The 57,671-nt window shown below is 35.9% G+C and carries 41 protein-coding genes and 3 tRNA genes (1 of these 44 running past the window's edge); 16 read left to right on the top strand and 28 right to left on the bottom strand.

The annotated features are described in order from the left end of the window. From ACQ76T_RS12425 to ACQ76T_RS12455, 7 genes are all read left to right on the top strand, one after another. On the top strand, positions 1-886 hold the end of the coding sequence (locus tag ACQ76T_RS12425; protein ID WP_431343604.1) for a lysophospholipid acyltransferase family protein. The gene continues 956 nt to the left of window position 1, outside the view; 886 of the gene's 1,842 nt are visible here — the last part of the coding sequence; the start codon falls outside the window, past its left edge; the stop codon is at positions 884-886. A gap of 107 nt (positions 887-993) precedes the next feature. Further along, a tRNA-Phe gene (locus ACQ76T_RS12430) sits at positions 994-1,066 on the top strand. A gap of 306 nt (positions 1,067-1,372) precedes the next feature. Further along, a tRNA-Phe gene (locus ACQ76T_RS12435) sits at positions 1,373-1,445 on the top strand. A 450-nt stretch (positions 1,446-1,895) separates the two neighbouring features. Further along, positions 1,896-2,324: a hypothetical protein gene (locus tag ACQ76T_RS12440; RefSeq protein WP_431343605.1), complete on the top strand. Its 429-nt coding sequence runs from the start codon at positions 1,896-1,898 to the stop codon at positions 2,322-2,324. Beyond that, positions 2,321-4,903: a type VI secretion system Vgr family protein gene (locus ACQ76T_RS12445; RefSeq protein ID WP_431343606.1), complete on the top strand. Its 2,583-nt coding sequence runs from the start codon at positions 2,321-2,323 to the stop codon at positions 4,901-4,903. The genes ACQ76T_RS12440 and ACQ76T_RS12445 overlap by 4 nt, the downstream gene beginning before the upstream one ends. A gap of 145 nt (positions 4,904-5,048) precedes the next feature. Next, on the top strand, positions 5,049-5,774 hold the full coding sequence (locus ACQ76T_RS12450; RefSeq protein ID WP_431343607.1) for a hypothetical protein: 726 nt from the start codon (positions 5,049-5,051) through the stop codon (positions 5,772-5,774). A gap of 5 nt (positions 5,775-5,779) precedes the next feature. Then, positions 5,780-6,133, top strand: a complete 354-nt coding sequence (locus ACQ76T_RS12455) for a DUF4280 domain-containing protein (RefSeq protein ID WP_431343608.1) — start codon at positions 5,780-5,782, stop codon at positions 6,131-6,133. Between the two features lie 93 nt (positions 6,134-6,226). Here ACQ76T_RS12455 and ACQ76T_RS12460 read toward each other — a convergent pair whose 3' ends face one another. The 8 genes from ACQ76T_RS12460 to tssD form a co-directional block, all read right to left on the bottom strand. Continuing rightward, positions 6,227-7,306 (bottom strand): hypothetical protein, encoded by a 1,080-nt coding sequence (locus ACQ76T_RS12460; RefSeq protein WP_431343609.1) that lies wholly within the window; start codon positions 7,304-7,306, stop codon positions 6,227-6,229. 103 nt (positions 7,307-7,409) lie between these two features. Further along, the gene (locus ACQ76T_RS12465; RefSeq protein WP_431343610.1) at positions 7,410-11,693 is read right to left on the bottom strand and encodes a hypothetical protein; all 4,284 of its coding nucleotides are present in this window, start codon (positions 11,691-11,693) and stop codon (positions 7,410-7,412) included. 17 nt (positions 11,694-11,710) lie between these two features. After that, entirely contained in the window at positions 11,711-12,505 is a 795-nt protein-coding gene (locus ACQ76T_RS12470) for a hypothetical protein (protein WP_431343611.1), read from the bottom strand. Positions 12,506-12,529: 24 nt separating this feature from the next. After that, a complete protein-coding gene (locus ACQ76T_RS12475; protein WP_431343612.1) occupies positions 12,530-12,772 on the bottom strand; it encodes a hypothetical protein in 243 nt (80 codons plus the stop codon). A gap of 86 nt (positions 12,773-12,858) precedes the next feature. Continuing rightward, the gene (locus ACQ76T_RS12480; RefSeq protein WP_431343613.1) at positions 12,859-13,101 is read right to left on the bottom strand and encodes a hypothetical protein; all 243 of its coding nucleotides are present in this window, start codon (positions 13,099-13,101) and stop codon (positions 12,859-12,861) included. Further along, the gene (locus ACQ76T_RS12485) at positions 13,092-14,435 is read right to left on the bottom strand and encodes a hypothetical protein (RefSeq protein WP_431343614.1); all 1,344 of its coding nucleotides are present in this window, start codon (positions 14,433-14,435) and stop codon (positions 13,092-13,094) included. The genes ACQ76T_RS12480 and ACQ76T_RS12485 overlap by 10 nt, the downstream gene beginning before the upstream one ends. 1 nt (position 14,436) lies before the next feature. After that, positions 14,437-16,317 carry a type VI secretion system Vgr family protein gene (locus tag ACQ76T_RS12490; protein WP_431343615.1) on the bottom strand — a complete coding sequence of 627 codons (1,881 nt, stop codon included), beginning with the start codon at positions 16,315-16,317 and terminating at the stop codon, positions 14,437-14,439. 169 nt (positions 16,318-16,486) lie between these two features. Beyond that, the gene (gene tssD / locus ACQ76T_RS12495) at positions 16,487-16,891 is read right to left on the bottom strand and encodes a type VI secretion system tube protein TssD (RefSeq protein WP_431343616.1); all 405 of its coding nucleotides are present in this window, start codon (positions 16,889-16,891) and stop codon (positions 16,487-16,489) included. A 509-nt stretch (positions 16,892-17,400) separates the two neighbouring features. On the opposite strand from tssD, the gene ACQ76T_RS12500 reads away from it, so the two are divergent. Then, a tRNA-Phe gene (locus tag ACQ76T_RS12500) sits at positions 17,401-17,473 on the top strand. A 222-nt stretch (positions 17,474-17,695) separates the two neighbouring features. Here the strand turns inward: ACQ76T_RS12500 and ACQ76T_RS12505 are convergent. The 6 genes from ACQ76T_RS12505 to ACQ76T_RS12530 form a co-directional block, all read right to left on the bottom strand. Beyond that, positions 17,696-18,334 (bottom strand): hypothetical protein, encoded by a 639-nt coding sequence (locus ACQ76T_RS12505; RefSeq protein ID WP_431343617.1) that lies wholly within the window; start codon positions 18,332-18,334, stop codon positions 17,696-17,698. Between the two features lie 38 nt (positions 18,335-18,372). Continuing rightward, entirely contained in the window at positions 18,373-19,134 is a 762-nt protein-coding gene (locus tag ACQ76T_RS12510) for a LytR/AlgR family response regulator transcription factor (protein WP_431343618.1), read from the bottom strand. Between the two features lie 75 nt (positions 19,135-19,209). Then, positions 19,210-20,529 carry a RagB/SusD family nutrient uptake outer membrane protein gene (locus ACQ76T_RS12515; protein WP_431343619.1) on the bottom strand — a complete coding sequence of 440 codons (1,320 nt, stop codon included), beginning with the start codon at positions 20,527-20,529 and terminating at the stop codon, positions 19,210-19,212. 12 nt (positions 20,530-20,541) lie between these two features. Further along, the gene (locus ACQ76T_RS12520; RefSeq protein ID WP_431343620.1) at positions 20,542-23,874 is read right to left on the bottom strand and encodes a SusC/RagA family TonB-linked outer membrane protein; all 3,333 of its coding nucleotides are present in this window, start codon (positions 23,872-23,874) and stop codon (positions 20,542-20,544) included. A gap of 6 nt (positions 23,875-23,880) precedes the next feature. Continuing rightward, the gene (locus ACQ76T_RS12525; protein WP_431343621.1) at positions 23,881-26,466 is read right to left on the bottom strand and encodes a zinc-dependent metalloprotease; all 2,586 of its coding nucleotides are present in this window, start codon (positions 26,464-26,466) and stop codon (positions 23,881-23,883) included. Between the two features lie 111 nt (positions 26,467-26,577). Next, entirely contained in the window at positions 26,578-28,161 is a 1,584-nt protein-coding gene (locus ACQ76T_RS12530; RefSeq protein ID WP_431343622.1) for a histidine kinase, read from the bottom strand. 349 nt (positions 28,162-28,510) lie between these two features. Here ACQ76T_RS12530 and ACQ76T_RS12535 point away from each other — a divergent pair, with 349 nt between their 5' ends. The 3 genes from ACQ76T_RS12535 to ACQ76T_RS12545 are packed head-to-tail and all read left to right on the top strand — an operon-like array spanning position 28,511 to position 30,539. Then, positions 28,511-29,686: a thioredoxin family protein gene (locus tag ACQ76T_RS12535; protein WP_431343623.1), complete on the top strand. Its 1,176-nt coding sequence runs from the start codon at positions 28,511-28,513 to the stop codon at positions 29,684-29,686. 15 nt (positions 29,687-29,701) lie between these two features. Beyond that, positions 29,702-30,328 carry a DUF3575 domain-containing protein gene (locus ACQ76T_RS12540; protein WP_431343624.1) on the top strand — a complete coding sequence of 209 codons (627 nt, stop codon included), beginning with the start codon at positions 29,702-29,704 and terminating at the stop codon, positions 30,326-30,328. 4 nt (positions 30,329-30,332) lie between these two features. After that, entirely contained in the window at positions 30,333-30,539 is a 207-nt protein-coding gene (locus tag ACQ76T_RS12545; protein ID WP_318846965.1) for a hypothetical protein, read from the top strand. Here ACQ76T_RS12545 and ACQ76T_RS12550 read toward each other — a convergent pair whose 3' ends face one another. Then, complete coding sequence (locus ACQ76T_RS12550) at positions 30,540-31,736, bottom strand: exo-beta-N-acetylmuramidase NamZ family protein (RefSeq protein ID WP_431343625.1); 1,197 nt, start codon at positions 31,734-31,736, stop codon at positions 30,540-30,542. 4 nt (positions 31,737-31,740) lie between these two features. On the opposite strand from ACQ76T_RS12550, the gene ACQ76T_RS12555 reads away from it, so the two are divergent. Continuing rightward, positions 31,741-32,970: an ABC transporter permease gene (locus ACQ76T_RS12555; protein WP_431343626.1), complete on the top strand. Its 1,230-nt coding sequence runs from the start codon at positions 31,741-31,743 to the stop codon at positions 32,968-32,970. 130 nt (positions 32,971-33,100) lie between these two features. Then, entirely contained in the window at positions 33,101-34,099 is a 999-nt protein-coding gene (locus tag ACQ76T_RS12560; RefSeq protein WP_422693572.1) for a PLP-dependent cysteine synthase family protein, read from the top strand. Between the two features lie 87 nt (positions 34,100-34,186). Here the strand turns inward: ACQ76T_RS12560 and ACQ76T_RS12565 are convergent, their stop codons facing one another. From ACQ76T_RS12565 to ACQ76T_RS12575, 3 genes are read right to left on the bottom strand one after another with little or no spacing between them, the layout of a single operon-like run. Then, positions 34,187-34,714 carry a hypothetical protein gene (locus ACQ76T_RS12565; RefSeq protein WP_431343627.1) on the bottom strand — a complete coding sequence of 176 codons (528 nt, stop codon included), beginning with the start codon at positions 34,712-34,714 and terminating at the stop codon, positions 34,187-34,189. A 35-nt stretch (positions 34,715-34,749) separates the two neighbouring features. Continuing rightward, on the bottom strand, positions 34,750-35,052 hold the full coding sequence (locus ACQ76T_RS12570) for a chaperone modulator CbpM (protein ID WP_431343628.1): 303 nt from the start codon (positions 35,050-35,052) through the stop codon (positions 34,750-34,752). A gap of 3 nt (positions 35,053-35,055) precedes the next feature. After that, the gene (locus ACQ76T_RS12575; protein ID WP_431343629.1) at positions 35,056-35,973 is read right to left on the bottom strand and encodes a DnaJ C-terminal domain-containing protein; all 918 of its coding nucleotides are present in this window, start codon (positions 35,971-35,973) and stop codon (positions 35,056-35,058) included. 93 nt (positions 35,974-36,066) lie between these two features. Between ACQ76T_RS12575 and ACQ76T_RS12580 the strand changes: the two genes are divergently transcribed. Both ACQ76T_RS12580 and ACQ76T_RS12585 read left to right on the top strand, forming a co-directional pair. Then, positions 36,067-37,266 carry a dicarboxylate/amino acid:cation symporter gene (locus tag ACQ76T_RS12580; RefSeq protein WP_431343630.1) on the top strand — a complete coding sequence of 400 codons (1,200 nt, stop codon included), beginning with the start codon at positions 36,067-36,069 and terminating at the stop codon, positions 37,264-37,266. A 26-nt stretch (positions 37,267-37,292) separates the two neighbouring features. Next, complete coding sequence (locus ACQ76T_RS12585) at positions 37,293-37,805, top strand: hypothetical protein (RefSeq protein WP_431343631.1); 513 nt, start codon at positions 37,293-37,295, stop codon at positions 37,803-37,805. Between the two features lie 336 nt (positions 37,806-38,141). Here the strand turns inward: ACQ76T_RS12585 and ACQ76T_RS12590 are convergent, their stop codons facing one another. The 3 genes from ACQ76T_RS12590 to ACQ76T_RS12600 all read right to left on the bottom strand — a co-directional run bounded on the left by ACQ76T_RS12590 (position 38,142) and on the right by ACQ76T_RS12600 (position 41,427). Continuing rightward, positions 38,142-38,525: a DUF779 domain-containing protein gene (locus tag ACQ76T_RS12590; RefSeq protein WP_431343632.1), complete on the bottom strand. Its 384-nt coding sequence runs from the start codon at positions 38,523-38,525 to the stop codon at positions 38,142-38,144. Positions 38,526-38,604: 79 nt separating this feature from the next. Beyond that, positions 38,605-39,639, bottom strand: coding sequence for an alcohol dehydrogenase AdhP (gene adhP / locus ACQ76T_RS12595; protein ID WP_422693579.1), 1,035 nt, complete (start codon positions 39,637-39,639; stop codon positions 38,605-38,607). A gap of 258 nt (positions 39,640-39,897) precedes the next feature. Then, positions 39,898-41,427, bottom strand: coding sequence for an aldehyde dehydrogenase family protein (locus ACQ76T_RS12600; protein WP_431343633.1), 1,530 nt, complete (start codon positions 41,425-41,427; stop codon positions 39,898-39,900). A gap of 181 nt (positions 41,428-41,608) precedes the next feature. On the opposite strand from ACQ76T_RS12600, the gene ACQ76T_RS12605 reads away from it, so the two are divergent. Continuing rightward, positions 41,609-42,535 carry an AraC family transcriptional regulator gene (locus ACQ76T_RS12605; RefSeq protein WP_431343634.1) on the top strand — a complete coding sequence of 309 codons (927 nt, stop codon included), beginning with the start codon at positions 41,609-41,611 and terminating at the stop codon, positions 42,533-42,535. Between the two features lie 74 nt (positions 42,536-42,609). Here ACQ76T_RS12605 and ACQ76T_RS12610 read toward each other — a convergent pair whose 3' ends face one another. The 7 genes from ACQ76T_RS12610 to ACQ76T_RS12640 form a co-directional block, all read right to left on the bottom strand. Then, positions 42,610-44,238 carry a RagB/SusD family nutrient uptake outer membrane protein gene (locus ACQ76T_RS12610; protein ID WP_431343635.1) on the bottom strand — a complete coding sequence of 543 codons (1,629 nt, stop codon included), beginning with the start codon at positions 44,236-44,238 and terminating at the stop codon, positions 42,610-42,612. A gap of 12 nt (positions 44,239-44,250) precedes the next feature. After that, on the bottom strand, positions 44,251-47,103 hold the full coding sequence (locus ACQ76T_RS12615) for a SusC/RagA family TonB-linked outer membrane protein (RefSeq protein ID WP_431343636.1): 2,853 nt from the start codon (positions 47,101-47,103) through the stop codon (positions 44,251-44,253). Positions 47,104-48,108: 1,005 nt separating this feature from the next. After that, on the bottom strand, positions 48,109-49,656 hold the full coding sequence (locus ACQ76T_RS12620) for a RagB/SusD family nutrient uptake outer membrane protein (RefSeq protein ID WP_431343637.1): 1,548 nt from the start codon (positions 49,654-49,656) through the stop codon (positions 48,109-48,111). Positions 49,657-49,680: 24 nt separating this feature from the next. Beyond that, positions 49,681-52,524, bottom strand: coding sequence for a SusC/RagA family TonB-linked outer membrane protein (locus ACQ76T_RS12625; RefSeq protein ID WP_431343638.1), 2,844 nt, complete (start codon positions 52,522-52,524; stop codon positions 49,681-49,683). A 399-nt stretch (positions 52,525-52,923) separates the two neighbouring features. Then, positions 52,924-54,258 (bottom strand): hydroxymethylglutaryl-CoA synthase family protein, encoded by a 1,335-nt coding sequence (locus tag ACQ76T_RS12630; protein WP_431343639.1) that lies wholly within the window; start codon positions 54,256-54,258, stop codon positions 52,924-52,926. Positions 54,259-54,594: 336 nt separating this feature from the next. Further along, positions 54,595-57,105, bottom strand: coding sequence for a M1 family metallopeptidase (locus tag ACQ76T_RS12635; protein ID WP_431343640.1), 2,511 nt, complete (start codon positions 57,103-57,105; stop codon positions 54,595-54,597). A gap of 25 nt (positions 57,106-57,130) precedes the next feature. Beyond that, positions 57,131-57,397, bottom strand: coding sequence for a hypothetical protein (locus ACQ76T_RS12640; RefSeq protein WP_431343641.1), 267 nt, complete (start codon positions 57,395-57,397; stop codon positions 57,131-57,133). Between the last annotated feature and the right edge of the window lie 274 nt (positions 57,398-57,671).

The raw sequence follows: 57,671 nt of genomic DNA on the forward strand, positions 1-57,671 counted from the left end.
ACTTAGGGGAACAGATAAAATGTTATTCAGTAACGGAAATTATGAGATTTACTTTACGACTTACGAAGAAATCCCTTCCATCATGAGGGAAATCGGACGTCAGAGAGAGCTTACTTTCCGTGCGGTAGGTGAAGGAAGTAATCTCCCATTTGACCTTGATGAGTACGATAAGCATTATCATCATCTATTCCTTTGGGATAACGCTGAAAAAAAATTGGCAGGGGCATACAGAATGGCATTAGGTAGAGAGGTGATGAAGAAGTATGGCATCAAAGGATTCTACACAAGCTCTTTATTTGAGTTCGAGCAGGACATTCACCCTTTCTTTAAAAAGGTGATCGAAATGGGCCGTGCCTACATCTGCCAGGAATATCAGCAGAAACCACTTCCACTTTTCCTTTTGTGGAGAGGAATTGTACACGTTTGTCTGAGAAATCCTGACCACAAATTCCTTATGGGTGGTGTAAGTATTTCTAATAAGTTTTCTGAGTTCTCAAAGTCTCTGATGATTGAGTTTATGCGTTCCAATTATTTTGATTCTGCAGTGGCCCAGTATATCACACCGAGAAATGAGTATAAGGTAAAACTTCGTGATCGAGATAAAAGCCTTTTCTTTGAGGAAATGGAGTCTGACCTTAACAAGCTGGATAAGATCATTGATGATCTTGAACCAGAATTGAGACTTCCCGTTCTTATTAAAAAGTACATCAAGCAAAATGCGAAAGTAATCGCTTTCAATGTTGATCCAAACTTTAATGATGCGATTGACGGGTTGATGTATATAAGAATCAGTGATCTTCCTGAAAGTACGATTAAACCTGTACTTGAAGAGATGAGTGAGCAGATCCGAAAGGAGCAGGAAAATAATCAGACTGATAATCAATAACTTTTTAGTGATTTCATAAAAAAGTACGATGAATACTTGCTTTGTATAGTAAAACTTACTACTTTTGCATCACTTTAAAACAACGAAGTAATAAACAACAACATAATGGTTTCTTAGCTCAGTTGGTAGAGCAATGGATTGAAAATCCATGTGTCCCTGGTTCGATTCCTGGAGAAACCACTTGAAAACCTCTAATTTTTTAGAGGTTTTTTTGTTTGTATATATTTCGTTCTGAAAAATTGGAAAGATCCGTTAAATTGATTTTCATTAAAAATTCTTTGCAAAAAAGGAACAGGTAAATTCATTACTATTAAATTTATATTCATAATATTTCAAAACGATTTTTTCTCCCTGTTAATCTTATGCTTAGACATAAAAAGCGATCAATAGGCATTAAAAAATAAAAAATATCGATCATAATTGAAAAAAATACACTACTTTTGCATCACTTTAAAAACAACGAAGTAAGTCAAACAACAATATAATGGTTTCTTAGCTCAGTTGGTAGAGCAATGGATTGAAAATCCATGTGTCCCTGGTTCGATTCCTGGAGAAACCACTTGAAAACCTCTAATTTATTTAGAGGTTTTTTTTTGTATATATCCTGTCCTGAAAATGGTTAACTTTTTCGGGCCTCCAAACAACTTTTACGATTGATCCATTTTTTAATCGCAAAGAAGATGATTCAAATATTTTATTTTAAGAAGCCAAGAAGTGCAACTTCGTCACCGAAGAAGGTTAGTAGATATGCATTGGCTTAAAAAGAATCAATGAAATTGATTCCATCCTTTGCTCCCTTGAAAATATGAGATAAAATGCTAAAAACTTTACGTTAAATTAAATTCCATAAATACAATATTCCCCAGCTTTGAGAGTGATCCCAACTTTTGCCCAACTCCCTTTCCTTTAAGGCAATAACTGACAATAAAGATTTAATAAAAATGTCTATATTTGATAGTATCTTTTTATTTAGGTTCAAGAATATAAGATCAAAAAACACAAAGACATTATGAAAAAAAATTCCTCCAATTCTGACAGGATTTCGGAGAACCATATTTCAGGCATCCATCGTGTGGTGAAGCTTGATATTGTAATCAATGGAAAACCCGTCAGCCATTTCAAGCATTTTCGACTACAACAAAGTACCAGAAAACATCATTATTTTGAACTTACTTTAGCCCATGATTCTTTATCAGAAGAGCAGAATCACAATCTTGAAGAAGCCAGACAGTTTCTAGGAAAACGCCTAACTGTAACTTTCAAATATAAAGATCCTGAAAATGAAAGTCCTGAACGTACATTTATCGGTGTGATTACCCAAATAGCATTCAGTCAGGAAAAAATGAGTCTGGGAAACATTGTCCTCAAAGGGCAGAGTCCTACTATTTTGATGGATGCAGCTCCTCATACTCAAAGTTTGGTGGAGAACAAGCCGTGAATACCAGTATCATTGCCGATAAAATAATTAAAGAAGCACTCGGATCAGAAAAATTCGATTTCAGAGTAGAAACACAGAACAAAAGCTATATCAATTACAGTGCGCAGTACTGCGAAACCCATTACAATTATCTCGCAAGAATTGCAGAAGCATATGGAGAGCAATTCTACTATGATGGAGAGATTCTTCATTTCGGGAAACTTCCACCTAGTGAAAAACCTATCCAACTCATTGAAGGAAGCAATGTCGCTGATATAACTATAGAGCTAAAGGCAGTACATACTAAACCTGAATATTTTGCTTACAACAGTAATAGCCATTCTAAAATGCTAGGTGTGGATCATAGCATCAAACATCTAGGAGATTTATCTGCAGAGTCATATGAACTGAATCATGGAATTTTTAAAACCCGATCGCTAGTCCATGCTCCGATCAATGCTAATATGTTTTTGGATGTTGATGATTCCCAGAAAAGTGCTAGAGGAAGTGCGGCTGTAGAAGTTTTCACCGTTTCAGGGAAAACCACTGTTCCGTTTTTATATCCTGGTTGTGTTGTTGATGTATCCATGAGAAAGCCGGATAGTAGTCATACTGCACATTTTACTACGCTTATGATTACGGAAACGACTCATGAGATTGATATCAGAGGTTATTATACAGGAAGTTTTGAAGCTATTGCTGAGGGAACAGGTTTTATCCCTAAACCTGATTTCATAATACCAAAAGCGGAACCTCAAATAGCAACTATAATGTCCAATGTTGATCCTCTAAATCAGGGAAGAATACAGGTCCGATTTGATTGGCAGGTAAATGATACCACCCATTTTATAAGAATGATGAGTCCTGATGCGGGAGGTACAGATGCTGTAAACCAAAACAGAGGATTTGTGGCCATTCCTGAAATCGGAGATCAGGTCATGGTAGGTTTTGAATATCATCATCCAGATTTCCCTTTTGCCACGGGCGGAATGTTTCATGGTAAAGTAGGTTTAGGTGGTGGTATTGATAATCATCTTAAATCCATACAAACTCGTAGTGGTATCAAAGTTTTAATGAATGATGCTAATGGGAGTGTAACAATTCAAGATCCAAGTGGTAATATTTATTTTATGGATGGCGAAGGAAATATCAATGTTACCGCTCCCAATAAAATAATAATGAATGCTACAGATGTTGAGATTAATGTCAATAATAATTTTGATATTAATGTGGCAAATAACATGACTTCCACGGTAGGAAATACTGCGTTAATGAATTATCTGCAGAAAACATTAATAAACACTCCTATTATGTTGCAGACTGTATCTGAGCTATTTCATGCTCAGGCAGCAAAGACCATTATTAATACAGAAAATGAATTATTTATTCAGGCAAAGGAAGCGAATGTAGCAGGAACTCAAAAACTATTTATGCATTCTGATCAGAATACAATTGTAAATAGTAAAGGTTTTGTTGATATGCATGGTAAGCAAGGAAATAATCAAACAAATAAAGCACAACCATATAAAAAGATTCCCATATATATGGATGGGAGATGTTATGTTAGTTTCAGACCTCAATCCAATTGGAGCGGAGAATATGGCTTTGACTGGATGAGAATGGGTGACACTTCTCTACCGGGAGATACAAAATCAAACGAATATAAATTTATTTCATCCAACTATAATAAGCTAAAGACAGCGTACCAACAAAGAACTTTTACAAGAAAAGATAGTAGAGGGAGAAGAATAACATTTACGTACTTTGTACCATGGCTCACTTTATATCCACAAGATGAAGTTCCGAAAGGCTTTACTCACACTTCTGCAAAATTAAATTTAACAATAGATATTGATGTAGAGCCAATAAGATTAGAATATGATAACACCTTATTTACTATAGATAAACAGAATCTTGCCCCCGTAACTAAGGGAGTACACAAAACAACACTCAATATCATCTGCATTAAATCGTTTGATAAATACCAGGATATAAAAGTGATTTCCGTATTTAAAAATGCTAAAGGAGAAGAGGAAAAGGCACTCGCGGGGAAAATTTTGGTTACCCCTAATAAGCAACGCTATAAAGTGGATTGTGTAATTGTTAGAGTAAATACAAATATAAACGGAACTGTTTCAATGAGTGCACCATCATCAAATAGAAAATTTGTTTTGAACAAATATTTGAGACAGTCATTAGTAAATGCTAATTTTCTTACCACAATTGATCTATCCTTTACTTCAGATACTGATTCATCTGGAAAGAGGACAAATCTAAAAACATTATTTAATAACGCTGCAAACGTAAGAGGTGGTATGATTCCAAACGGGTCAACTGACGCAATTCAAGATTTTTTAAATGGACAGATCAAAACGAAGTATGGCAGTAAATATGATGATGTCTATAAATTTTATTTTATCAATCAGGAAGCAGGAACATCTCGATCTCCCAGCTATGGTTTATTTGGTCGCTCTTATGGCATCCCCTCTACTGCTAAATCCGTAGTAATATATAAAGGAGATAGTAACAATACCGCTTTTAGTGACAGTACCCTTGTACATGAGGGTTCTTCACGCAATGGGTCTTTATCATTCTTTTGATAATTCTGGAGAACATACTTTTACTCAAGATAAAACGGATAATATAATGGATTATTCAGATGTAGCACTAACTCCAATACCGGTTATTCAACTATGGCACTGGCAATATCCATTTATTTATCCAAACGTAAAAAAAATATAGACCATGAAGAAAATAACACTTATCCTATTATCATTAATAATATCATCTTGTCACTCACAAGATAAAGAACTTAATAAAAATACTCCCTCAAAAGACATCAGAAAACCTAAATCATTAGAAATTCCAGTAAATCAGAAAACTATGGAAACATTTACCAATGAAAAATTTGATATTGAAAATTATTTTAAGCATTATGATAAAATAAGTAGAACTTATGAGCATGAGTCTTCTAATGGTACAAAGATTTTGGAAGCTGATTTTGATGATTCTTATTATGTAACATTAATAACCAAAAACTCTCTTTTTGCGATCCATAAAGAATACTATAAAAATGGGTTATTAAAAAGTAAGTGGGAAACTTTTGGTGAAGGGGGCTTTATTAAAGGGTTTAGATATGAATATGATTTAAAAGGTAAACTCTTAAAAGTAGAAGACTGGGATAAACCTTATAAATTTACTTGGGAGCAAGTTAAAAAGTATATTGAACAAGATTTAAAGTTTAATATACTAAAAGATAAGATTGGAGTAAATAATAATTTAGAATATCCTGGTTACAATTTCCCAATTTGGAGTATTGATTATATCGGACAATATAAAGATGATCCTAAAAAAGGACTTATCAGAATCAAGTTAAATGGTCTTACCGGCGAATTGTTGGTTGTAGAGCGTCAACTTGGTAAAGGAGGTGACGGAACTACAATTGATATTCTTTATAAAAAGAAAAATTAACCTTTATGCCACAAAAAATCACCAATACCACCCAATTATCCTGTAACCAAGGAACAACACCGAGTAATCTTAGTGTTACCAGTCAGAATTTCTCTACGGCTGAAGGAAAATATATTGCTACTGAACAGGATAAGCAGGCGAATGTACACATAAAGCCTTTCGGACAATGTAAATTGAAACCTACTATAGGAGGATACTCACTTTGTCTTCCTGTTCCGATGGATTGGCAAAAGACAACAGAAAAAGACACGATCAACAATTATAAAATTCTTACAGAATATTCATTTTGTATGTGTAATACCGGTGGTAAAATTGAAGTAACAGACAAAGGGCACGGTGAAAAACATGAAATCTTATAGTTCCCTTTAATTGAATTAGCCACACCAAAACCTTCAAATAAAAAGCACAATCTAATTGAATTGATTGTGCTTAGTTCTTTTATGAAGTAATATTTATTCAGAATCATGTTCAATAATTCCCTGTACCCTCATCAAACTGTCTTTTAAATCAGGAAGCCCATAATAATTATTCTTCTGAAATACAGAGATTATATTTTTATCCTTTACTACACTATTGTAAAGCACGCTCTCGGCATTCCAAACTGCATTCCCTGAGTTAATACCGGCAAAATCCAAGTAAAAGGGGTCTACAGTATTTCCTATGTAAGCCAGTATTTTATATTTTTCATCTGACGTAAAACTGTGATTATCTTTTAAAGCATATCCAAAATTTTCTAAGGCAGTCAAAAGTCTGTTTTCATCTGATTTTGTATGATCTTTTATATACTTCAACAATTCGGTTCTTATCTCTAATTCTCCTTTACAATTTTTAGTAAAAATAATATCACCAATGTCGGAAGAGGTTTGATAATTCGTAAGATAATCATTCATGGTAAGGTCGTTGAACTTGGGTTCTTTCGTATATCCAAATTGTTTCACCAACGTTTTAACAAAAGCAGGATCCTGTGTAACAAGCCATGTTACGTACGTTTTATTATCATTAAATAAATACATATTACGTGCTACCACAATCTGGACATTCTTCTTTTGTTGCTCCTTTACATTAGGAATATCTTTCCATCGGGCTACCTTAATCTTACTTCCATCTGTTTCTACTTCAATAGGATTATCTTCTATTTTCTTAAGGTCTGGATAGTTTTTCTGATAATCAATAAGCAGTGGAAGAGGATAAAAATAGGATAGTAATTTATTTTTTTTGGAAATATAAATATTCTGATACTCTGCTGATAAAGGGACATAAGACAATTCTTTATCACATTTATTATAGGTATCAACTTTCAGAAAATTACTTGAAGTGGTATAATCTATTTTTCTTCCAAATATTTGCTCAACCTTTGCAGTAAATTGATCATTGGTTATATTTTTATATCCATTAGATTGTAGAATTGAATCTTCCAGTTCAATTAAAGCATTAAGATCTTTTTCTGAATAGTTACTAAAACTTCCATATTCCTCAGCAGCTCCCTTCTTCAATTGTTCTTCCAGTATACTCCTTATTTCCGTTTTTTGCATTGTATTATTTTTTGTTGAGAGATTGATAGATTCCTGCTTTTTTTCCTGACATTGCACGAGGCAAAAAAAACCAGAAGCCATTAAGATTTTTGTCACAACCAACTTACCTTGAACTTTCGCCATTCTCATCGGATTTAATATCTAAATTTAACGCTTTTTTACTTGCTTCATCTGCAGATGAATAATTATCATTATTATTTAACTTGTCTATGTCTTTAATAACATATCCTTTAGGTTTGTAGAAACCCCTGAATATCTTATAATGTTCTGTTCCATTTTTCTCTTTCCAAGATACGAAAACATTACCGCTGCAATTATAACTCGACATTTTAAGCTTATCGGATTGATTTCCTCCAAGGCAGGCATATATTTCAGTTCCCGGTAATTTGCCGAAAACAAAAGTAGCATGGCCTGAAGTTTCAATTTGTGTTCCTGTTGAATCACAATCTGAGAAAATGGCAACTGCTCCGAAAAACACCTCGCACTTTTCAGCTTTTGCACTGCTCATAAACATTCTTGAACCGGCAGAATGAGGACTTGGCAAACCTTTTTGTTCAATACACCAGCATACAAATGAAGCACACCAAGCCGTACCACTTCCCGCATCAGTTCCTCCTCCATCTTTATGATAAGTTTTAATTCTGCTGTCAATAGTACTTTCATGTTTTCCTCCATATACTTTAGCTTCTGCTACAGCAATTTCCATCCACGGACTTCTGCCTGCCAGATTTAAATCGGTGGCTCTTCCCCATTCACACTCGGATGTTTTGAACGTTTTTGAAGTATGTTCGTCAAAAGCAGCTTGTTTTTCTGTATAATTATCAGAATCTTTTCCGTTTGCATCTTTCGTTGCTACCTCATTACCGACCTTTTTACTTGCCGGTAAAGTATCTTTAGATCCGTTCACAATCGTATTAATGCCTTTCCACTTAAAAAAGGCCATGGAAGATATTACAGCTACAGCAATATTGGTTATCACCAGATCCGGATCAGCTATGATATCTGCACCTTCTTTTTTGGTATAGGTATTGGCATATGCATAAGCTGTTCTTCCCGTAAGTTGAATAAGACCTTTCCCTCTAAAATTCCATCCGTCATCTGCTTGTGTATTTCCAAGTTCCTTTCCTTTATTACTAGTTGGAGAATAAGCCCAATTGGCAATATTTTTCTGATTTTCCACGCTTACTCCCGGTAAATTTGGCTTTTCTACAGCTCTTCCCCATAATTTTGCATTATCTCTCCCTTCTTGAGTTCTGAATGCAGCAAAAGTTCCTGGTAATTTTTCCCAATACCAATTGAAGTTTTCACCGTCTTTCAAATGAAGAGTCTTTCCGGTTTCTACCCTGGCCTGAGCAAATAAATGAGCTTTATTCCAACAGGTATTCATCCCTATTTCTTTCATATATTTTGTATATGCCGCCGCAACCTGTGTCAGAACAGTAGGATCAGCATCCGGAAATATTTCTTTTAACTGCTCTGCTGTTACCGGTGCATTACATCTGGGACATCCACCTCCTTCTTTCTTCACCTCAGCCATTTCTACCTTCACAGGCATCACATCATTATCTATAGCCTCAGGTGTTTCTTTTTGGGATACTTTCAAACAACCGCTCTCATAAAAGATAAATTGTTTTCGCAGTTCCAACATTTCGTCATTTGTAAAGGGAGTTCCATCTGTTTTATAAGCTTTGATTCCCAGTTTTACCATATCTTCTGTTCGAACCACATCTGCAGGCAGCGTACTATTAATTGTAAACTGACTTTTCTCTATCTTCCAGACTTTCTTTTGGGGATCGGCAGGATCCTGAACCTGGCGGGAAACCTGTGCTATATAGTAATCGAAATTTTTGGGTGGGTTTTTCCATTCTTCTTTTGGAGTGAAAGAAACTTCCAGCAGTCCGTCTTTCCCTACTTTTTCTTCGTTATAACTCTGTTTGCTTTCGTGGGTATACGTGATGTGATCTTTTTCATTCATTCCTTCTTTAGGAATCTCTTTCAGAACATCAATTTTAAGTGTTTCTTCTGTCATATTAACGGTATGCACCCAAAGTTTATGGGTTTTCCCATAGAAGGTCTGCATACGCTGAATATCTTTACCATCCTCAGTGGAAAACATGATGGAAACGATCTTCTTTTCTGAAGTGATGACCAATTCTTCATTGGTATCCAACACTTCCAGATAGGTTGTGGTTCCGTCTACAACGACCGGGCGAGTTCCCTGAATAGAAATAGCGGATGGCAAAACAATATCAGTAGATGAACCGGCCTGCAGTTCCACAGTAAATATTAAGCGGTATGAAGGATTGGGATTTTCCGTTGTTTTTGGAATAGCCGTTTCCAATTTTTTCTTATAATCATCATTGACAGTGATCATAAAGGAAGCTTTTCCTTCATTATTAAGGGTTACACTTTTCTCCTCCAGCATATATTTATCTTTCTCCTTATAGAAATCATCCCCATCTCCTTTTACCCAAATTTTCACTTTGAGTGCCTGGTTCTGAAGACCGTCGATTTCCAAAAAGCCGTATGTTTCTTCTCCAAATCCGGTTTCGGTACGTTTAACGCCTGTTCCATATGCCCAGAGTGCTCTTTTTACAGAGGGTTCGGATACTTTTATTTTTGCTTCAATCTTTTTGCTGTCTGTATAATCTCCGGTTAAATAGGCAGAAATGGTGTATTCACCAAGTTCATTAAAAGTAAGTGTCCCATCTCCGTTATCGGTAACATTTTGAGGGACTTCTATTTTTATGGTTTCATTTCCGGTAAGAGTGGCAATTCTTGCGGTAGCTGTGTATTTTACTTTTGTTCCTTTGGGAATATTACCCGCGGGAAGGGTAAATTTATCAATGACATTTTTAATGACTTCAAAATTAAAGCAGTCGGAACCTGAAAAAGCAGGCTGTTTTCCACTTCCTAATGGATTGGCATAGGCTTCCAGTGTATATTTACCAAAATATTGGCTGCTATTAAGACCGGCATCACCGTAAAGTAATTCTGAAACTTTTTTATTGATGGTTCCCGTTCTGAATGTGGGTGAACTTTCAAAAGCAATGAGTCTTCCTGTTCCTTCTTTTTTAAGATACCAATGTACAGAAGTTCCTGCCGGCATATAATTGACATTGAATTTGGAAGCTTTCACATTCAGCATATCGCTAAACCTCAGCAGACCAGCAGCTCCTGTAACCCCCATTACTCCTAAGGAATTTTCTATTTTAACGGTGATGGATTCTGGTTTGGGGTCTGTAGGATCTGTAAATGCTTCCACAATATAAGTTCCTGCATTTTTAAAAGTCAGTACTGCTTTCCCTGCCACATTACTTACCTCAACGAGATGAGAAGCTGTAGTGCCTGTAGAGCTATTGTATAATACTGTTGTTCCCTGTTTCACTTTCCATTGCGCTTTATTTACAATCGGATTGAAAATACTTTTATTCAGGATTTTCACCTGATCAGCAGCTGTGGTAAGCTTAAGCTCTACCGATAATGGAAAAGGAATATTTATTAAGGTAGAAGTACCTGGAGCAATAATTTTTTTAACAAAATCTTTAACAACTTCTATGATAATCGAGCAATTATTGTCGCCAGGCTTCTTTCCATAGGCTTCAATGCGGTACTTCCCTTCTTCAAGCCCATCAAATATCTTGCTCATCGATTGGTTAAAAATACTTCCTAACCCAATAAAAGTTTTGATTTTATCTTTCGTGCCATCCCCTTTAAAAAGAGCCCAGATAATTTTCGTAGCATCTCCTTTGAATTGCGCAGTAAGAGAAATGTTATTCATCGCTATCGGATTCATAAATGCATTGAATAATCCGCTTCCCGTCTGAACATAATAATAAGTTCCTGCTGGTTTGGCGACAGCTATAGGCAATGTCATAGAAATAGAGGCTACAGAAGTTGTAGAAGCAGAGGCTGAAGATGTAGACCATTGTGGCGAGGTATTAGCTACCGAAAATTCATCAGCCTCTTTCACATCAATCTGTGAAACATTATTAGCCTGTCCGGTGGTAGCAAAGGCTATGGTTCCGGGAACTCCGTACCCAGGGCAATTTCCTGTAGAAACATCCAACAGTATTTTCATGCTTTTGTTGAATTCTACATTTTCGTAATAGTCTTTATATTTAATACTACACTTTCCTTTACATGGATATGTTTTACCATCTGATCCTTTACAGTTCCCAAAGCCGTTTCCACTTCCGAAGCTTTCTGCTTTATCATCCAGATAGGTGGCTACAGGCTTACTTTGGGCAAAGTATTTGTTTTTACCCAATTTCTTCTTCTGGCTTTTCACTTCCATCGGAACGGCTGTCCCGTTAGAATTATTGGTTACGGAACTGCTACAGTAGGCAGTGGCTCCTTCTATGATGATGTATCCTTTGTCCGCCATGTCATTTGTTCATAAGGTTAAGTCATTGTGATCGTTTCCCGGTATACTGTTTTTTCTCCGTCTGATATTATAAATTCAGCTTTTTTACTTGAATACTGCTTTTTTCGGGAGTTATATTCCATCTTAATCTGCAGATGTATCTGATACTGTCCCAATTGGTACAGGTATTTTTTATCTAATTCTTCTTTTATGGATTCAGGAACTTTAATTTCGGAGAGAAATAAGGCTTCAAATCCATAGTCTCTTTGTTCGGCACTGATGGTTCCCGGGCATTCTACATGACCAATTCCCTTAATATTCCATACCACAGATTCATGCGTTTTTTCGCCATTATCCACATAATAGGGGGCAAACAACAACACATTCCAGAAGGGTTCTTTCCGTTTATTTTTATAGAAAAGATCTTCGTCTTCTAAGATGGTAAGATATTGGTTTCTGAATACTTCACTATTTTCATATTTCTCCTGGAGACCAGATGTTTTCTGTTTCCAGCTTTCGATATTTTTATGATGATCTGCCGCATTCAGAAAGTTACCTTTTCCATCTACTTTTATTTCCAGCGGATAAGAGCTCTGCTCCAGAATGTGCAGAATTTCCATAAATTTATTTTCGGAAGGAAAAGAATTTTCATCGACTTTTTCAATTGTCCATGTTTTGATATTTTCCTCGATCTCTATTTCCTGTATGGTGATAGTGAACGAAGAATGGAATCCCTTCATTTCTCCAAACTGAACTTCGAGGAAGTTTTCTACCTGATAGGTATGAATTCCCGATGAGTATTTCTGAAAAGGTTTAACTCTTGTTTGCACCATACTGATTTTTATTAGACAATTAGTTTACAAGTCATTCCACTCACGGTGAAGATCACATACTTTACCAATAATTAAACTTATCATCCATCCTGAAAACATACCCATAGACAGATATATGAATGTTCTTATACTGAAGAATCCACTTACAATAAACCCGGCTCCGACCTGCGAATCCAGTGAAGCAATATCGGACTGATCAGTCAATAAATCCCACAAGGGAAATAATACCCCGATCATTCCTCCGGTTATTATTACTCTTTTCTTCATATTCTTTGGAATAATATTATTTCCGAGTCATAGATTCATAAAATATCTAATGTTTATCCTATTTTATAATGATGGAAATACCGATATCATCGCTGCTTTTTCTTAAAGATCAGAATACTTATCAGTGACAGAACTATCATTATCAAAACAGAAAACATCACTGTTGACAAAAACTCTTTATCATATTTTGCCGTATCAGGAATACCATCTCCATATAGTTCATCGTTTTTATAAAAAGAATATATTACATAGGCTCTTACTAAAAACACAAGTCCCAGGAATGTTATGATACCTATTGCTATTTTAGATTTATTATTTATTATTCCCATAAAATACTTTTTGGATCGAAATCAGGAATTACTTTTTTATAATTACCTCGTTTAACAACTTTAACAACGATTTCAGCTTTATGCTCTGCTTCTAATTTATGTATTTTATTAACTATTTCCTGCCATGGTCTATTTGATGTGTGCTTTGCATAATCCTTGTTATGGTGTGCTGCTATTGCAGATTTTACATCAGGCTTTATATCTTCGGGCTCCACAAAAGCGAAGCAGCCTAATGAGCCTCCCAGCCAATGTATACCGACTTCTTCAATCTTATAACTTGTTCCCATAGGAATTCCAGTTGTAGGAGAAGAATACTGCACTTCTACCGGGCTTTTCATTGTTCGTCCTCTGGTATAATGTCCTCCAATGTGAATATTGACATTGGTAACTTCATCAATCTTAGTTCTGCTATGACCAATAGGAGTCTTATTATCCAGCTTGAAATTGGTATATATTGGCTCTGCAGGTAAATTTGTCTTTCCTTCAAAGGAATGTAATTCAAAAGCATCTATTTTCATTAAGCCTTTGTATTGCGATGGAACGAAACTATGAGCTACTTTATAAATATTCTGATCACTTTCCTTGGGTTCAAATGCTCTGTTTATCATAAAGTAGTTCCCGTCTTTTTCATCAATTTTTTGCCATCCATCTCTAGTAACTCCAAAATTGCCATATTCTGTTACTTCATTTCCTTCATAATATTTTATGGTTACACTATAAACATTGACAATACATGCTGGAAATTTATCTTTTATCATCGTAGTCGTAAAATCATCTGCCACATCAAATAATCTCATGATAGAATATCCAATAGTTTTGTCTGTAATTTCTAACTCGATATGCTTTGTAAACACTTCTGCGCTTGCATTTTTATTAGGCTCTTTAAAGAAAGCATATATGCGCGCTATCATCACATTACTATTACCGGAAACAAAATGAGAAATTTTTTCTTCACCTGTTACCTGCGGTGCATTAGCAATATTTCCATTATCATATTGTATTGCCCATTTCATACTTTTCAATTCAGATTTGGTAGGCTTTCTGTTATATTGAATAGCTTTATAAAAGTATTTTTTATCTTTTTCTATAACAGTAACTTCCTTTGTACAATCAAAATCTTCGTAGCATTTTACTTTTAATACTCTTACCGGAAGTGTTTCTTCTTTTGCCTGATATTCATCAAACTTCTTCCCTCCATTTTTACCATAAAAGGTGTTTTCCTGTGGAGATTTAAAATCCAATGTCCCTTTGGAAGCATCTTTCATAATATGTTCTGCTTCTTTATAAGATTTTCCAAAGACATTTCTTATAATATTTCCGCCTTCGCCTGCCATGTTACTGCATTTTTACCTGTTTACCGCTATTAATGAGTACTTCTTTGGCACTTTCTACGTTGATCGCATCTTTTGTACTAATGTAAGATCCGGCCTCCATATTCTCTGTGATTTTTTTTGCCATAGAACTTCTTCCAACTTCTGCAGTTTCAATGATATTGCTGGCCGTCAGATTGTAATCGTCATTGGCTGTTTCCATAATATCTTCTCCGGCCATAATGTTTACATTTCTCTGGGCAGAAGCGATAATGTTTTTACCTGCATTGATCTGAACATTTTCACCGGCGGTAAAAGTCATATTTTTAGGAGCATTCACCGTAATATTTCCCTTTCCGTCCATGAGATAGGTATTTCCACTTGGGTCTTCAATAAATATACTTCCTTCCTGATCATTAAAGATCACTTTGTTTCCACTTCTGGTCTGGATAGATTTAATATGGTTGTTGATGCTTCCCCCTAAAGCAACCTGACCATGAAACATCCCTCCCATAGCGAAAGGAAAATCAGGATGATGATATTCAAAACCTACCATAACCTGGTCTCCTACTTCGGGAACGGCTACAAAGCCTCTGTTCTGGGTAATCATGTCGGTTCCACCTGCATCCGGGCTCATCATTCTTATAAAATGGGTGGTATCTGGCTTTTTCTGCCAGTCAAACTGTACCTGAATACGTCCCTGATTAAGTGGATCTGTATTTGAAATAACTGTAGCAACCTGTGGCTCTGCTTTAGGATATATAAAGTCGGGTTTCGGCATAAATCCGGTTCCATCTGCAATAGCTTCAAAATTACCGGTGTAATAGCCTCTCGCGTTCACTTCATGAGAAACTTCTGTAATGGTAATTTTGGTAAAGTACGAGGTTTGGTTGCTGTCCGGTTTTCGCATTTCAATATCTGCAAGACAACCAGGATATAAAAAGGGAACAGTAGTTTTCCCTGAAACGGTAAAAACTTCTACCGCTGCACTCCCTGCTGCACTTTTCTGGGAATCGTTCACATCCATGAACATATTGGCATTGATGGGAACGGGCGAAAGGGAACGGGTTTTAAAAATGTTATTGTTCAGTTCATAAGCTTTGGAGGAAATTTCTCCAATATGTCTGACTGTATTTCCGGAGCCTTCCATTTTGGTATGGCTGCTGCTATTGTATCCAAAAAATTCCGGATGGGTGTGAACGGCATTCAATTCTACCTGAACATCGGTTGCATTACTTCCGTATACAAGACGAATTGGTTTTTCGGAAGGAGGAAGCTTTCCGAAATGAAGAACCTCTCCATCGTAATAAAACTGCTCTCCGTATGCTTCAGCTGTTCTTGCGAGATAATTGTAATGGGTCTCGTTATATTGTGAACTATAATTGATATAGCTTTTATTCTGTGTTTCTACTCTAAAATCAAATTTTTCTGATCCGAGTGCTTCTTTAATTATTTTATCGGCAATAATACTGGTATTCACGGCCTGATCTCCGCCAAAACTCTGCGTATGGGGAGCTGCATCCATAAGAATAGTAGGACTCTGTCCTTTGAGTATAATATTTCCCAGGCTCATTTTTTCCTGGCTAAAGGCTGCTTTGGTAATGACTCCCACAAAAGTTCTCTCGGGGCTTTCGCTTTCGTAATCTTTATATTTAAAAACAATGGTGATACGCTTGCCCAAAAACTGGCGTGCCTGCTCCAGAGTATGGTTCTGGGTTTCTCCCAACGAATCATGAGCGAGGATAAGTTCAAAGTTGTGATGTCGTCTGGCACTTTGCTGCAGACGGAAATGCTTGAAGTATTTGATAATTTTGCCTTCAATTACAATATCCAGTTTCACTACACGGTTGATTCCCGGAATATGATTCTCAGAAATCTTATCGGAATTCGAAGCATTCTTATTCATAGTAATATAAGGGGGTTTCTAATTTCTTAAAAAATAAATAACTGCTTTATAGCAAAAGCTCCTGGGGTACAAAACTTATCTTTCGAAGGAACTGTACAAAATAGGGGAAAAGGCAGAAAAATATCCTGAATGGAACACAATTCTGCCTGATATTTAATTTCTGAATGTATTATGAAGGCCATGCTCCGTGATAAGAAGAATTACCAAGATCAATCTGCTCAGCGCTTACGATAAAAGTAATATACATACTATTCTCGTCTACAGCATCAAAATCTACCTCATGCTGAATGACGTATCCGTTACTCCACTTAAGAGTTGTTAACGTTCCTTCTTCATGAGATTTGTTGAACGTAATCTCACCTACTGTAGGCTTATATTTCCCGTTCAGAAGACTTTCCAGAATATCCGCTTTTTCTGTAGCTTCCACTGTAATTTTGATAAGAGCATTGGAAGGGTCGGATGCCACACGTCCTGAAACATCTGTAGATCTGGATACACTGTAGTTTAACTTTAACAGCTTCTGTCCTTCTCCGTTGTTGAATTTTAAAATTCCTCTTGAATTTCTCTCTGCCATAATTTGTAAATTTTAATGATTAATAAGTCGTGATTATTGTTTTCTATATCACCAAATATAGATGTATTTACAAATTGAAAATGAAATTTTATATTAAATTTTAAAAAGTGTCGTAATTCTACTACTAACAGTTGTTAGGTAGTTCGTTACCTATAAACCAACCCTTTATAAACTGCTTAAGCACTTATGTAATTTATCGAATATAAAATATCTGAATACATTGTATAGGTCATCCATCTCTTGATAAACGCTATAGATTTTATAAAATATTCTCACTTATTCTGGGATATGTAAAGAAAGAATCCTGGAAATGGTAAAACTTTTAATCATCACGACATCTTCTAGAAAAAATAAAAAATATAAGCTGCTGAATAAAAGGCCATTGTCTTTTAAAACAGTTTTCAATACTATATTTTTTCAAAAAAAACCTTGAAAAACTTGCGCACTATTACAAAATATTATACTTTTGCATCACTTTAAAACAACGAAGTAATAAACAACAACATAATGGTTTCTTAGCTCAGTTGGTAGAGCAATGGATTGAAAATCCATGTGTCCCTGGTTCGATTCCTGGAGAAACCACTTTAAAACCTCTGATTTTCAGAGGTTTTTTTGTTTGTACCCCCGGCTACAGAGGTACTGATTTTTGAACGGGCTTATAGGTTATAATAATGATCAGGCAAGTTTCCTTCATCATCATATTCATATACTTCCTGAGTGGTTGGCCCTACAGAAAACATGAGTATACAAAAATTCCTGCGTAGAAGGTTCTTTTAATTCCATTGTAATTTTATTCTAACAGTATTATAAAATGGGGAGAAACTCACTGTTCACATACCAGGCTTTCATCTTGGCAGAAATATTCATTTTGCTCATTAAAAGGTTGGCACTTTCTCCTTCAAAGCCTCTTTCTATATCCTGGTCATCCGTATCAAAACCTTCTGAAAAGTATTCAATATCTGTAAAAAAGCATGATTTAAAGTGGGATATGAAACATTTTCCATTAGATCCATCTTCAGTATGATAATATTGCTTAGACAATTGATAGTAAAACTCGTTGTCCTGCGATAATGAAAGATCCGTACATTCCCAAGCGATTTTCTGTTCTCTGTGATTATACAGTTCTCGTATTATCAGTGATAAAAATTCATTTTTTTCACTATTGAAATACCGAATATGATCAAGCTTAAAATCGCCATATTGTTTTCTTTCTCTTACACTTAACATTTTTAAATCCGGAATATTTTTGAATTGTTCCACTACCTCGTTTTCATTTTCTTCCGTATTTTTATAGTAATGTAATGCAAAAATACAACCTGCAATATATCGTTCCCTGATCTTAAGAATTCCGTCTATCACATAATCTCTGTATCCTGAAAATTGATCTGAAACCTCATCTTCAGAAATTATTTTAAAACAATCATTCCTGTAGTATATGTTCATAGTTCTATCGTTGAAAATTCAATTATTTTTACTCAGAATTAGCTGTTAAGCCAGCTTAAACATTCTGCAATCTGCATTTTACTGATAAAAACCTCAGCATTGACTTCCGGTTCCGGAGAAAGCCTAAGTTCCACCTTCTGACTGGAATGTTTAATAATTTCTGCTACAGCTTCTTTGTTGATGATAAACTTACGGTTTATTTTAAAGAAAACAGCAGAACTCAGTTTTTGAATAATATCTTTAATAGTGTCATCATAAATATAGGTATGATGATCTTTGGTCGTTAGGAAAAGATACTTTCCTGAAGCGAAAAAATAAGCAGTGTTATGCTCGTCTATCGATTTAAGTTTATTTCCTTCTCTTACCATGAAACGTTTCATCACATCAGAATTTCCCTGCTGCAGTGATGAAATTGATTTTAAGGTAGGTTCCGGATCGAAGTTATTCCGTATGGAAATAAACTTCTGTAAAGCCTTATGCAAGTCTTCTTCTTCAAAAGGCTTCAAAAGATAATCTATGGTAAAGTGTTTGAAAACCCTCATTGCATATTCATCAAAAGCTGTGATAAATATAATCGGGGTAAAAAGCTCAACCTGTTCAAAAATTTCCAGACTCATCCCGTCTCCAAGGTGAATATCCATAAAAAGGAGATCTACCGAATGGGTTTCAAAGAAATCTATTGCCTGCTTTTTGGAGCGAAGCACCACTATCTCAGTAACAGGAACGATGGTCTGCTTATCTAAAAGATCTTTCAGATAATTAACAGCCAGCAATTCGTCTTCTATAATGGCAATTCTCATAACGGTACAAAAGTACAAAAAAACCGCTAGAACGATCAAGCTCTAGCGGTTTCAAGGGTTGTTAATATGAATGTCTTATAAATTAGGATTGTTTCTCTTTGCACTCATCGGGAATTCAATGGTATATCTTACATCATTCTGCTGAAGAATATAATTCTGACCGTTCACGGTATGAGTTATTTGTATTTGATTCGCTCTTCTTAAGTCGAACCAACGCTGCCCTTCCAATGCGAATTCTCTCACTCTTTCATCCAGAATAAAATTCATGAAATCTGGGGCATTCATTGAACTTACCTGATTTTGAACTGAAACATATCCATCAGGGGTGTATCTGTTCTTCAAAACGGTAAGAAGTACCTGTTTTGCATCATCAAGTTTATTCAGTTTCAATAAAGCTTCAGATTTTATAAAATACAGTTCGGATGTTCTGAAAGAGATTCTGAAATCTGAACTTCCACCTTTGATTACTTTATATTTACTTCCATTCTTTTCAAAAGAAAGCCCGAATCTTTTATCTGCAGTGCTGTTAAATTTCGAAATCAATTCTGCAGAAGCAAAAGATAAATTCTGTACAGAGCTGTTGAATGCGTTATCCAGCGCTAAAATAGATTCCACTGAAGCATAATGATTAGGTGCTGTACTTGCTGTATTCAGATTGCTGATATCATTTTTTATGGCTAATGCCTGATCTGAATAGCTAACCGCTTTATTCCAATCCCCTTCATAAAGAGCCGTTCTTGCTTCAAGAGCCAGCAATGCTACTTTAGAAAATCTGTAATTAAGACCTGCAGCCTGCTTCTGCTCTACCATAAGCCCTTCTGCTTTTGTAATATCTGCATGAACCTGATTGTAAACTTCCTGCACGGTAGAAGGCTTCAATACTTGTTCAAGATCAATATCCAGAGTAATCGGTACTCCTCTGTCTGTAGAAGCGGTAGCATTGTTGTAAGGTTTTCCGTAAAGGTTTACCATATCAAAATAAGTGTAGGCACGCAATGCATACGCTTCTGCCAAGATCTGCTGTTTTTCCGGAGATTCCGGCATCGTTTTCGTTCCTTCATTGATGATCTGATTCAGGTAAAATACTACCGAATAGAAACTCACCCATGGAAACTCAGTGGTTGCCTGGTCTGTATTGGAATCTTTCCACATCGCAATTTCCCGGTAAGAAACGAAATCACTCGTATTTTCGTCAATATTCAACTCATCGGTACGAAGTGCCACAAGAGATCTGTGGGAAGGATATTTTGAATAGGCTGAGGTAAGTACCTGTCTGTAATCCTCAACAGTTTTAGGAATTACTTTTCCTTCAGGTTGTATATCTAAAAATCTATCGCACCCAATGGTTGTAAAGCTGATGACAGCCAGTGCCACAAATGTTGTTATTTTTCTCATTTTTTTCAAGTTTTAAAAAGAAACATTAAATCCTACAGTAACAGACTTTGTAATAGGCTGTGCATAGATATTACCATACGTTTCAGGATCAAAATATCCTTTGTAGCCGTTGCTGAATACAAACAGGTTACGTCCTTCAACACTTAATCTCAATGCACTGATACCCATTGGAGCCGTGAATTCTTTAGGAAGTGTATATCCTAATCTGATGCTGCTGATTCTCACATAGCTGATTTCCTTCGCCCATACATCTAATAAGCTGTACGCATTGGAACGGTTACCTGTAAACCATTTATTAGCCATCCATCCGTCTGGATTAGCATCCATATCCGGACTTGTGATTCCAGGAAGGGTGTTTCCTGCTTCATAGACATCTCTGGTATAATTTCTTCCTCTGTCAAACTCAGATCCACGGTAAGAAGGAGTTCTCATCACCGTCTGCTTCAGGTTGAATGTTGCAGAAATTGTAAGGTCAAAATTATGTACTTTAAATGTGTTGATAATACCTCCCGTAAACTTCGGATCTCTGTCACCGATATACGTAAACATATTTCTCAATTCCGAATTGGAAAGTTTGGTATCTACAAGCTGCCCCGGAAGGAAGTCTGCATATACATCATATAACTTAAAGAAGTCTGCTGCAGATATTTTTTCGTTTCCTTTCCAGAACAATGGGTTTCCATGCTCGTCCATCCCTGCAGTTTTCAAAGCAAAAACAGCATTTACCGGAAGACCTTCTCTTGAAGGAAGCAAAGCATTATCACGAGGTTGCTCGCTTAATACCCTACTCTTGTTGTGAGCAAAATTGATTGTTGTACTCCATTTGAAATTCTCTTTATCAATGTTTCTAGTGGATAGAGCCAATTCAAAACCTTTGTTGGTTAAGCTTCCCCAATTCATCATCGTATATTCGAAACCTGTTTCAAGCGGAGTTTCTTTCATACTGATCATATCGGTTCCTTTTCTGCTGTAGATATCAGCCGTAAGGTTGATACGGTTTTTGAACATTCCCAAATCGATTCCAAAGTTGACGTTCGTTGTTTTTTCCCAACGAAGTTTGTCGTTTGGAGGGCTGATCACATTGATGATACTTTCTTTTGTTCCCGGAAGGATGGTTGCATCACTGTATTCTCCGATAAAGAATGGTGAAGTGTTACGGTCGATATTCCCCTGAAGACCATATGAAGCTCTCAATCTAAGGTTAGAAACCGCAGTTATATTCTTCATGAAGTTCTCTCTGGTTACCAGCCAAGAACCTGAAACTGCCCAAATTGGAAGATATTTATATTTTTTATTAACTCCGAATAAGTTGGTTCCGTCATATCTTACACTTCCAAAGAAGGTATATTTTTGGTCATAGGTATAAGAAGCCGTAGCGAACATTGACGCATACGCATTCTCTACAGGAGGCATTTCACGGTATGTTTCGTACTTTCTTTCTGCCGCAAAGCTTGAGGTTGGAAACACAATGGCTGTTGCTCTTCTTGTCGTTGGATCATATCCGAAAGCTCTTGTGATAGTAGTATTATCTTCTGTCTTACGGATTTCGGTTCCTGCCATCAAATCTATTTCATGGACGGAATTGATCTTCGTACTGTACATTCCCTGTAGCTTCCAGTTGTATTGGAAGAAATCGTTACTCCAGTTCTGCTTAATAGCACCATCCGGTAAGAAATAATGGTATCCACCGTCTTTATAATAACGGGTACCTTCTCTCATCTTTCTGGTAAAGTAGGTATTCTGGGCCGCATATTTTTCCGTTGCGTTGGTATCATACTGAATTCCCAATTGTGAGGTAAATCTAAGGCTTTTGGAGGCTTTATATTCTAAATCCAGGATGGCTTTTAAGGAGTGATTTTTAAGATTATACCTTGTATTTTCTCTTTCTTCAAGGAAGTTAAAAGGAATATATCTGTCATCAAAACCGTCAATATCTCTGTCATATCTGTAGCTTCCATCCGGGTTGTAAGGAGTCAGATAAGGGTTCGCGTTTCTCGAATAATTAACAGGGCTAATATTGGCATCGGCATCTGTAATGAATGAATCACGCTCACTTTGAGTTCCGAAAACGGAGATTCCTGCGTTTAATTTATCGCTTAGCTTATAATTGTTTTTCAAGGTAAGGTTATAACGTTTGAAACCTGTACCGATTGTTGTACCTTCTTCATCATAATACCCCAGTGAGAAATAGTAATCTGAACGATCGCTACCTCCTGAAATACTCACTCCATACTGTTTGTTGATAGCGTTTCTATACAAAAGCTTACCCCAATCTGTATTGTTATTTCTTAACCCATCAATCTGTTGACGTGTCAAAAGGCCCACAGCATCTAGACCACCATTTCTGAAAGCATCAAGCTGGTTGTTTTTCATCAGAATTCTCATCACCTCACCTTTATCATCACGATAGGTAAGATCGGCACGCTTGGCAAGCATTAATTCCAGGTCTACTTTTTCGGAGGCATTTAGAAGGTTAAGTTTTCCAAAATCCGGACGGGAAGTAATAAAGGTATCTGCTGAAAAGTTCATTTTCATGGTTCCCTTCTTTCCTTTTTTTGTTGTGATGGAAATCACCCCGTTGGCTGCTCTAGCTCCATAAATTGCTGTTGCTGCCGCATCCTTTAAGATGGTAATATCTTCAATATCATTAGGATTCAGTCCTGCAATAGAAAAGTTCTGAAGCTGATCGATATTATCTTTATCGGTAAAATTGGGCACATCGTTTCCTTCTAAAGGAAGTCCGTCTATTACCCATAGTGGATCCTGAGGGCCGGAAAGTGAAGCCGTTCCTCTGATTCTGATCTTTGCAGGGCTTCCTGGCGCTCCTGTTTCCGGAGTAACAACTACCCCGGCAACTTGTCCTGATAACATCTGATCGATACTTGCTACCCCTGCCTGGTTGATGTTATCCATCTTAACCGTAGAGACTGCCGAAGTCTGTTTACGTTTTTCTATCTTCTGATATCCTGTAATGATTACTTCCTGTATTTTATTCTTATCAGTAACTTCAGGAACCAATCGTATGGTATAGTTGGTCTGCCCTTCATTGATCTGAATGGTTCTTGATTCATATCCCGGATAGCTTACCAATACCGATTTGGTATCTGCGGGTATTTCAAGGATGAATTTTCCGTCCTTATCAGTTACTGTACCTACCGATACACTTTCAATAACTCCTTCCAATTCAGTTTTTGTAGAAACAGACTGTGTTTCTATCTTTATAGATGCTCCGGTAATGATGTGAGACGAATTTCCGTCTTCAATTCTTCCGGTGATGGTTTTCTTTTGCTGGGCAAACGCTATGTTAGCGGCTAAAAGAGGTAAAAGTATTAGAGTTTTTTTCATAGCGGATTATTTATTTAAAGCCTCTTCAATGCGAATAATTAAGTCTGTGTAATGAGCTCTGGAAGCATCATCTCCTTTGTATCTGGTTCTGTTCAGCAGGTCCAGTACTTTCTGCAATTCCGCTCTTTTATAAGTGGTTACTTCAGACACTCTTTTCATGGATGAATAGTTGATATTCCTGATTTCTCTTTCTTCTCCGTGGAAATTACAGATGAGCGGCATATTTAGGGTATTATCTACTTTTAAGCCTTTCACTGCTGTTTTTTCAAACAATTTATTCACGGAAACGATAAGGGCATCTACATAGTTCTTCTGCGTCATTCTTTCAAGAATAGTCAGGGTTCCTTTTTTATTGAAAATAGAGCCTCTTAGCTGGTCGAAAAGGTTTTCAACAGTGTATATCTGTTCTTTTGAGCCTGAAACTTCGTGCTTCAATTCATTTTCAAGCAACCTAAGCAGCCTGTCATCCATCAGAAGGGAATAAATATTGGCATACTGCATTCCTCTGGCTAGTGTATATGGAGTCTGCTCAAATGGCCCCATTGGAGAGTTTTTAACAGGATAGGTTTTTTCTGAAATCGGATTAAAGAATAACCATTCCGGAAGGTTGATTGAGTTTTTAACCAGATAGTCTACTGCTCTTTTCTGAGTATCAGCAGATACCGCCTCATACGCTTTCTTTTTGTTTCCGAAATTGGTATTATTCAGGTAAATCCCTCCTACATTCGCCATTACATGACCTGTATACAAATCCCATTGACCAATTACTCCCAGATATAACTTTCCTGCGTCTGTATAATCTTTCCCATCTTCATACGTCCATTTTAAAAGATTATCCACCACTATTTTCAGGTTTTTCAATCCATATTCGCTGGCTTTCATTGCATCGTCACCCAGATCTTCAGACTGTGAGCGTGGATCAATAGTCTCCAAAGAGCTTTGCTGCTCGCCATAGAAATACAAAGGATCATCCTCATGCTTTTCTATTAAATTTCTAAGGGCTTTTTTCTCTGAAAATTCATCCGCATACCAACGGTACCCCCACTCTATAGCATATTTGTCATAAATTCCGATCTTTGGAGTAATAGCTGTAACTCCATCTTCTGGCTGTGCCACGTAATTGTAACGGGCATAATCCATAATAGAAGGAGCTGTTCCACCCATTTTATCGGTAAACTCTTTTGAACGAAGAGATTCTACAGGAAAAGCAAAGGAAGATCCCATGTTATGCTTTAATCCAAAAGTATGTCCTACTTCATGAGATGACACGAATCTGATCGCCTCTCCCATATATTCGTCACTGAACTTATTTCCTCTTGCTCTTGGATCTATCGGACCAATCTGAATTCTCATCCATTCCTGAAGAGAAGTCATTACATTATGCCACCAGATAATATCCGCTTCAATAATCTCTCCACTTCTGGGATCTACCACGGAAGGGCCCATTGCATTAGATTTTGGAGAAGCAGCATAGGTAATTACAGAATATCTAACATCATCAATATCGAAGTCTTCATCTTTCTCATCCGGCATTTTTGCAATCACCGCATTTTTAAAACCCGCCTGTTCGAAGGCTGCCTGCCAATCATATACCCCAGCAATTATTTTTTCACGCCATTGTTTTGGAGTGGAAGGGTCTATATAATAAACAATCTGCTTCTTGGGCTCTACCAATTCTCCTCTCAGATATTTTTCTTTGTCTTCGTCTTTCGGCTCCAGATTCCATCTGGTAATGAAGAATTTTTCGTCCATTTTTTGCTGACGGTCGTTAAACGCCCAGTGTTTTTCACTGAAGAAACCTACTCTCGGGTCAGAAAGTCTTGGTTTCATAGGTGTTTTCGATAGCAGCACAAGGTTGGTTGTTACTCCAAGTGTTACAGGCAAGTCTACTCCACCTTCGTTCACAGAAGTGGTAAGCTGAGACTTTACCACAAGGTTTTGAGGAAAAGTTTTTACTCCTTCAATGTAAGAAAGATTTGATTTTACCGAACCTCCTAAGCCAACATTGGCAAGAACATCATTAAAGCTTTTCTGATTTCCGTCAAAAACTTTGTTCACTTTAATCGCTACAGCCGTAGAGTCGCTGTTCTGAGCTTCAATATCAAAAACTTCAATAACGGATTCTGAAAAGTTATCTTTTACAGATTTTGTAATCGCATCATTTTTAGGAGATGACACTTTTACGTCTGAGGTTTTTACCCAAACTTTCTTGGCTACATTATCACGGTGAAAAGAAATGATCTTGTTTTCATAGTTCATTCCTTTGTTCAGCCCGGCCTCATTTACCTGCATCGGTACCTGAGACAGTTTATTGACTACCAAAAACTGGCGTCCCATCAAGCTGTCCGGAATCTCAAAATAAAGATCCGTTTTTACCTGAATTGTATTAAAAAGTCCCTTCTTATAAGTTCCTTTTTTAATCAGGTCTTCAATCTTTTTGGTTTTCTTTGATGATGAAACCTCAGTCTTATCAGCTTTGTCTTTATTGACTTTTACAGTATCTTTTTTCTGAGCCATCGACATAGGTGACGCTACGGCCAGTCCTAAATACAGTGCCAGCCTGTAATTCTTCATTAAAATAGTCCGATTCATTCCAAATAGTAAATATCTTAGTTTCAGCCAGCAAAGCTATAGGTATAGTGAATTATTATATAATATTAGGGAGTGAGAGGTTAGTTTTCGGGAGTGAATGGATTTTTATTTTCACGTTAATAATGGCAAAAAACATACATAATATTCACCATCTACAGATATATTTAGAGAATTAATCCTAAAATATTCATAAATTTGATTCAAATAGTCAATTCCAAACTTCTCACCCTGCTCCAATTCTGTTTTTGGCTGCCAGGTATTTTTTACGGTAATGCCATTTTCACCAACAACAATGATAATTTCCAAAGGCTGGCCTATGGTTGCAATATTGTGTTTTATAGCATTTTCCGTCACAATCTGAAGAGACAGGTAGGGAATCTTTTTTTCTAAACTTTTCTCGTCATTAATGATCAGTTGAAAATTGATCTCTTCATCAAACCGGCTTTTCAAAAGATCCATATACTTCTGAATAAAACTGATCTCCTGCGATACCGGAACAATATTTTCCTTTGGCGGTACAATGAGATATCGGTAAATCTTGGAAAGATTCATCGTAAATTTCTGGGCATTCTCCTTATTGATACCAATTAACATATAAAGAGAGTTCAATGAGTTGAAAAGAAAGTGCGGATTGATATTATTTTTAAGCTGCTGAAGCTGGGTAATGACTTCTGCCTTATGCATTTTTTCATTCTCAATCAATAATAAATTCTTCTCAGACTGTATTTTCTCATTTTCTCTGTAAGCAATATTGGCAGCTCTTTGAAAAAGAATAAACACGGCCACGATCAGTAGTAATGCTGCAAGAAATATAAATACCGTATAGGCTTTCACTTTATAAACATTCTCATCAATAATAAAATTGACATGGTTAACCACCGTATATCCTTCAAAATTATCGGTCTTCAAAGGTTTTATAAAACGCGTAACTTCCACTCCGAGATACTCAGAGATGGCTGTGCTTTGTGTATAGCCTGTTTTTACTGCACTGCATAATGTATCTTGTGGTTTGATATCGGTAAATTCAAAAATATTCTTTCCCAGATATTTTTTTTCAGGATGGGTAATGCACACTCCTTCTTTGGTAAAAACATAGGCATACGTATTAGACGTTTTATCTACATTGATGAAGTACTGATGCAGATCATCCAGACTCACTGTAGAACCGTAATACAGCATATTTTTATCGGGCATGGCCAGCGAATCATAGCTCATCCAGTACATACTGTCTTTCCTGGTAATCAGAAAATCTTTAAAATGCCCGGATCCATTGTTCTTTAATGTAATGGCGTTTTCTGTGTTCCCGGATTTTTTAAAAATATCAGATAAAGGACTGTTGCTTTCAGATTTCCCAGTCTTGCTGTTATCATAATAATACCAGCTGTATGGTAGCAGATTCCGTTTTTTATTCAGTTCATTTAAAACAGAAGAATATTCTTTATAGTTTTTCAGACCATCTTTTTGAATCAGCGCACGAAGTAAATATTGGTAATCTTCAATATTTCTGAATTCATTTTCTATAGATTCATATTTTCGGAAAAATGTTCTTTTGGCAAAATCTTCTGTATTTTTCCTACTGTCGCGGGTGATTAAAAAACTCAAAACGGCAAATGCTACCACAGCAATTAAGCAGGCAGATAAAGCGGCAATATAAATGGATTTTTGAGATAAGGTATGTTTAAAATTAATATTCAATTCTTCTAAATTATGATTCCTCCTACAGATAAATTATTAATTTGCAAAGATATAACAAAGAATTCAGGACCATAAAGTGAAATACAATTACAATTGAAAAATTTTAATTTTTCCTTGTAATGCGTGCAAAATAACATGAAACAGCCTTAAAAGAATACGGCTTAGGTTTTATTTTTCTAACAAAATATTTTTTCCTTAAATAATTCGTTTATTATATGTAAGCGGTATTAATCATTAAAAAGACAGCAAGGTTAAACTCTTAAAATTAGTTAATAAATAATGCAAGTGGCAGATTGAACGTTTTATATTTTGAAAATTAATTATCTTCGCCTATAAATCTTATTTGAAAATGAAGAAGATCATCTCCGGGATATCTATAATTTGTTCTATTGCCATCTCAGCTCAAGAGAGTATTCAGTTTCAGGAACTGCCATTCAAAGATATTATTGCAAAAGCCAAAAAAGAAAAGAAATTGGTTTTCATTGATGCATACGCTGCCTGGTGTGGCCCATGCAAGATGATGGAAAAAAATGTTTTCACTCAGAAATCGGTAAGCGACTTTTATAACAGCAACTTCGTCAATGCCAGATTTGATATGGAAAAAGGAGAAGGTCGGGAGATTGCTTCAAAATTTGGGGTTCGTTCTTACCCCACTTATCTTTTTCTGAATGGCGAGGGAGAATTAGTTTCCAGAAATACCGGTTATATGGAAGAAGGATTATTTGTAGCTATGGCTCAGGACATCAATTCTCCGGGGAATAAAAAGGGTTCTCTTAAAGACCGTTTTGCCAGTGGAGAAAAAGATCCGGAATTCCTGATGAATATTATGAAACTTAATGCTAATTCAGACTACGAATTTGCCAAAAAAGCTTCTGAAAGATATCTCCAAAATAAGAAAAAAACAGAAGAACTTACAAAAGATGAGATCGGGTTTCTTATTTATTTCATAAAATCATCGGAAGACAGCAATTACAGCATTTTCACATCCAGAAAAGCGGAGATTGTAAAGTTTTTACCGGAAGACACCTACAATGAGTTTAATGCACAGCTAAAACTGGCGAAAGTTATAGAGCAGTCTATGGATGATAAAAACAAAAAAATCAACGAAGATTATTTTCTGAAAACAGCAGAGCCATTGGTTGGAAAACAGGCTGCCATCAAAAAACTCTACCAAACTAAACTGAGCTATTATGAACAGAATGCCAATTTCCCGGAATATGAAAAAGCGGCAGTAGATTATTATAAGGATGCGGATTCTTTTGATCCTACTGAGCTTTTAAGAGCTGCCTGGATATTTGCAGACCATGTAAAAACACCTACTTCATTAAAGAAAGCAACAGAGTGGGCAGAAAAATCTGTAATGAGGGGAGAAACTTCAGAAAACACCTATATTCTTGCTAAGCTTTATTACCTGACGGGAAATAATGAAACAGCAAAAAACTATGCTGAGATGTCTAAAAATATGGCAACTCAGACCAATCAGGATTCTAAACTGGCAGATGACTTATTAAAGCAGATAAAATAGACATAACAAAACAGGATGAAATATAAATTATTAGCAGGCATTTTAGCGTTTCTGTCTGTAGGAACTCTAAGTGCTCAGGAACAGGAACAAACTCAGGATAAGAGTTTATATGTAAAAGGAAATGCTTTATTTATTCCGATAGGAATTCTAAATCTAGGCGTAGAAAAACAAATAAGTGCAAAATATACTCTCCAGGGGGATGTTTTTGTTTCACCATGGAAGTCTTTCTTAGGTCATGAATTACAAATTTACTCTCTTTCTATTGAAGGAAGATATTATTTCAAAGAAGCCTTCAAACATTGGTATATAGGAGCTAATATAGGATTATCTGCTTATAATCTTCAAAAATGGAGTTATTGGGAGGATACAGTTACAGAAAACTGGAACGGAGAATTTCTTGTTAATTCCAACCTATATCAGAAAGGTTATTCCATTGCATTCGGAGTCACTGGTGGTTACCAATTCCAATTATCTGACCGTTGGAACCTTGACATTTATGCTACTGTTGGTACTTCTCAGGGCTTTTATAAGGGATATGACAGAACAACAGGGAGACGTTATGATTCTGCTGAGAAATTTAACAAAAGTGGAGAAATTATCCCCTACAGAGGAGGTGTAATGGTATCTTACAAATTTAAATAGTACAATGAAACTATTCGGAAAAAATCATATTATCATTTTAGTGATCACTTTTGTGATTCTTTTTTTAATGAATTATATAGGGAATGATCTCCCTGATAAATTGCAAAGAGCTTTATTAACGGCCTTTGCCGGGGTGGTAGGTTTAACAATCGGACTTTTTATTCTGAATAAAGGCAAGAACGATAAAAACCCACCGCAAAATTTCGACTAATTAGTCTTCATAAACCACATACTGAACTCTGATCTTCTCAAAGTTTTCCAGATCCTTTTTCCATGAAGCTTTGATTTCCGGAATTGATTTTCCTGCGATGATTTGTTTTCTCAGCTCATCAGTTCCGGACAGGGTATCAAACCACAAATTTTTAAGAAAGAAGTCCTGTTGAGGATTTTTATAATTCTGATACGCTCTGATCACCCATTCAAGGTTTAATTCTCTTACATCTTTAGGATAATTGGAAAGATTTTCTCCGTAGCATAATTTTCCGTTCAGGAAAGGATCTTTCGCTCCATAGCTGGGTTTTGGAGTAAACTGATAGGGAAGATTTTCGGTCCATGGAGATCCGTAAATCTGGAAAGGAAGGTCTGTCCCTCTTCCTACAGAAACCTGGGTTCCTTCAAAAAAACAAAGGCTCGGATACAAATTAATCGCTTTATCATTGGGCAAATTTGGAGAAGGTTTATCCAATATCGCGTAACGTTGTTTCTTATGATAATTCTTCATCGGAATTAATGTATACTTGGCCTGTACAGCATTCTTCAGCCATTTCTCACCATTTACCATTTTACCATACTCTCCTATAGTGAGACCATATACTACCGGCACTTCATGCATTCCTACGAAGCTGGTCCATTTTTTACGCAATACCGGTCCGTCGGTATATCCATCGTGAGGATTGGGGCGGTCTAATACAATTACTTCTACATTATTTTCAGCACCGGCTTCCATTAAATAAGTTAAGGTAGAAATATAAGTATAGAATCTCACTCCTACATCCTGAATATCAAAAACGACAACATCAATTCCCGCCAACTGTTCAGGCTTAGGTTTCTTGTTGCTTGCGTATAATGAAATAATAGGAATTCCAGTTTTTACGTCTACTCCGTTCTTCACTTTTGCTCCAGCATCAGCATCTCCTCTGAAACCATGCTCCGGCGCAAAAATGGCTTTGATATTCACACCATTTTTCACTAAGAAATCTACCAGATGGGTTCTGTCACTCATCAAACCTGTCTGATTGGTTACCACACCAATGGTTTTACCCTTTAATAGAGGTAAATATGCTTCAGGTTGATCTGCCCCGGTTTTGAAATCCGGTTGAACTTGAGTTTGAGAATAATATTGATTGAATACTCCTAAAAAAATTAGGCAAATCAGAAGTAAATTTTTAATTTTGAAATCTAAATTCATAAGCTTGAAATTTCCTTTATATTTCTCTAGAAAAATAGCATTTTCCAAAGATAACAAAAATAACCTTTCTAGGGTTATCATCTTCATTGGCAGGCTTTCTGTAGCTTTGGGAATCATTGTTTCCCTTATTACTGTGGCCACCGGTTTTGGTTCCAAGAAAGCTATTAAAGAGAGACTTGCAGATTTCAGCGGTCATATTACGGTAAGATCTACACGTTCCAATTCTTCCTACAATACTTCTGTTCTCGATAATCAGGGACTGAATATTGCTAAAATAAAAGAACTTCCGGATGTGGAAAGTGTTCAGAAGTATGTAACGGTTACCGGTATTATGCGTAATGAACATAATTTTGCCGGAATTATATTTAAAGGGATTGGAAAAGATTTTGACAGCCTAAGATTTAAAAAATTCCTTATTGCCGGAACAACTCCAAAAGTTACAGAAAAAGGGTTTAACAATGATGTGGTTATTTCCCAAAAAGTAGCCAACGACCTACATCTTAAGCTTAAAGACAGTATTGTTACCGTATTTTTAAAAGCAGATCAGAAACCTCTTTACCGTAAGTTCCGGGTGATTGGAATTTACAGAACAGATATCAAACTTATTGATGAGCAGTTCGTTATCGGCGGAATCAATCATGCAAGAAAAATTCAGGATATGAAGCCTGATGAAATAGGCGGAATTGATATTTTCCTTAAAGATGTTAACGATATCGATACCGATTTCCCACAAATTGAAAAACTGATCGGTTATAAAAACTATGCTGAAAAAGCCACTGAGAAATTCCCACAAATCACGGATTGGATCAGTATTTTTGACACTAATATTGCGCTGATTATCATCATTATGCTGATTGTTGTGGTGATTAATATCATCATGGTTCTTCTGATCCTCATTATAGAAAGAACCAACTCTATCGGTTTACTTAAAACATTAGGAGCAAGCAACTCTCAAATCCGGGCTACTTTTATCAATTATACTTTGATCATTATGATTCCGGGATTGCTGTATGGAAATGCAATTGGATTAGGGCTTATACTCATTCAGAAATTCTTCGGAATCATTAAACTTAATCCTGAAAATTATTATGTGAGTACGGTTCCTGTTGATCTTAATCCTATTGCCATCATTTCTATCTCGGCAGGAATCCTGATTATTTCCGGCCTGGCTTTAATTATTCCAAGCTATCTGATCAGTAAGATTTCTCCAGTGAAAGCTATTAAGTACAACTAACGTAATAGTTGACACCCAATAAGTAGGTATTGATTTTCCATTATTTCAATATTACTTATATATTATCATTATTGCACCGACAGTTCAACTCATTTAAAAGCATTATCTTTGCTGCGCTTATAAGACATTTATGAAATACGCAAAAAATATTCTCGAAACTATAGGTAATACACCGCTGGTAAAACTTAACAAAGTACTTGGGGAAGATTTCCCGGCATTAGTTTTAGCAAAAGTAGAAACATTCAATCCCGGAAACTCTGTAAAGGACAGAATGGCTCTTAAAATGATAGAAGATGCTGAGAAAGACGGCAGATTAAAACCTGGAGGAACCATCATTGAGGGAACTTCCGGAAATACAGGAATGGGATTGGCACTTGCGGCCATCATCAAGGGCTACAAATGTATTTTTGTAACCAATTCCAAACAGTCAAAAGAAAAATGTGATATTCTTCGTGCTGTAGGTGCTGAGGTAATTGTATGCCCTACTGACGTAAAACCTACTGACCCTCGTTCTTATTATTCAGTTTCTAAAAGATTGGCTAAAGAAACAGAAAACGGTTGGTATGTAAACCAGTACGACAACCTATCCAACAGAGCTGCTCATTATGAGTCTACCGCTCCTGAAATCTGGGAACAGACGGAAGGAAACCTTACTCACTTTGTTGTAGGTGCAGGTACAGGAGGTACTATTACAGGATGTGGAACTTTCTTCAAAGAAAAAAATCCGAACATCAAAGTAATTGGTGTAGATACTTATGGTTCTATCCTTAAAGAATTCCACGAAACTGGGGAACTTCATTATGACCATGCTTATACTTACATTACAGAAGGAATTGGTGAAGATATCATTCCTGAAAACTATGATATGTCTGTAATTGATCATTTTGAAAAAGTTACCGATAAGGATGGCGCTATCTATGCAAGAAAACTGGCAAAAGAAGAAGGTATTTTCTGTGGATATTCTGCCGGAAGTGCTATTGCTTCATTGATACAGATGAAGGATCAGTTCACAAAAGACGACGTTATTGTTGTTCTACTTCACGATCACGGTTCAAGATATGTAGGAAAAATCTACAATGATGAGTGGATGAAGGAAATGGGCTGGCTGGAAGAAAATAAAGAAGCTTAATACAGGAAAATTCGAAGTGCTGATACAGCCAATTATTGAATTTTCAGAATCATAAAAAAACGGAGCAAAATAGTTTTGCTCCGTTTTTTATTGTTTAATATTTTCTTTAGCTATTTTTTTCAGAAGATTGTATTCTTTTTCAGTCATTGATTTTTTGGGAAACATATAATTATATTTTCCTTCAAGGGAAATAAATTCAGCAGAGCTGTCAAAGTATTCGAAATCTTTCCATTCGCTGGTTTCTTTTTCTCCGTCAATATTAACGGTAAAAAAGTTCTGATCAAATCTGATTTCATAGATCATGCACTTTTCGAGTTTGTTCAGATAAAAGCTGACCTGCTTTTTCCATCTTGATACTTTATTGATACTTACCGATAAAAAGACTGCACAGAGTAAAAATATAAAACTCAGAAAGTACAGGACGCCTACACTATCTTTACTCAAATTTTCTTTCAATAAAAAAGCAATACCCAAAATGACAACGGCTACAATAGTTGTGATGGTTTTACTTTTAGTTGTAGGTGAAAAAAGCAGACTGCCTTGGTTTCCACTAAAATAAATATCTTCAAAAATCTTTCTGTCTGTTTTCAGGGTAATCACTTTTTCCTCACTCATAATATAGGGTGGCTTTAAAAAGCTACAAAACTAAACTAAATATCTTCATATTGATCACTTATGGCAGAAAGTTTATTCATTAATTCCCGGTTTCTTTTGTTCAAGGCATCCAGTTTTTTCAGCATATTATGAATAACTTCCAAGCCGGGAAGGTTAACCTCCAGATCATAATGCCAGTTGGCAAATTTTTCCAGATCCGGCAAATCTTCATACATCAGATAATGAACATTATTTTCAATCTGTATGTGAAGCAGCCCATAATCTACCAATTCGTCAAAAAAAGTAATCTCTATATTATAAATTTTTACGAGTTCTTCCCGTGATATTCTTTCACTCATAGCTTAGGAATTTTTTAATTGTTCAAAAAGTTCTTTCTGCTTTTCTGTAAGATTGGTAGGCAGTTTCACTTCATACGTCACAAAAAGGTCTCCATGTTCACCTTCTTTTTTATAAACAGGGAATCCTTTTCCTTTCAGCCTTACGGTAATTCCGGTTTGAGTTTCCGGTTTCACTTTAAGATGTACGCTTCCTTCTAAAGTATTAACCTTTACCTCGCCTCCTAAAATGGCAGTGTAGAGATCAATGATCACTTTAGTTTTAAGATCATCTCCTATTCTTTCAAAATCCGGATCCGCAGGAATATTGAACGTGATATACAGATCTCCGCTAGGCCCTCCGTTGACTCCTGGATTTCCATGACCTTTCAATTTGATCTGCTGCCCGTCATAAACACCTGCAGGAATTGTAATTCTTACTTTTTTTCCATTAATTTCAAATGTCTGAGGATGGGTTTGTGCAGCGTCTCTTAAATTTAAACTCAGTTCCGCCTGTACATCCTGTCCTTTGAATTTCCCTGAAGCCCTTCCCCGCGAACTTTTACCAAAGCCCCCTCCTGCACCACCAAACATACTTTGGAAGAAATCTGAGAAATCTTCTCCTTCCCCAAAATCTGCACCGGAGAATCCTCCGCTGTAATTGTTTTCCTGTTGCTGATATTGTCTTTGCTGTTGCTGTGCCTTTTCATATTCTTCACCATGCTTCCAGTTTTCTCCGTATTTATCATATTTGGAACGGTTTTCCGGATTACTGAGCACTTCATTGGCTTCGTTCAGCTCTTTGAATTTTTTTTCTGACTCTTTATCGTCAGGATTAAGATCTGGATGATGTTTTCTGGCCAGTTTTCGATAGGCTTTTTTGATATCATCCTGTGTTGCGCTTTTATCTACGCCTAAAATTTTATAGTAATCTATATAAGCCATAGAAACGATGTTTACCCAAATTTATGAAATTTAGGTTTGAAAATTGCATAATAAAGTGTTAAAAATAAACCTATCTTTGATAAAAATAACCCCATGAAAGAGGTATTGAAAAACTATTCCGGAATTCTATTTTTGCTTCTGGGAATTACTGTTGGGAGCATTATAGGAATTGTAGCTCCAAGCATTGTAGAATATATTAAACCATTGGGAGATATTTTTCTCAATCTTCTTTTTGTAAGTGTGGTACCTCTTGTATTTTTTGCAGTGTCCAACTCCATTGCCTCTCTGGAACAGCAATCTAAGTTTGGAAGAATTATTCTTGTGATGGCACTTACCTTTTTATTTTTTATTCTAACGGCTGCTATTTTTACCATTTGTGCGGTTTATCTTTTTCCTGTTTCAGGAATTTCCGGAAGTTCAGAGATCATCAACGAAGCAGCAGATAACGAAACATGGGGTAACAGAATTGTAAGTTTCTTCACTGTAGGAGAATTTACAGAACTTTTCTCCCGAAGAAATATGCTGGCACTATTGGTATTTGCTTTTCTTACAGGATTTGCAGCTAGAAAAACAGGAGAAAAAGGACAGCCATTCAGGGTTTTTATTGCTTCCGGATATGAAGTGATGAAAGAACTGCTTTTATTGGTCATGAAAATGGCTCCCATTGGTTTGGGTGCTTACTTTGCTTATCAGGTATCCACTCTTGGGCCACAGCTTTTTGGTTTTTATGCAAAACCTTTAGGATTGTATTATGTTGCCGGAGTTGTCTACTTTCTGATTTTCTTTTCTATTTATGCTTTTATGGCCAATGGGCAGAAAGGCGTTAAAAGTTTTTGGACTAATGCTATTTATCCAACTCTTACCGCGATAAGTACCTGTAGTAGTTTTGCCACGATGCCCGCCAACTTACAGGCTGCCTCCAAAATCGGGATTCCGAATTCTATTGCCAATCTGGTAATTCCTATTGGAACGACTTTGCATAAAAACGGCTCTTCCATGTCATCGATTATTAAAATCTATGTTGCATTTTTAATTATCGGAAGAGATTTTTTTGATCCTGCCAACCTGCTTTTAGCTCTGGGAATTACTGTTTTTGTAAGCATTGTGGCCGGAGGAATTCCCAACGGAGGATATATTGGTGAAATGCTGATGATCTCTGTTTACAAATTACCCCAGGAAGCCATTCCTGCTGTGATGATCATTGGAACGTTGGTAGATCCTTTAGCAACCGTTTTAAATGCAGTAGGCGATATTGTCGCCGCCATGTTTGTAAATCGGTTTGTGAAGGTCTGATTGAAGTTTACCTATTCCTTTTAACCATGAACTCATTTTTCAAAAGCATTGGTTTGTATAAAACCCTTAATATTGAACTGAATATCGATAACCAAGAGCTTAGACAAAGGCTCTTGAAAATAACCTATAAAACCAACACAACCTTCATATCATTGGAAAAAGATTCTGCAATTCCTTCACGGTTTGAATATCGGGGAATGGTTGAAGCCAACAGTTTTACCATCAAAAGGAGAGCGAGAATATTTGATATGAACAGATCAAACGCTGTATTCCATGGAACAATTTCTGATAAAAATGGAAAATCATCGGTTGCTGTGGAATTTTTCCCATCAGGGTTGCAGATCTTTAACTGGATTGCCATTCTATGTTTTTGCTTAATAATGATTTTTGCCAGTTTACAAGATGATCAGGTTAATATTATGTTGACAATAGTCGCTTCAGCCGTAGCTGTCTCCCAATATTTTATTTTAAAAAGAGGAATTTCTAGAGGAAGATATGAATTTGAAAGGGAACTCATTTATATTGCTCAAAAGCCATAAATAAAATCAATAGTAAAGTCCATATCACTTACAAAACACAAACAGTTTATAATACATGAAAGGAATTATCTGGAAGAGAATCGTAAAAACTCAATATATTTATAACACTATTCTTTCGCAAAGTTCTTATTTTTGAAACAGCTGATTGTAAGAAAGCAAAGAATAGACTCAACTTCGTTGATTCGTTGAAGCTTTTAGATTAGTATATCACAAGGTATTTCACTTTACTCATAATAAATCCGGCCAATTGGCCGGATTTATTTTATTTATAATTCTCAATAGCTTTATTCAAAACATCAATCTGTTTGTTGATACTTGTTGCACTTTGAGTTTACATTATTCGCTTCGTTTTACAGGTTCCAGATTTTCATATTCTTCTGGCGTGAACAACCTGTAATGGACTTTGAAAGTCTTTCCTAAAGGAGTTTCCAATGAGAAACCTCCCGGACCAAATCCATCGGTAACATCCAGCAGAAAATGTGAGTATTTCCAGTATTCAAAAAGATCGCGGTCTATCCAAAACTCATGTCCGTTAATTGTTCCAATCATGGCATCGTTCATTCGAGGAAAAAAGCCGCCTTTTTCAAAGCATTGCGGTTGGGTGCCTTCGCAGCATCCTCCGGCCTGATAAAACATAAGCGGGCCATATTTATCTTCAAGTTCCTGAATCACTTCAAGGGCTTTTTCTGTCGCGGAAAGTCTTGATATTGTCGTGCTCATATTATTATTTTCAAGATGATAAAGATAAAAAGATCCCGGTAAAATAAATTTTAGCCGGGATCAGCAATACATCCTTAATTTAGTTTGATCCGGCAATATCCAAAACGATTCTGCCGTCAATTTGTCCTTTTTTCATTTTATCGAAAACATCATTGATGTCTTCCAGTTTTGCTGCGGTTACAGTAGCCTTTACGAGCCCTTCATTAGCAAAATCCAGTGCTTCCTGCATATCTTTTCTGGTTCCTACAATGGATCCTCTTACGGTAATTCTCTTTAAAACGGTTTCAAAGATTGGAAGTTCGAATGAACCTGGAGGAAGTCCGTTAAGAGCAATAGTACCCTTTCTTCTCAGCACATCTATTCCTTGTTTGAAAGCAATTGGTGAAACGGCCGTAATAAGCGCACCATGCATTCCCCCCACTTCTTTATGTAGATATTCTCCGGGATCTGTATTTTTGGCATTTACTACAAGATCTGCTCCTAATTTCTTCGCCAGATCCAATTTATCATCAGCTACATCAATCGCTGCCACGTGCATTCCCATCGCTTTTGCATACTGAACGGCTACATGTCCCAATCCACCGATCCCTGAAATGGCAACCCATTCTCCCGGTTTTGTTTCGGTTTCCTTTAATCCTTTATAAACGGTAACTCCAGCACATAGAATGGGAGCAATTTCTAAAAAGTTAACGTCAGACTTTAAATGTCCCACATATCTGGAATCTGCAATTACGTATTCTGCAAAACCACCATCTACACTGTATCCACCATTTTTCTGAGCTTCACAGAGGGTTTCCCATCCTGTAATACAGTAATCGCAGCATCCGCATGCACTGTACAGCCATGGAACACCTACTGCATCACCTTCTTTCACAAAAGCTTCTGGTCCGCAGGCTACAACAATTCCTACTCCTTCATGCCCCGGAATAAGTGGCATCTTGGGTTTTGCCGGCCAGTCGCCATCCACTGCGTGAAGGTCTGTATGGCAAACACCACAGGCAATCACTTTTACAAGGACTTCATATCTTCCGGGTTCTCTTACTGGAACTTCTTCTATTTTAAGGGGTTGGCCATAGCCCTGGACTACCGCCGCTTTCATTGTTTTTGGAATCATATTTTCGTTTTTGAGTTGGGTTTTATAACCATCTGTTGATGTACAGATTGACTATTTAAAGATTGGTAATTAGTATTGTATTGTTTGCAAACAAGAATCAGAAAACTGATCTTTCTTTGCGTGAGGGATAGGAAGGGCGGCGAGGAACGAGCCGGTGCGCAATGTAATGAAGCACCGAAACGAAGTGCAGCCCTGAATAGCCCGACCGGTTTGCCCTGGAAAAAGCCAAGGCAAGCGGGCACGTCCTAAAATTAATAATTAAAAGAATCCTAATTTGTTTTTGTTGTAGGATATCAACATGTTTTTGGTCTGACGATAGTGATCCAGCATCATTTTATGGTTTTCTCTTCCGATTCCGGACTGTTTGTATCCGCCAAATGGAGCTCCTGCCGGATAGGAATGGTATTGGTTTACCCAAACTCTTCCTGCTTCGATCTGACGGGGAACATTATACAGCTGATGAGCATCTCTTGTCCATACTCCTGCTCCAAGCCCATAGATAGTATCGTTTGCGATTTTGATAGCCTCTTCCTCATCTTTAAAGGTGGTGAAAGCCAATACAGGGCCGAAAATCTCTTCCTGGAATATTCTCATTCTATTATTTCCCTTGAAAATAGTAGGCTGAATATAGAATCCCTCTTCAAGATCTTCTCCAAGATTGTTAACATCTCCACCAACCAATACTTCAGCTCCTTCTTCTTTTCCTAGTTGAATGTAGGAAAGAATTTTATCTTTCTGAATCTGTGAAGCCTGCGCTCCCATCATGACTGTTTTGTCTAATGGATGCCCGACTTTAATGGCTTTTACTCTTTCTATCACTTTTTCGATGAACGCATCTGCAATGTCTTCCTGAACCAGCAATCTTGAAGGACAGGTACAGATTTCTCCCTGATTAAGGGCAAAAAGAACCGCTCCTTCAATGGCTTTATCTAAAAATTCATCATCTGCATCCATTACTGAACTGAAGAAAACGTTTGGTGATTTCCCTCCCAATTCTAATGTTACCGGAATAATATTTTCTGTGGCATACTGCATCACAAGACGTCCAGTAGCCGTGGAACCTGTAAAGGCTGCTTTTGCTACTTTAGGATTGGTTACCAAAGGGCGTCCTAGCTCTGCTCCAAAACCATTGACAATATTCACAACTCCGGCTGGTAATAGATCTCCGATAAGTTCCATCATAACCATAATGGAAACCGGTGTACTTTCTGCCGGTTTTAACACCACACAGTTTCCTGCTGCCAATGCCGGCGCCAACTTCCATACGGCCATAAGAATCGGGAAATTCCAAGGGATAATCTGTGCAATAACACCCAGAGGTTCGTGTACAATAAGAGACACAGTGTCTTTATCGAGTTCGTTATGGGAACCTTCTTCTGCACGAATTACAGAAGCGAAATATCTGAAATGATCTATTGCTAAAGGCATATCTGCAGCCAGAGTTTCTCTTACAGCCTTACCGTTATCTATTGTTTCTACAGTAGCCAGATATTCCAGATTCTGCTCTATTCTGTCTGCAATTTTATTCAGGATAATGCTTCTTTCTGTGGAAGATGTATTTTTCCAGGTCTGAAAAGCTTTTTCGGCAGCATTTACAGCCAACTCCAAATCTTCTTTGGAGGAATGTGCAACTTGTGTAAATGTTTTTCCATCTACGGGAGAAACAACATCAAAATACTGTCCTTTAACGGGTGGTGTAAATTTTCCGTCAATATAATTATCATATTTACTTTTGAACTCCGGGCGCTGTAATAGAGTTGCTGATCTAGGTTCTGTAAGAGTGCTCATATTAGTATTGTTTTAATTTTTTCGATAATGCCAAATTACATGTACACCCAAAAAAACAATAGCACAATCGTATAAAAAAAGTGGAAAATAGTACAGACTATTAATTTTATAATTTTATTAACAGCAACGTAGAGCCAAATTTTCTATATTTGAGTAACTTGTTTCTTTAAAAATTTTAGAAATGAATAACAATAGTCACAATTTATTAAATACTCCGGAATTACGAAAGGAAAACCAACTATTGAGTCTTGTTGAAAACCAGACAAAATTCACTCTAAACAACTGTGAATTTAGCATTTATGAAACACATAAAGCTGCTTTTGACGTTAAGCTTCATTTTGAAAATATTGCATTTACGGCTATGCTTCGTGGAAAAAAACATATGAAACTGGATAATAAAACCAGCTATTTCGATTATTTCCCAGGGGAAAGTATTCTGGTGGCACCAGGAGAAACAATGGTCATCGATTTTCCCGATGCAGACGAAACACCCACACAATGTATATCTTTAAGCTTAAATCCTGATTTTATAGAAGATTCTCTCAATTATTTAAACTATCATCTCCCAAAAGTAGATGATTCCTCTCAATGGAATATCCAGCTGGATGAATATTTCCTTTTTAATAATAAAGCTTTGGCCTCTGCGACCAATAATATTATGAGAATTGCAATGGATGATAATTCTCAGAAAGATATTATGGCCGATTTTGCATTAAAGGAACTTCTCATAAGGCTCATGCAGACGCAGGCAAGGAGTATGGTAGAAAAAAATATTGTAAAAAACAGATCAAGGATAGGATTCGTAGTAGATTATATCAGAAGGAATCTACATCAGAAACTTTCTATAGACAGTATTGCTAAGTTGGCTTATGTAAGTAAATCTAATTTCTTTAAAATGTTTAAAGATGAGTTTGGGACATCTCCAAATGATTTTATACTGCAGGAAAGAATTAATAAAGCTAAAGAATTACTTGCAGGGCAGAACAGCATTAAAGAAACGGCTTACCAGACAGGATTTTCTGACACCAATTATTTTACAAGAGTATTTAAGCAGTTGGTAGGAGTAACCCCTAAAAGTTATCAAAACGGGATAGGATATTTTGAATAGATTTTCATTCAAAATATTAGGATATATAAAAAGCCCCTGAAGTAAAACTTCAGGGGTTATTTTATGAATCAGGATTAGTATCCGTCATTTTGTGTAACATTCGGGTTTGCCGACATTTCTTTAATAGGAATAGGTAAAGTATATCTATAGTCCCCATTCTTAAGATTTTCAACAGCAATAATATCATCGGTAGCATTTCTGTCCATTGATACATTTGCAGCAGCAGCTAATCTCTTTAAGTCAAGAAAACGGTGCCCTTCAAGAGCCAATTCTACTCTACGTTCTTTCAAGATATCTGCATAGGCAGACTGAGCTGTAGAATAAGTAGGCGTTACTGCTTTAGAGTCATAGTTTCGTGCCACTCTTACCTGTTGAATAAGATTCTGAGCTGCAGAAAGATTTCCAGCCGCTACTTCAGCTTCTGCTAAAATGAAATACATTTCTGAAAGTCTGAAAACTTTAACATCATTCCTAGTAGCCGTACTCGTTTTACCAGGATATTTATCGATTACCAAACCGTCATTTCTTGTATTTCCTCCTGTCGCAGTAGCATAACTAGCATTTGGCTTTGAAGTAGGGTCTACATACGCATACTTTCTGATATCTCCCGGAATATTCTGGAATAAATTATATAGGTTTCTTCCCCAGAACCACATTGGAGAACCGGTAATTGTAGACTGGTTGGTATTCCATTTTGCACCAATACTTCCTCCAGCTCCTAAAGGAAGTCTGTTGAGAGAGAAGAGAATTTCTCCTTTCGCAGAATCATTCCAAAGGTTTCTGTATGGGTTGAAAGAAGACGCAACACCATAAAACGCTGTATTCCATGATGTATTACCTATAGGCTGAAATTTTGTAGGATCAGCAGGATCAATTAAAATAGAACTAGGTGTTGCTATAGTAAGACTCAATCCTGAATTTGAAATAACATCCTGAGAATACTGTTTTGCTAAAGGCATATTTCCTCTATACAAATTAAAACGGGCAGTAACAGCATTTACAAAATTTTTATCAGCAAAATATCTTGCTCCCTGATCAGCTGATGCAGAGTACGTTAATATGTTTCTAGCATAGTCTAAATCTGCATTGATAAAATCATATACATCCTGATTTTTAGCTCTCGGCAATTGAGCATCTGTTGAAGGAACATCTTTCAGAAGAATTACTCCTAAAGCATTAGGATTCTTCATATCGCTGGAGAAATAGGCTTCCAGCTGTACATAGCAATATGCTCTGATTGCTCTTGCCTGTGCAAGAATTTTATTATAATCGTCTTTTTCTTTAGTAGTAACAGGAGTAATTTTCTTTGCTCCTTCCAGTAATCTGTTTACTCTATTGATCACTTTGTAGTTATTCAACCAGATTCCATCACTTGCTGCAGTACCTACAGTACCACCAGTTATAACAGGGCTTGCAGCATCAAGAAAAAATCTGTGTAATGAATATTCCTGTCCTCCACTTCCTGAGCCTGGCTTTACCTCATCAGTAAATACCGCTGTAAAGTAAATCTCATCCATTGGATCAAGTTGAGCATAAACAGATCCATTTAGTACCTCTCCTAGATTGGAGACACTTGTATAAAGATCCTGTTCCTGCAATTCACCTGCCTGCTTGATATCAAGTGCATCCTGGCAACTGTTTAATGTGAAGGCAGCAGATGATAAAGTTGCTACAACTAATATTGTATTTATAATTCTTTTCATAATTTTTCTCTATTAAAAATCAACATTTAAACCTACCGATACGGTTTTTGGGTTAGGATACACATTTAGTGAATACGAAGTAATTGGTTCCGGATCAAATCCTTTCCATTTCGTCCAGGTATAAAGGTTCTCTGCCTGAACAAATACTTTAATACCTTTTACCGGTAGCTTACCTAATTGATTTTTGCTAAAATTATATCCTATAGAAACATTTTTAAGCCTGATAAAGTCTGATCTGTGTAAGAATCTGTCTGAAGAACCTAGGGTTAAGTTTTTCGCTGTCAGAGAAGGTACATCAGTATCTCTATTTTGAGGAGTCCATGCGTTTAGCAAATCAGCAGAAAGGTTTCTGTTAGCTGCTGCACTTGGGTCAAATACCCATGATTCCAGGTTATCATAGATCCATCCTCCTTGCTGAAAAGAGAATAGTGTATCAAGGAACCAACCTTTATGTTGCAAATTGAATCCAAAACCTCCTGTAAATTTCGCAAACCTTGATTTTCCAGTTAATCTTCTATCTGCCGAAGTTGGAGCTTCAGTAATATTTCCATTCTTATCTAAGAATTGAAGATTTCCATTGTCTTGGTTCACTCCAAGATATGGATATAACTGATACTGTCCTGCAGGTCCACCAATAGCATTCACTACATCTCCTGCTAAGTTTTCGCTACCCATTGATACGATTTTGTTTGAATTGTATGCTCCGTTTGCGAAAATAGATAGTCTTGTATTTTCAGTTTTGATAGCGTTATATCTGATTAACCCTTCAATCCCTTTATTATCAAGAACACCATCGTTTCCTCTAATTGCATATACACCAGTAACTGAAGATTTCTGAAGATCATTGAACATTCTGGTTGTTCTTTTCTGGTAATAGTCAACACTACCTTCGAACAATCCTTTATAGTTAAAATCTAAACCAATATTGCTTTGTTTAACCTGCTCCCATTTTAAGTAAGGGTTAGACAAGTTAACAAAGTTATATCCCAACATATTCTGATATCCTGAGAAACCGTTGTAAAGATCAAGGAAGTTATTTGGAAGTAAAGCTAACGGGTTTTGATTATCAGCAGCAATTCCTAAGTTCTGGTTACCTGTAGTACCAATGGAAGCTCTTAGCTTAAGCAATCTGAAGCCAGAATTTGCCATAAAGTTTTCTTTGTCAATATTCCATCTTGCAGCTACTGACCAGAAAGTTTCCCATCTGTTTGTAGGAAGAAAACGGTAGGATCCGTCTCTTCTTACTACTCCACTTACACCATATTTATCTTTGTAGTCATAATCTAATGTACCGAAGTAAGCTAATGTACCAGCAGTAACTTTTGAAGCTGATACAGATGGTCTATAAATGTTGGGTGTATCAGGATTAAATGGAATATATCCAGTTCCCCCACCAAATTCCCACTGTAATGGGTTAAGACCATTTTGTCTTTGGAAAGTTGAACTTACGTGAGCTTTAATATAATCCATATAAGCCCCTGCAGAAATAGTATGATCTCCAAAAGATTTATTGAATGAGATATTCGTGATACTGTTGAACGTTAAATCTCTTGTTGTTGAAAAGTCTTCGTTTCCTCCATATTTAGATCCATCTCCATTCGCTACACTTATTGAAAGGTATCCTAGTGGTGATCTTGCAAAAAGTTTTTCGTATTGTTTATATTCAATACCTGTTCTGTTTCCGATGGTTAAATAATCTGTAATCTTATAGTTTACGTTAGCATTCGCAGAAATACTTAATTCTGTAAACCTGTTTCTAATCCCTCCATTGATATTATCCTGAAGAATCCATTGTCTGTTATTAGACGCATCTGCTCCAATAGCGTTAAATAGCTCCTGTCCGTTTGCATATGGAGAAGGTCCAATATAAGGTCTGGAAAGTACTCCTCCGAATAATGGATTTTGAAGGGTATTGTTAGAAATTCCTGTATTGGTTTCGTCATCTAACTGATTCCTTTTAGAGTATCCTAAACCAATGATAGAACCAAACGTTAACTTTCCGTTTTTAGATTTACCATTAAGGTTATTCCTCATTGTAAATCTCTTAAAATCGGTAGATCTTACAGTTCCTTCACTATCTAAATATCCTAAAGAGAAGAAATTATTGATATTTTCTCCACCTCCAGTAATAGATAAGTTATGTTGCTGAGAAATACCAATGCGAGTGAACTGTTTGTTCCAGTCTGTATTGGTTCCCCAATTATCAATTTCCTGTTGTGTTAAAGTATTCCCTTTACCTGTGGATAAATTCTTCTGAAGTTGCAATAATTGTTGTCCGTTCGACATATTGTAACTCCCTGTAGGAATCTTACTGAAAGAAGTTAATGCATCGTAAGAAACCTTAAGTCCAGAATTAAATTTCCCTCCTTTAGTTGTAATAACAACTACTCCATTTGCTGCTCTGTTACCGTAGATTGCAGTGGCCTGAGCATCTTTTAGAATACTGAATGTATCAATATCATAAGAGTTCAGGTTTCTAAACTGAGATCCCGAAGTAATTACTCCATCTATTACGTATAAAGGATCTGTGGAACCATTTAGGGAGCTCATCCCTCTAATCAGGATATTGAACTTTCCTGAACCTGGAGAACCAGAAGCAGAGTTTACTACAATACCAGGAGCCGTTCCCTGAATTGAGTTCAGTACCGAAATATTCGGTCTGTTTTCCAGCGTTTCCGAACCTACTGTTACGGAAGAAGTTGTAGTTTTAGCTTTTGTAGCTGTTTTACTATATCCTAAAACAACTACTTCCTCAATTTTAGTCTCCTTGTCCTTACCGTTCTTAGAGTCTTTTTCTTGAGCAAATACAGCCTGCCCTGTAAAAAACAAGACTCCAGCTGTTAAAACACGCAGTTTCACATTCATATTAACAAATTTTAATATATTGAACTGACAAATATGTTAATAAATATCAAAAACATCAATCAACTAAAAGCTAAAAAAAGCGCGTCAGAAAAGGATATTCTCATCAATTTCCACTAATCTTTATAGAAAATTTTCGATACGTTTTAAAATTTTAAAAAAAAATAAAGTATTTCAAATATTATGAGAATTTTAACAAATATTAAAATTAAAATTAAAATACAGCATTTAGTGTACTAAAACGAAAAATATAAACCTAAACAAGATATTACATATAAAATATACACGAAATTCATCCTTGATTTAAGGGGGAAATAATGAATTACTCATATTTATTCTCTCAGATAATGCTAAGAATGACCTTATAAAAAATAGGAAGACTACCTTGAAAGGTAGTCTTCCTGAAGTTAAAATTAAAAATTTGTTAATAATAAATCAAAAGTTGAGTGTAAACTAATCCTAAAGAAAGAATTTTAATTGACTCATTTTTCTATCATTTAAACTATTTTATTAAATAATTTAACCCCAGATCAAACCAGCCTTTAATATTTTTCTACTACCAGCCTGGATTTTGCTGTGCTGACAGAGTCGGATTATTGAGTACTTCTTCATTAGGAAGAGGTCAACAACTGATTTATTTTTTGTTATTTTTCAGATAATTAATATCAAGACTGATGTCCATAATATCTTGCGCTAAACCGAACAGAATTATTGGCTTCAACAGGACCTTTATACATGTCAGTTACAGATTAACCAATCTATTATCTATGATTTTTTTATGAGCTACAAAGTCAATAAGTGTTCTGTCATTCACATTTTCAAAAATCTTACCTGAGATTTTTTGATTTTGTGGCACTGCCAAAACAAGATGAAATAAAAATAGGAAGGTATCTTTTAGATAGCCTTCCTGAAGTTAAAATATAAAAATTTGTTAATAAAATATATTAAACGTTTATCATGAATCAGCTCTAAATAAAGAATTACTTTGAACCGATTTTAAGCTAGCCTTTAATATCCTGGATTTTGAACAATGTCTGGATTTGCATTAAGCTCTTCTTGTGGAATTGGTAAAGCAAACTTATAACTGTTAATTGGTAGGTTAACAGGATTTGCTGCGGGAAAATTAGAAGAACTAGAAGAATAATCAGCCTGATCTCTGTCTATCGTAACATTAGCCAAAGCTGCAAGCCTCTTGATGTCAATATAGCGATGACCTTCATAAGCAAATTCCAATCTCCGTTCCTTTAGAATATCAACCCAAGCAGCTGTTACATTTAAATACACAGGAGCTATTTGTACCACACCTAATCTCGCATTTAATATAGACTTTAACACTACTCCTACTCCTTCAAGATCTCCTGCACTAGCTCTTGCCTCAGCTTTAATAAAATACATTTCAGATATTCTCATTATTTTAAAATCATTATTAAAACCGTTCGTGGCAGTAACTGCAGATGTTATTGTTCCGTTTTCTGTGCCGCCATATTTTTGGATAATTAGTTTATCTGTATTTCTATAATCTGGTGAAGTAGCATAATTGGGATCAATTACTGAGGAGGGAGCTACGATGGCATTCTTTCTAACGTCCGTTGGTCTTTGATTAAGTATATTAAACAAAGATCTACTTACCTCATAAAAAGGAGATCCATTCAAATTGGGCCTTACAGAACACCACCCATTATGTAAATTAGTTAACTGTGAATTTTGTTGGGGAGTTCTCTTTAGCCTAAAAATCACCTCTTTATTAGCCGGTTCATCATCAGTAAAAAATATTTTAAGATAATCAACAGGATTAGCCAATGTGACCTGTGAAGTATTTATTACTTCATCTGCCCATTTCTCCGCATTTATATAATCTCCTTTATATGCATAAGCCCTTGCTTTCAATCCTTTAGCAAAATTCCTACTCGCTACCTTATTATCAATCAAATAATTACTAAGTCCATTGTAGATAATAAGAGCATCATCTAGATCTTTATGAATCTGCTTATAGAATACTCCATTCGTAACTCTAGAGTTTATTTTTTCTTCGGGAGTAAATACTTTATTTGCTAATATTCCTGCCAAAGCATTATCATCTTTAAGGTTAGGTGAATAATAAGACAATATTCTTAAATGTCCATAAGCTCTTGTCGTCAGTGCTTCAGCTTTTAATTTAGAAATTAATAATGCATCAGCAGCATTTGCCGGAATTATTTTATCTGCATACTGAATAACTTTATTTACCCTTGCTAAAGCTGAATAAGTTCCTACCCAAATTTTAGCTGGAACAGCCGAGGAAGGAATTAATAGGAAAATATATTCTTCTGAAAGCCCCTGCCCTCCATTTGCATATCCAATTCCAACTTCATCAGTAAAAACAGAAGAAAATACAATTTCAGATCTATCTGAAAAAATATTGTAAGTTGAGTTCATTAATTTTTGTAAGTCTGAAGATGTTGTAATTGCGTTTTCTTCAGTTAGCGAGCCAGGTGTAAAAGGAGTCAATAGGTCACTACTACACGAAGTAAGTAATAATCCAGACACTAATGTTATATATATTAATATTTTTTTCATTGTAATTATCTTAATATTTGTCAATTAAAATTTGATATCAAAGCCTAATGTTATAATTTTAGGTGTTGGATACTTTTGCAGATCACTATTTCTAGGACTTTCCGAATCAAATCCCTTCCATTTTGAGATAGTAAATAAATTTTCTGCTTGTAAACTAACTGACAGGTTATTTATAAAAGTATCTTTTAAAAGCTTCTGAGGAAATCTATACCCAATCTGAACATTTCTCATTCTAAGATAAGATGCATCTTTCAAAAATCGATCAGAATTGTCTTGAAGTCCCAAATTTGAAGCCTTTAGAGAAGGAACATCTGTATTGGTATTAGTAGGTGTCCATGCGTTTAACAGAACTTTGTCTACAGTAAAACTTCCAAGATTATTAGGATTATATAAGCTGGACATATCATAATCATAACGAACAACTCTGGCGACAAAAGTAAACGTAGTAGAAGTAAAGAAATTTTTATAGTTAAAATCTAATCCAAAACCTCCTTGGTACTTTGGTAAATTATTTTTCCCATATAACCTTCTGTCTGCTGCCGTTGGATTTTCCGTCGGATTTCCATTAATGTCTTCAAATAGTAGATTCCCATTATTTGGATTTACACCTAAATATTTATAGACAAAGGGCTCGCGCAACAACCCTCCATTAGCAGTAACATATTGAGGATTTGACTCTTCAAAAATCCGTCCTCCTCCACTTTTAATACCATCTACTTTCTGGGTATTTATCGACCCATTAACTCTAAAGGTTAACGAAATATCTTTTCCCCTATTCTTTAATATATCATAAGCCAAATTCAATTCAATTCCTTTATTGACTATTGAAGCATCTGTGTTTCTTACGATACTTAAAGTTCCTAGCACCGGAACCGTTGGATCAGACATGTACAGATCAACAGTTTTTTTATTATAATAATCAAAAGATCCTTTCAATCGTCTTTTGAAAAATCCAAAATCAGCTCCTATATTATATTGTTTGGTTGTCTCCCATCTTAAGTTGTCGTCACCGAAATTAATGGCATAACCCTGACTTCCATTATATGTATTATTAGTTACAGAATATATATTGGTGAAGCTTGGAGGATTTAATCCAGCATAAATACTTCCATCAACAATTCTCTGATTTCCTTGCGTACCATAAGAAGCTCTAATTTTAAAAGCATCTACAAACTTTACATTTTCCATAAATGCTTCTTGATCTACATTCCATCGACCTCCTACTGACCAAAAATTCCCCCATTGTCTATCATAAGCAAACCTACTTGTACCATCTCTCCTGATCACTCCTTCAATTCCATATTTCTTATTAAAATCATAGCTAAATAATCCAAAATATGATATCATATTTAGTTTTAATTGAGATACTAAGTTTTGTGGAACATAAAAATCATTATTAGGGGTATCAGTAATATATCCAGATCCTGTTCCGGGAACAAAGGTTTTTGGATCTAATCCTCTTTGCCTCATATTGGCTATATCCAATTGTGAATAATTATACTCAAGATTTCCGACCAAAGAAAAAGTATGTTTACCTATAGTCTTGGAATAGTCTAATTGCCATAAATTGTTAAATAGAAACTCTCTTCTTCTGTTGACATCTTCAAAGCCTGAAAATTCCTGTGCACCCTTAAATAGAAATGCATTAAATGAAAGAGGATATTCTGCCTGAGTAAACTTAGTATCCAGATATTGTGCAGAGGTTCTCACCCTAGCTGTAAGGTCATCTGTTATTTTATATGACAAATTAGAAGCTATGTCTAATCTAACTTCTTCTGTAAGATTATCATAGTTTACCATTTTGTCCATCAGCATTAATGGTGTATACAATAATGTTCCGTCCTGTTTATATAAATCATATAATTGTTTACCATTCTCATATAAATTGGGCGAAATATAAGGAGCAGACATGTACGCTCCTAATACATAATTCCTATTAATCGCACCAGCACTCAGGATAGCTTCATTATTTTTAGAAAAACCTACGCCTGTAACTAAAGAGTATTTTAACCGGTCATTTGAACTTTTGCCATTAATATTATTTCGCACAGTAAATCTTTTCAGACCGGTAGTTTTAAGTATACCGTCTTGATTCAAATAACCGACAGAAGTATATGAATTAATATTTTTTCCTCCCGATTCTATTGATAAGTCATGACTTTGTGTAACTGCTGGTCTAAAGAAAATTTCCCTCCAATTAGTATCTATATTATAACTGGCAATTTGATCATTAGTCATATTAGCCCCTAAACCAACTCCGTAGGATTTCTGCATTGTTAACAAATCTCTGGAACTGGCATAATTATATTTAGGATCCTGTAACATAGAAACCCCAAACTGTGTACTATATCTAATACGCGTTTTCTCACCGTAATTTCCTTTTTTAGTCGTAATCATAATTACTCCATTAGCCCCTCTCGAACCGTATTCAGCAATAGCTGAGGCATCTTTTAAAACAGAAAATGTTTCTATATCATTAGGATTGATTGATCTAAAGTTATCGCTATTAGAAGGGAAACCATCAATAACGTACAATGGATCAGTATTGCCATTAAATGTCCCTACACCTCTTATAACAACTGTCGGTTTAGCTCCTGGCTGTCCAGTACTCGCTGTAATATTAACACCGGCTAACTGTCCCTGAATAATATTTAGAACATTGGAGTTAGGCCTGTTTTCAATTGTTTTACTATCAACAGTAGCAACTGAACTAACTGCTGTTTTTTTGGTAGTAGTTCTATAACCAATAACTACTACCTCGTCAATTTTTTTTTCAGAAGCGGTATCTTTTTTTGTCTTTTGCGCCATGACGCTCTGCCCGAGAAAAAACAGTACTCCAGCACTTAATACACGTAGTTTTATATTCATATCAACATTTTTTAAGCTATTTCTAGGACAAATATGTTAATATGAAAACAGAGATTCAAGCAATAAAACACCGGTATAAAGATAGAAAAGAGAAAAAAGTCCTGAAGTAATGGATGTAAAAACAAAACAAATAGTTAAAAAGAAAAAAAAGAAAAAATTATTAAAACACAATTCTATTTTGACAAAATTTTAATAACCCATAAATATTTTATTACACTACGTTGATTCTACGAAAACCATTAAAAAATCACATCAATAATTAGTTTTTAGTAAAAAAAATGAAGAATAAAAAAAAATATTCCGACACAAAAACCAATAAAACAGTGAAAATAAATAATAAAAATCACAAAAAAATAAAGCACCTCAACAATTGAGATGCTTTTTGCTATTTTCAAATAATTAAGACCACTGCTGATATGCATAGTATCTAGCTCCAATCCGAACGGGGTTATCGGCTTCAATGGAATAAAGACCAAACCCTCTATAATTTTCATTGACAGATTGCACAAGCTGTTTTCTATGAAGTTGTTCATAGGTTTCAAAATCTACTGCTGTTCTGGAGTTTAAATTTTCAAACAAATTCCATTTCTCTACAACTTTTTTCCAATTATCGGAAACCTTTCCGGCAAAAACTTTAGATTTTGATCCACTTCCATATCCTACAAACCCAATTTCTCTTCCTGCAAGATCTTCATTTTCGTTCCAAGAAGTCTGAAGCCCGGAAAGTAGAGCCATAAAAATAGAAGCAGTATACATATTTCCTATTTCAGAAGAAGCTCTTTGAGTCTTTTCTATTGTATCATTGATTAATTTCAGATAGTTTTCAGATTTTGCAACCGCTTTCTGCTCTTCCTGAGTTTCATATGGCAGTCCGTTTTCAAGGCTGTATATTTCAGTAAACACTCTTTTTCCATGGAAAGCATATGGAAGATGAAAAATGATATATTTCCAGTTTTCATAAGGTTTGTTCTGTCCAGTAACCTCTTTATAATGACAATAGGCTTCTCTAATCCTATCCTGATAACATTGGTTAGAATATTTTCCGTCAAAAACAGGCTCGTCTGTAAAGATTTCAATTTTGTCCGGATATGCTTCCGGAGCTTCTTTTAGATCTGTTTTTTTATATTGTCTTCTTGGTTTGAAAAAATCGAAAACACTTTCCGAAGCTACTCCCCAATTATTTTCAATTTCAAGGAGATCAGGTTTTGACGAGATCAGTAAAGCAACAGCACCACCTCCCTGAGTATATTCTCCTGAAGAAGCCAATTCGTATTTTGCATAATCACTGGCAATCACTACCGCTTTTTTATCTGGGTTTACCCTTACAAAATCCAGAGCGTTATGCAGCGCATCCACTCCTCCTACACAGGCAAAAGTCATATCCAGAACGTCACAGTTCTTAAAGCTTCTTTCACCAAATTCTCCCTCCAAAACCTTTTCTACCATCTGTACTGCATAAGAAGCTGTAGGTTTTGCTGCATCCACAGCACTTTCTGTTCCCAGATATACTCTTGCTATTTCTTTTGGACTGATATTATAATCTTTTATAAGTCTCAACAATGCTTCTGCTGCAAATGTAGCGGCGTCTTCATGAACATCCGAAAGCCCCATTTTATGTAACCCTAATCCTTTTTCCAGCTTGGCTGGTTCTATTCCTCTTTTTTCTGCTAAATCCTTAATCTCCAAATACAAAGAAGGCACATAGTAGCTTGCCGCTTCAATTCCAAAACTCATAATTTTCTAAATTTTAAACGAATTTATGAAAGATACTGCAAAAAACAGTGATAAAAAATAGTAATTTTTATCATATTATCAAAAATCAATTATAAAACCTATATCACTTACAAAATACAAACAGTTTATAGTACATGAAAGGAATTATCGGGAAGAAAATCGTAAAACCTAATGTAATGACTTTTTTTGACCCAAAGTTTTCTTTTTTGAGAAAGTTGATGGCAAAAGAATAAAGGACAGACTCAACTTCTTTGATTCGTCGAAGTTTATATATGAAATATTGTAAGGCATTTCATTCTTACTCGTAAAAAACCCGGCCAATTCGCCGGGTTTCTTTTATTTATAATTTTCAATGGCCTTATTCAGTACATCAATCTGTTTATTGATACTTGCAGCATTTTGAGGATTCTTTCTCAGCAGTTCCATTTTTTTACTTAGACCGTCTTTGAGGATCTGTTGCATCATCATTTTAGCCTGAGGATTGTTAGCCATTTCATTTTTTGCATATCCTGCTATTTTTGTAATGCTTTCAGTCGCTTTAAGGTTATCAGAACTCATGATCCAGTTGAAACCCTCTTCTGCGACCTTCCCCAATTCCGGATTCTGGAATTTGATAAACGGATAGAAAGCAGCCAGTGGTGTAATATTCGTCATCTGAGAAGTCACTTTATTCTTCACAATGATCGGAAGCATTTGTGCTCGCAATTCGTCTGAAGCACCGTCCAGATCAATTTTATCAGCGAGAGCACTTGCTTTTGAAGGGTCGATCGTAAGAATGGCACTTAAAGAATTAGCTTTTACAGCATTCGAAACGGCATTTACCCCTTTCTCAAAGATTGGAAGATATTTTTTGTCTTTCGTTTTTGCCAACGCCGCAATTGCAGAAGCCTGTACCAGGGTTTTCGGATCATTTGTTGCCAGTTTTTCTACTTCACTGCCTAATGCTTTCATCTGTTCAGCATTGGTAAGATCCATTATTCCCAAAGCCTTCATTTTTACTCTAAAGAAAGGGTCTTTTAATGCAGCTGCCAATAATTTTACTGCAGCGGGGCTTTTTCCGATCTGATCTTTTATTGCGGTTAAAGCAGTATATCTGCTTTTAAATTCTTTAGAGTTGGTAAACTGCAGCAGATTCTGCTCAGGAGTCTTTGCTTCTGTAATTTCAGCTAATAAAACTCCGTCCGCATTGATGTTCAACAAATCCGGTGTTTTTGAAACATCAAAACTGAATGTATTTTTAGCTTCTGCATTTACCCAAACATTATATCTTTTTGGTTTTCCATTATCGTATACATCAATAGCCAAAGGAAATTCGAAAGGCTGATCCTGAGTTTGATTGATGGTTACAGAAATCTGTTTTTTCACTGGTTCAAAGGTGGAAGTGTAATTGATTTTCGGGTTTCCGCTTCCAAAATACCATTGATTAAAGAACCAGTTCAGGTCTTTCCCTGAAACTTTTTCAAAAGATAACCTCAATTGGTGAGCTTCTGCATTTTGATATTCATTGGTTTTCAGGTAATCATTCATTCCTGCAAAGAAAGCATCATCACCAAGATAATTTCTCAGCATATTCAAAATTCCTCCTCCTTTTTGGTAGGTTACCAAGTCAAAAACATCTTCGCGGGAATCATAATTGAACCTTACCAGATTTTTCTTAAAATCACCGGGATTATGAATATACATATTAACATCAGTCATCAGATGATAGTCTGCCTGATCTTTTCCATACTTATGTTCATTCCAAAGGTATTCTGAATAGTTGGCGAAAGATTCGTTCACGGTAAGGTTACTCCAGCTTTCTGCCGTCACCAAGTCTCCGAACCAGTGATGAAATAGCTCATGAGCAATGGTATCTTCCCATTTATTTTCATCAATAAGCTGTCCCGGTTTTTGAAGAACATCGCTTCCGTGAAGTGTTGCTGTAGTATTCTCCATTGCACCACTCACATAATTCCGCCCTGAAATCTGTGCATATTTCACCCAAGGATAATCATAATTCATTTTTTTCGAGAAAAAATCAATCATTTCGGGAGTATTTCCGTAGATCTGCTTGGCATAAGGTTCGTATTCTTTTTCTACGTAATAGTCAACGGGAACATTCTTCCATTTATCTTTTACAATCGCATATTCTCCGACACCCATAAAGAAAAGGTAGGTGGAATGTCTTTTATCCATTACCCAATGGTCTGTTCTCAAACCGTTTGATTCCTTCTGGGATTCTTTTAAAACTCCGTTTGAAAGGGTAACGTATTTATCAGGAACAGTCATGTAGATTTCCTGGGTTGTTTTCTGATTGGGCTTATCAATGGTTGGGAACCATGCGGAAGAAGATTCTGTTTCTCCCTGTGTCCAGATCTGAGCAGGAAGATCGGGATCTGTTCCCTGTGCATTGATAAAATAAAGTCCTTTTGCATCATTAATTGCCATACTTCCCTCCTGCTTTACTTCGTTCGGACGAGAGGTGTATTTGATGTAAACTGTATAATCCTGGTTTTTCTGATATGTTTTATCGAGGGTAATTTTCAGGACATCGTTTTTATAATCATATTTTAGAGCTGATTTTTTCCCGTTATTATCAAGGGCCACTTCGTGAATCAGCATTCCTTTTGCATCAAGAGTCAGCTCGTTGGTAGGGTAAAAATAAGGTGAAGCAGTAAGCCATTCTTCTCCATTCATCTGTTCTTTCTGGTAATCAAAATTTACTTTCAGCTTGGTATGCTTCAGTTCCGTTACTTTGGTATGAGTAGCTCTGTATACTTTGTCTCTTCCAGAAGTTTCGGTTTGCGCTGTGACTTTTGCGGAAAAGAAGATTCCCAGTACAGCAATTGATAAAATGGCCTTTTTCATCTGTCTACTTTATTATTTTTTAGAATTATTTCTTTATTATTATATCAAAAATATCATTTACAAGAGTTTCATAATCTCCTTTTTTAAGCTGTTCCTTTGTTTTTGCAAAGGCTTTCTTAAGCTCGCTCTCGGGATTTTCATCATCTACAATTTCTGCAGAAGCGACTCCTTTCAACTGAAGGATTACATTTTTCAAGACTTCAACGTCTGCGTTGTTTTCGATATTTATTTTTAAATATTTCATGATGTATTCTGTGATAAGGATTTGATTTTTTATGACTGTATTCTCCATTCGTATTCAGGATTAATAGAATAACAGTTCTTCTTTCAAATGTAAAACTTATTTCAGAAACAATTGCTAAAAGAAAGGATGTTTCAGGTTTTTGTATTACATTCCTTCGTATAAAAGATTATTTTGAGCGGTTTATTTTACCTTTTTTATATCGAAATAGTACGGTACAGTCTTTTTGTATTTCCACATTATACACGTGAATCTTTTCGGAATTGGTCCCATTTATTGTATACAACATAGGACTTTCCCAACTTTTGTAGAAAAATACTTCATG

This window comes from Chryseobacterium sp. JK1 (genome assembly GCF_050632815.1).
In the GTDB taxonomy this organism is placed as follows: Bacteria; Bacteroidota; Bacteroidia; order Flavobacteriales; family Weeksellaceae; genus Chryseobacterium.

Bases quoted from the DNA above. Each gene is read 5' to 3' on its own strand.
- ACQ76T_RS12440 (WP_431343605.1), top strand. From the start codon at position 1,896: ATGAAAAAAAATTCCTCCAATTCTGACAGGATTTCGGAGAACCATATT.
- ACQ76T_RS12450 (WP_431343607.1), top strand. From the start codon at position 5,049: ATGAAGAAAATAACACTTATCCTATTATCATTAATAATATCATCTTGT.
- ACQ76T_RS12455 (WP_431343608.1), top strand. From the start codon at position 5,780: ATGCCACAAAAAATCACCAATACCACCCAATTATCCTGTAACCAAGGA.
- ACQ76T_RS12460 (WP_431343609.1), bottom strand. From the start codon at position 7,306: ATGCAAAAAACGGAAATAAGGAGTATACTGGAAGAACAATTGAAGAAG.
- ACQ76T_RS12465 (WP_431343610.1), bottom strand. From the start codon at position 11,693: ATGGCGGACAAAGGATACATCATCATAGAAGGAGCCACTGCCTACTGT.
- ACQ76T_RS12470 (WP_431343611.1), bottom strand. From the start codon at position 12,505: ATGGTGCAAACAAGAGTTAAACCTTTTCAGAAATACTCATCGGGAATT.
- ACQ76T_RS12475 (WP_431343612.1), bottom strand. From the start codon at position 12,772: ATGAAGAAAAGAGTAATAATAACCGGAGGAATGATCGGGGTATTATTT.
- ACQ76T_RS12480 (WP_431343613.1), bottom strand. From the start codon at position 13,101: ATGGGAATAATAAATAATAAATCTAAAATAGCAATAGGTATCATAACA.
- ACQ76T_RS12485 (WP_431343614.1), bottom strand. From the start codon at position 14,435: ATGGCAGGCGAAGGCGGAAATATTATAAGAAATGTCTTTGGAAAATCT.
- ACQ76T_RS12490 (WP_431343615.1), bottom strand. From the start codon at position 16,317: ATGAATAAGAATGCTTCGAATTCCGATAAGATTTCTGAGAATCATATT.
- tssD (WP_431343616.1), bottom strand. From the start codon at position 16,891: ATGGCAGAGAGAAATTCAAGAGGAATTTTAAAATTCAACAACGGAGAA.
- ACQ76T_RS12505 (WP_431343617.1), bottom strand. From the start codon at position 18,334: ATGAACATATACTACAGGAATGATTGTTTTAAAATAATTTCTGAAGAT.
- ACQ76T_RS12510 (WP_431343618.1), bottom strand. From the start codon at position 19,134: ATGAGAATTGCCATTATAGAAGACGAATTGCTGGCTGTTAATTATCTG.
- ACQ76T_RS12515 (WP_431343619.1), bottom strand. From the start codon at position 20,529: ATGAGAAAAATAACAACATTTGTGGCACTGGCTGTCATCAGCTTTACA.
- ACQ76T_RS12520 (WP_431343620.1), bottom strand. From the start codon at position 23,874: ATGAAAAAAACTCTAATACTTTTACCTCTTTTAGCCGCTAACATAGCG.
- ACQ76T_RS12525 (WP_431343621.1), bottom strand. From the start codon at position 26,466: ATGAATCGGACTATTTTAATGAAGAATTACAGGCTGGCACTGTATTTA.
- ACQ76T_RS12535 (WP_431343623.1), top strand. From the start codon at position 28,511: ATGAAGAAGATCATCTCCGGGATATCTATAATTTGTTCTATTGCCATC.
- ACQ76T_RS12540 (WP_431343624.1), top strand. From the start codon at position 29,702: ATGAAATATAAATTATTAGCAGGCATTTTAGCGTTTCTGTCTGTAGGA.
- ACQ76T_RS12545 (WP_318846965.1), top strand. From the start codon at position 30,333: ATGAAACTATTCGGAAAAAATCATATTATCATTTTAGTGATCACTTTT.
- ACQ76T_RS12550 (WP_431343625.1), bottom strand. From the start codon at position 31,736: ATGAATTTAGATTTCAAAATTAAAAATTTACTTCTGATTTGCCTAATT.
- ACQ76T_RS12560 (WP_422693572.1), top strand. From the start codon at position 33,101: ATGAAATACGCAAAAAATATTCTCGAAACTATAGGTAATACACCGCTG.
- ACQ76T_RS12565 (WP_431343627.1), bottom strand. From the start codon at position 34,714: ATGAGTGAGGAAAAAGTGATTACCCTGAAAACAGACAGAAAGATTTTT.
- ACQ76T_RS12570 (WP_431343628.1), bottom strand. From the start codon at position 35,052: ATGAGTGAAAGAATATCACGGGAAGAACTCGTAAAAATTTATAATATA.
- ACQ76T_RS12575 (WP_431343629.1), bottom strand. From the start codon at position 35,973: ATGGCTTATATAGATTACTATAAAATTTTAGGCGTAGATAAAAGCGCA.
- ACQ76T_RS12580 (WP_431343630.1), top strand. From the start codon at position 36,067: ATGAAAGAGGTATTGAAAAACTATTCCGGAATTCTATTTTTGCTTCTG.
- ACQ76T_RS12585 (WP_431343631.1), top strand. From the start codon at position 37,293: ATGAACTCATTTTTCAAAAGCATTGGTTTGTATAAAACCCTTAATATT.
- ACQ76T_RS12590 (WP_431343632.1), bottom strand. From the start codon at position 38,525: ATGAGCACGACAATATCAAGACTTTCCGCGACAGAAAAAGCCCTTGAA.
- adhP (WP_422693579.1), bottom strand. From the start codon at position 39,639: ATGATTCCAAAAACAATGAAAGCGGCGGTAGTCCAGGGCTATGGCCAA.
- ACQ76T_RS12600 (WP_431343633.1), bottom strand. From the start codon at position 41,427: ATGAGCACTCTTACAGAACCTAGATCAGCAACTCTATTACAGCGCCCG.
- ACQ76T_RS12605 (WP_431343634.1), top strand. From the start codon at position 41,609: ATGAATAACAATAGTCACAATTTATTAAATACTCCGGAATTACGAAAG.
- ACQ76T_RS12610 (WP_431343635.1), bottom strand. From the start codon at position 44,238: ATGAAAAGAATTATAAATACAATATTAGTTGTAGCAACTTTATCATCT.
- ACQ76T_RS12615 (WP_431343636.1), bottom strand. From the start codon at position 47,103: ATGAATGTGAAACTGCGTGTTTTAACAGCTGGAGTCTTGTTTTTTACA.
- ACQ76T_RS12620 (WP_431343637.1), bottom strand. From the start codon at position 49,656: ATGAAAAAAATATTAATATATATAACATTAGTGTCTGGATTATTACTT.
- ACQ76T_RS12625 (WP_431343638.1), bottom strand. From the start codon at position 52,524: ATGAATATAAAACTACGTGTATTAAGTGCTGGAGTACTGTTTTTTCTC.
- ACQ76T_RS12630 (WP_431343639.1), bottom strand. From the start codon at position 54,258: ATGAGTTTTGGAATTGAAGCGGCAAGCTACTATGTGCCTTCTTTGTAT.
- ACQ76T_RS12635 (WP_431343640.1), bottom strand. From the start codon at position 57,105: ATGAAAAAGGCCATTTTATCAATTGCTGTACTGGGAATCTTCTTTTCC.
- ACQ76T_RS12640 (WP_431343641.1), bottom strand. From the start codon at position 57,397: ATGGAGAATACAGTCATAAAAAATCAAATCCTTATCACAGAATACATC.